This is a genomic window from Pseudomonas sp. GW822-FHT01E03 (assembly GCF_058802985.1).
In genome coordinates this window covers 113,661-171,331 of the sequence record NZ_JBXAOQ010000009.1, presented here as the reverse complement: position 1 = coordinate 171,331, position 57,671 = coordinate 113,661, and the positions used below count along the sequence as shown (strand labels likewise).

Below are 57,671 nucleotides of genomic sequence, written 5' to 3'. Positions count from 1 at the left end.
TGTTCGAAATCCTGCGGATTGATGTACAGCCGCACATTGCCCACGCCCAGCGGCAAGAGCTTGAGCGCCTCGCGCATGACGTGTTCGATCTGCGTCGAGTCGATGGCCAGTTCGCGCTGAATCACCTGTCTGGTGATGTGCTGCACGAGGTCGACCAGGGACTTTTCAATCTCGGTGTCCTGTTCGGCAATGGGCTCGAACAGGTGCGTCATCAGTTGCTCCAACGCCGCAATCTTGGCGGTCAGGGCCATTTCAGCCTCCTGACGGACCTTGAGCGTGGTGCTGTGGAAACCTTCCTTCTCACCCACCGCGAAGCCTTCGTTATAGGCTTCCTGGCGAATGCTTTCGAGCTCTTCAAGGGTCAGTGGCTGGACTTCCTCCAGCGGCACCTCCTCCATTTCCGGCGGTTCGGGTTCAGGCTCAGGTTCCGGCTCGGGCTCCGGCGGGTCGAAACTGGGCAGCGCCCAGGTATCGAAGCCACTGACATCCCTGGCCCGGATCAGGTCAGTGGGTGCATCATCATTCTTGACCATGGTGTTAGATCATTTCCTCGCCGCCCTTGCCGCCGAGAACGATTTCCCCGGCTTCGGCCATACGGCGGGCGATGGTGAGGATTTCCTTCTGCGCGGTTTCCACGTCGCTGACGCGCACCGGGCCCTTGGCTTCCAGGTCGTCGCGCAACAGTTCGGCGGCACGCTTGGACATGTTCTTGAAGATCTTCTCCTTGACGCCTTCGTCCGACCCCTTGAGGGCCAGCACCAGCACATCGGAGGACACCTCGCGCAGCAGCGCCTGAATCCCGCGGTCGTCGACATCGGCCAGGTTGTTGAACACGAACATGAGGTCTTCGATCTGACCGGACAGGTCTTCGTCGACTTCGCGGATCGAGTCCATGAGCTGGCCTTCGATCGAGCTGTCGAGGAAGTTCATGATGTCCGCCGCGCGTTTGATGCCACCCAGGGTGGTGCGCGAGGCATTCGAGTTGCCGGAGAACTGCTTCTCGAGAATCTGGTTGAGCTCTTTCAGGGCCGCTGGCTGTACGGTGTTCAGCGAAGAGACCCGCAGGATGATGTCGAGCCGCACCTTGTGGTCGAAGTTGCCGAGCACTTCACCGGCCTGGTCCGGATCGAGATACGCCACCACGATCGCCTGGATCTGCGGGTGTTCATAACGGATCACGTCGGCGACGGCGCGCGGTTCCATCCACTTCAGGCTGTCGAGGCCGCTGGTGTTGCCACCGAGCAGGATGCGGTCGATCAGGCCGTTGGCCTTGTCTTCGCCAAGAGCCTGGGTGAGCATCTTGCGCACATAGTCGTCGGAGCCGACGCCCAGGCTGGTCTGGTCGCCGACGATATCGACGAACTCGCTCATCACCTGTTCGACCTGCTCGCGGTGCACATTACCCATCTGGGCCATGGCCACACCCACGCGCTGAACCTCTTTGGGGCCCATGTGACGCAGCACCTGGGCAGCGTCGGTGGACCCCAGGGACAGCAACAGGATTGCGGCTTTGTCGACCTTGGACAGTTTGGCGGCAACGGCTCGGTTATCACTCATCTGCGTTAATCCACTCTTTCACGACCTGGGCCACACGACCCGGGTCTTCTGCCACCAGACTCTTGATTGCGTTCAACTGAGCGTCATAGCCTTCGCTCGGGCTCGGCAACAGGATGCTGGTCGGGCCACCGAGGCTGACACGGTCGTTGGCCAGTTCGCCATCCAGACCGCCCATGCCACCCAACTCGACGTCGCTGCCGATACCGGCCAACTGCTTGCCCTTGCCACCACCGGTAATATTGTTGAGCACCGGACGCAGCACACCGAATACCAGCACCAGAATGAACAGCACACCCAGCACTTGCTTGACGATGTCCCAGAACCACGGCTGGGAGTAGAACGGAATTTCGGCAATCGCTTCACCGCGCTCGGCGGAGAACGGCATGTTGATCACGCTGACGCTATCACCACGGCTGGCATCGAAGCCGACCGCGTCCTGAACCAGGCGAGTGAAGCGCGCCAATTCATCGGCGCTCCATGGCGCACGGGTGGTTTCGCCGCTGGCCGGATTGATCTTGACCTGATCATCGACCACCACCGACACCGACAGGCGATTCAACCGGCCCTGCTGCTGCTTGGTGTGGCTGATGGATCGGTCGAGCTCGAAGTTCTTGGTCGATTGTTGACGCTTGTCTGCCGGGTACGGAGCGAGCATCGGCTGACCGGTGGCCGGGTCCATGATTTGCTGGCCATTGGCATCAACCAGCGGCTGGCCCGGCTGCACCATGCCGGCTGCCCCCGGAGTGCCGCCGGTGGTTTGCGGTGCGGAGGCCGGCGCTGGAGGCTGGTTGCTCAAGGCACCCGGCACGCCTTGCGGGCCATTGCTGGCGGTACGTTGTTCGTTGACCGACTGCTCGCTGCGCAACGCCGGTTGATCCGGGTTGAATTGCTCGGAAGTCGATTCGACCGCACTGAAATCCACGTCGGCCGAGACTTCGGCCTTGTAACGGTCGTTGCCCAGCACCGGCTGCAGGATGTTGTGCACGCGCTGAGTGAGCATGCTTTCCATGCGACGGCTGTAGTCGAACTGCTTGCCAGCCATGGTCAGTTCGGAGTTTTCCGCCTGATCGGAGAGCAGGTTGCCCTTCTGGTCGACCACGGTGATCTGCGATTTGCTGAGTTCGGGAACGCTGGTCGCTACCAGATTGATGATGGCAACGACCTGGCCTGGCTCGAGGGAGCGACCGGAATAGAGTTCAACCAGAACCGAAGCGCTTGGCTTGCGTTCGTCGCGCACGAACACTGAACTTTTCGGGATCGCCAGGTGTACGCGGGCACCCTTGACGTTGTTCAGGCTGGAAATGGTGCGGGCCAGTTCGCCTTCGAGGCCGCGACGGTAGCGGGTCGCTTCCATGAACTGGCTGGTGCCAAGCCCCTGCTCCTTGTCGAGGATTTCAAAACCGATGTTGCCGTCGCTGGGAGTGACACCAGCGGCCGCGAGCTTGAGCCGCGCTCGGGACAGGTCATCGGCCTTGACCAGCAAGGCACCGGAATTGGGTTCGACGGTGTACGGGATATCGGCGGAGGCCAGGGTATCCATGACCTGCTTGGCGTCCATGCCGGCAAGGCTGCCGTACAGAGGCCGGTAGTCCGGTTGCTGGGACCACAACACCACGGCAAAACCAATCGCCACGCTCGCCGCCAGGCCGACCAACAGGCCCACCTGACGCAACATGGTCATCTCGGAGAGGTTTTCCAGGAAGGACAACCCGAACAGCGGCGGTTTGCCGTCTATTGGAGTGGCCTTGGCCGGAACGTTATCGGCGACTGCTTCTGCCATGACTCAATCTCGTCCTTTAAACCGGCATCTGCATGATGTCTTGGTAGGCCTGAACCAGTTTGTTGCGCACCTGGGTCAATGCCTGGAAGGACACGCTGGCTTTCTGCGATGAGATCATCACGTCTGTAAGATCGACGCCGCTTTTGCCGATTTCGAACGCACTGGCCAACTGCGTGGAAGCCTGTTGGGTGTCGTTCACTTTATTGACGGCCTGACCGAGCATGTCGGAAAAGCTGCTGCCCGACACTTCAGGAACGGCAGTCGATTTCGGCGCAGACATGGCATCCATTTGCATGGCGCGCATATCCAGCATCAACCGATTGAATTCAATACCTTGGCTCATGGTTTCTCTCTTTGACGACCCGCAATTTTTTGACACTCACTCGGCGGGTCATGAGGTGTTAGCAACAAGGGTGCCAGCTCCATGGCCTTGTTTCACAAAAGCCCTTCTCATCGCCGCTACCCCCTGTAGGAGCGAGCTTGCTCGCGATGAACTGAAGAACGCCGCGTTTATCCTGACGCCCCGCATTATCGTTAACGACCATCGCGAGCAGAGCTCGCTCCTACAGGAACAGGATCAGGTGGCGAACAGATAGGCTTCCACATCCATACCGGCATCGCGCATTTGCGCCAGCTTGTAGCGCAGGGTCCGCGGGCTGATACCCAGGCGCTCGGCCGCCTCTTTGCGACGACCGCGCTCGGCGCGCAGGGTATCGATGATCATCTGGAATTCACGGCGACGCAGATCATCGCCCAGCGCCCCGGCCGACTCGGCCTCGACTTCCACTGGACGCACCGGCGCCTGCGCCAACGCAGGTAATGGAGCGCAAGCCACCGGCCCGGCCAGGCAGAAATCCTGCGGCTGGATCAAGCCACCCTGCTGCAGAATCAACGCTCGCTGAATCGCGTTGTCCAGCTCACGCACGTTACCCGGCCACGGATAAGCGATCAGACACGCCTGGGCCTCGGGGGACAATCTGGCCGGTGAATGCTTCATTTTATTGACGTGCCTGGCCAGCAGACGCTCGGCCAGCGGCAGGATGTCGGCGGTACGCTCGCGCAACGGACGCCAGGCCAGGGGAAACACCGACAGGCGATAGTAAAGATCTTCACGGAAGCGCCCCGCTGCCACTTCACCCGCCAGGTCGCGATTGGTGGTGGCAACCACGCGAATGTCCAGCGTGATCGGCTTGCGCGCCCCAACCCTTTCGACCTCACGTTCTTGCAGTACGCGCAGCAATTTGGCCTGGAGCCCCAGGGGCATTTCGGAAATTTCGTCGAGCAGAATGGTGCCGCCGTCGGCCTGCTCGAACTTGCCGGCTTGCGCGGCAATGGCACCGGTGAAGGAGCCCTTCTCGTGCCCGAACAAGGTCGCTTCGAGCATGTTGTCCGGGATCGCCGCACAGTTGATCGCAATGAATGGCTGATTGGCGCGATGAGAATGCTGATGGATGTAGCGCGCCAGCACTTCCTTGCCCGTGCCCGACTCACCCGAGATCAACACCGTGGAATCGCTGCGTGCGACCCGCGCTGCCAATTCGAGCAACTGCGCGCTCGCCGGCTCGAATGCTATCGGCCCTTCACCCTCAGCCAGGCCGAGACTGCCCAGGGCATGACGCCCCACCAGATCGAGCAACGCCTTGGGCTCGAAAGGTTTGACCAGATAGTCCACCGCACCTTGGCGCATCGCATCGACCGCACGCTCGACCGCGCCGTGAGCCGTCATCAGCAACACCGGCAATTGCGGCTGCCGCGCTCGCAACAGGCCCAGCAACTGGTGGCCGTCCATACCCGGCATGTTGACGTCGCTGATCACCAGGCTGAAGGCCTCGCCGCCGACGGCAAGCAACGCCTCCTCTGCCGAACCCACCGCCTTGTAATCGTGCCCCGCGAGCAATAGCGTATCGGCCAGCGCCTCGCGCAACGCGCGGTCGTCCTCGACCAGCAGAACCTTGATACCCATCTGTGTCACTCCGCTCCTTGAGCGCTGCTGAACAACGGCAGGATAACCTGCGCGCAAGTGCCGCGACCGAGTTGCGAGCGCAACTGCAATTGTCCCTGATGAGCACGCGCCACTGCCTTGACCACGGTCAGGCCAAGACCTGTACCAGTGGCCCTGGTGGTAAAAAAGGGTTCGCCCAATCGCGCCAGAACGGCGGCATCGATACCGGAGCCACTGTCGCTGACGCACAGGCGCAGGTAATTGCCACGGGTATAGAGGTGAATCTTGAGGCGCAATGGACCGGCACTGGACTGAATGGCGTTCTCGATCAGATTGAGGATCGCACCGACCAGGGTGTCGCGATTACACAGCAACTCCCCCGAATGACTGTCGCACTGCCAGCGGATCGGCAGATCCTGTACGTGGGTCAGCGCCGCCGCTTGCAACGATTGCATCAACTGAGCGGGCGTCACGCGATCGGTCAGCGGCAACTCGCCCCGGGCGAAAACCAGCATGTCGCGCACCTGGTGCTCCAGCTCGTGCAGGCGCTCCTTGAGGCGCCCGGCAAAGCGCTGCTGGGTAGCGACCGGCAGCTCTTGCTCGGTCAAATGACTGGCATACAGCAACGCGGCGGACAACGGCGTGCGTATCTGATGAGCCAACGAAGCGACCATGCGCCCCAACGACGACAGCCGCTCATGACGGGCCAGTTGATCCTGCAGGTGACGGGTTTCAGTCAGGTCGTTGAGCAACACCAACTGGCCAGGCTCGGCGTCCAGCGAGCGCGTGGCGATCGACAGGCGCCGACCATCCTTGAGGGAGACTTCATGACCATCGTCTTCGCGCGGCGCAAAACAGCGGGCAATGACGTGGCGCCACAATTCACCTTCCAGCGGCAACCCCAGCAACTCGCACGCCGCCGGATTGGCTTCGCGCACGATGCCCTGGGCGTCAATGACGATGACCCCGCCGGGCAAGAGATCAAGGAGGTTTTGCAGGCGATTGGCCAGGCGTTCTTTTTCCGCCAGCTCCTGCATGCGCTGGGCACTGACCACTGCCAGTTCACCCTTGAGCTCGGTTACCCGGGCTTCAAGCATGCTGTAGGAATCGGTCAACTGACTGGACATCTGATTGAACAGCGAAAATGCCTGCTCAAGGCCAAGCCGGCTCGCCAGCTCTACGGACGACGGTTGTCCCGAAGCATCAAGGACAGGAGACATCTGGGCGGCTTGGGGCATCGTGCTCTCTCGCTTGGCTGACCGTCAGTGAAACGGAACGTTGCGAGGGACGTAGCAATACCCGTGCCTAAAAAAAACTTCTTATAAATGAACGAGTTGAAAAACAGGCGTCAATCATCCGCCTGCTCGTCTCCATCACGACGGCTCATGCCGTACTTGCGCATCTTTTCCACCAGCGTGGTACGACGAATACGCAGGCGCTCGGCCGCACGCGCCACAATGCCGTTGGCATCGTCCAGCGCCTGCTGGATCAGCCCCTGCTCCAGACCACCGAGGTAGTCCTTCAGGTCCAGACCTTCCGGAGGCAACATGGCATTGGCGGTAAAGTCCTGGGTATGGCCGTTGATGGCCACGCGCTCTTCCAGATCGCTGCGCAGGCTGTCGACCATTTGCTCGTCTTCATCGTCGACGTAGCGGAATTTCTTCGGCAACTCGACCACGCCGATCACGCCGTATGGGTGCATGATCGCCATGCGCTCCACCAGGTTGGCCAATTCGCGGACGTTGCCCGGCCAGCCATGACGACACAGCGACATGATGGCCGCCGAGTTGAAACGGATCGAACCGCGCTTCTCGTGCTCCATGCGCGAGATCAGCTCGTTCATCAGCAGCGGAATGTCTTCGACGCGCTCACGCAGCGGCGCCATCTCGATAGGGAACACATTCAGGCGGTAGTACAAATCTTCGCGGAAGGTGCCGATCTCGATCATGCTTTCGAGATTCTTGTGGGTCGCCGCAATGATGCGCACGTCGACGCTTTGGGTCTTGTTGCTGCCCACGCGCTCGAAGGTGCGCTCCTGCAACACGCGCAGCAACTTGACCTGCATCGGCAGCGGCATGTCGCCGATTTCATCGAGGAACAGGGTGCCGCCGTTGGCCAGCTCGAATCGACCGGCGCGGCTGGTGATCGCCCCGGTGAAGGCGCCCTTCTCATGGCCGAACAATTCGCTTTCCAGCAACTCGGCCGGAATCGCCCCGCAGTTGACCGGCACGAACGGCGCTTCGCGGCGCTTGGAATGGTAATGCAGGTTGCGCGCAACCACTTCCTTGCCGGTGCCGGACTCACCGAGGATCAGCACGCTGGCATCGGTGTCGGCGACCTGCTGCATCATCTGGCGGACGTGTTGAATCGCCCGGCTGGTGCCGACAAGGCTGCGGAAAAGATTGGGCTCGCGATGACGACCGCGCTCGCGGGCCTGGTCGTACATCTCGCGATAGACCTGGGCACGGTGCAGCGAATCGAGCAATTTGCTGTAGCTGGGCGGCATTTCGAGGGTCGAAAGCACTCGCCGACGCTGGTCTTCCGGCAAGTCAATGGAAGAATTATCGCCCATTAACAAAACCGGAAGGAACTCATCCCATGTCGAGAGTGTCTTAAGCAAGCCCAGAAGTGCACCAGGAGCATTGACCGTCCCGATGAGGACACAGATCACTTCACGACTTGACGACAAAGAGCCGACAGCCTGCTGCCAGTCATGGCTACCGCAGGGTAAATTTTCTTCGCCGAGAAAATTCAAAATCACCGCCAGGTCGCGGCGGCGGACGCTATCGTCATCAATCAGCAGAATTTTGGTTTCACGCCACATGCAATAGCAACTTCCCTAGTCAACTCAATGCCCAAAATGCTGGGGCAAGCTAAACGCTTGCAGGCCTTGTATGCCTGAAGACGACTGAAATCTGGAACCAGCCACTAGTTAAGTCAAAAATCCGTGCACAGTCAAATTTATGGCGCACTTGTTTGGATTAACCGGGTTTTATTATCCAAACAGATGGTAAACCTTTGCCGCGTTCCGCGCTTGCTGGATCTGAGACATTTCATCGACTATCGCCTGCCTTTCACCCATCGCGACCTCAAGCAGCTGCTTGTAGACATACAGCAGCTCCTCAAGATTGCTGCGCAAAACCTCTTCATCCAGCGAAGCCTCGCTCATGACATCTTCCATGCAGGAACGGCAATCCAGGTCCAATTGACCGATGGCCTCCCAGTCACGCTCGGCCAAAGCACCGACCAGCGCTTCACGAGTTTGCTCTATCCGCTGCAATACAAGACTCATGGCGATCTCCCTTAGAACTGCGGACCTGGCTCAGCAATGCCGTCCCAGCCTTCTTTCACCGTGCGCAACAAGCTCGCGACCTCATCGAGAATCTCCGGATCGCTGCTGATGTTCGCCTCGGCCAGGCGCTTCATCATGTAGAGGTAAAGGCTGTCGAGTTCACCCACGGCATCGGCGCAGTTTTCAAGATCCAGGCCTTCACGCAAACCACCGATGATGCCGATCGCCTTGCTGATCGACACACACTTGCCGGGAATGTCCTTGCGCTCCAGGGCGCCTTTGGCCTGGGCAATACGGTCCAGGCCACCCCCCATGAGCATCTGCACCAAACGATGCGGACTTGCTTCGGACGTCTGGGCGTGCGCACCCACTTTCTGATACTGCCGAAGGGCTAACATTGGATTCATGTTCTACCTCATTACCACAAAGACTCGTATGACCAGTGTATCGTCCGCGAGCCAGAGAACTTTAGATCAAAAGACAAAAACCCGGCACACGCGAAAATGCGTAGCCGGGTTTTTATCGTCAGTTCACGACTAGCTGTTGGACTTCTGGGCGTTCAAGGAAGTGAAGAACGAGGTGATGTTACTCGCCGTCGCTTTCATCTGCCCGACCAAAAGGTCCATTGCGTTGTACTTGGCGGTCAACGTCTTGGTCATGTTGGCGACACGCAAGTCCAGCGCAGTCTGCTGATTTGAAAGGTTCTTGCTCACGGTCTGCAGGCTGGTATTGCGCTGGTCAAGCAACCCGCCCGTCTGCACATAAGGCTTGATTACAGTGCCCATGCGCGCCAGCAGGCCGTTGGTAGCATTGCTACCGTTGAACAACTGCTGCACCTGGCCGCTCATGCCGTTGATGGCCATCGTCTTGTTGAACGCCGTTGTATCGAACGCCAGGTTGCCAGTTTTCTCATTCGTCAGCACGCCGATCTGCGACAGCACGGCCAATGGACCGCCCGCCCCGGGAGCGGTCAGCACGCTGCGAATATCGGAGATCAGTGTGCGCGACATCGAATCACCGGTAAACGCCGCCTGAACAGTCAGGTTGCCATCGGCATCCGCTGTCGCCTTGGACAGGGAGTTGATGGTGTTCATCAGGGTGTTGTAGGAATCAACGAACGACTGGATCGACGTCTGCAAACCGGTGGTGTTGTTCGCAACGGTGACGGTCGCCGCAGCCGGCGGCGTACCCGGGCTCACAGATGTCAGGTTCAGGGTCAGGCCACTGACCGCGCCGGTAACCGTATTGCTCTTGCTGGTCACTGCCAGTCCATCGATGGTCAGCGATGCATCCACCGCAACCCCGTTGACAGCTCCTGAACTGGAGGCCGAAGGGTTGGTGCCCATCGGTTGGGTGCCGTCGATTTCAAGGCCGGCGATACCGCTGACCGTCAGGTCGGAACCCGCGCCGGTCTTGGTGGAGCTGATCACCAGACGCGACGCACCCGTGCTGTCGGTCACGATGTTGGCAGAAATACCATTACTCGCCTGTGCAGAGTTGATGGCGTCCCGGGTGCTCTGCAAGGTCGCATTGGCTGGAATCGTGACATCGTAATCAGTGCCATTCTGACTGATTTTCAAAGTACCACTCGGAATGGCACTGGCGGCACCGCCGGCAAAAGAAGCACTGGCTACTTTCGAGCTGGTGGCCAGCTTATTCACAACAACGCTGTAAGTACCGGCAACGGCGGTATTGTCGGAAGTTGCACCCAGGATCGACGGGGTACCCGAAGTTGCGGTATAGCCCGCAAACGCAGGATTGGTCTTGCTACCGAGATTGGTCAGCGCCGTCTGAAAGGCCGTCAGTGCGCTTTTCAAGGAACCGACACCGGAGATCTTCAGCGTGTTGGTTTTGGTCTGGGTATCGATCTGCGTCTGTTTCGCCGATTTGTCGGCATTGACCAGCGCAGTAACGATCGCACCGATATCCAGGCCAGAGCCCAGGCCCGTACCCGGTAAAATTGGACTTGCCATTTTTCGTCTCCCTTCAGGTTGCTGCCACTCTTTTGACCTTTACCAGCGCCCAAAGAACGTACAAACACTATTCATGCCAGCCATCAAACTTTGGCATCGAACAATACATGGCTCGCATTGCTCAGGCTTTCCGCCAGTTTGAGGGCCTCGGCGGAGGGGATCTGTCGCACGACTTCGCCCGTTTCGCTTGCAATCACTTTGACGACGACCTTTCCGGACTGCTCGTCTATCGAGAACTCCAGATTGCGCTTGATCGACTGTACAAATTTTTCGATCTGCTGCACCGCCTGCTTCAAGTGAGTGTCATCCGTATCCAGCTTCTTTTCCGCCACGGGAGTCTCGCTGGCGACTTTAGGCTTTTCCGGCGCTTTATCCGAAACGGTGCTCGCTGGCTGGGGAGCCGGATAAGACACGCCAAGCTTTACGCTCATCTCCATGCCCATCACCTCTTAACGTAAAAAGCGAGAGAGCGTGACAAGCACACTCCCCCGCCCAAACTCTTGCCGAAATTACTGAAGCAGCTTCAGTACAGCGGAAGGCAGTTGGTTGGCTTGAGCCAGAACCGAGGTAGAAGCCTGTTGCAGGGTTTGCTGCTTGGTCAGGTTCGCGGTTTCTGCGGCGAAGTCGGTGTCTTGTACACGGCCTTGTGCAGCAGTGGTGTTTTCCACGATGTTCTGCAGGTTGGAGATGGTGCTGGTCAGACGGTTCTGCGAAGCACCCAGGTTTGCGCGGGTGGCGTTGATCGATGCCAGAGCAGCGTCGATCGCGGTGATCGCGTTGTCGATGTTGGCAGACAGGGTAGCGGAAGTTGCACCAGTCAGAACAACAGTACCGCTGCCTACGGACAGGGATACGGCGTCGAACTTGGAGCTCAGTACCAGGTCGATGCGGTTAGCCGAACCAGTGTTTGCGCCAACTTGCAGTTGCATGGTACCAGCGGTACCGTCCAGCAGGTTTTTGCCGTTCAGATTGGTGGAAGCAGAGATACGAGTGATCTCGTCAGACATCTGAGCGAATTCGGAGTTGGTAGCGGTCTGGTCAGCAGTGCTGTTGGTACCGTTACGTGCTTTAACAGCCAGTTCACGCATACGCTGCAGAATGTCGGTCGAAGCTTGCAGCGCGCCTTCAGCGGTCTGGGCAACGGAGATACCGTCGTTGGCGTTCTGCACTGCCTGATTGCCACCACGAATCTGTGCAGCCATGCGAGTTGCGATCTGCAGGCCAGCGGCGTCGTCTTTAGCGCTGTTGATTTTCAGGCCGGAAGACAGGCGAGCCATCGAAGTCGACAGAGCGTCGGTAGCACGGTTCAGGTTTTTCTGAACGTTCAGCGACGTGGTGTTGGTGTTTACTGTTAAAGCCATGACGAATTCCTCGTTGGTTGGGTACTGCGGCTTCCGGCCCTGGCAACCGCCGGGTATGGCCTAGAGAACCTTCGTATTAGTTATCGTCGGGTTGGCAGGTTGCTTGAGGGCTTTTTTTAAAAAAAATGCCATCACCCTGCCACCCCCGAGAAAACAAGGGCTTAGCGCCCCTCAACCGCGAAAAAATGACGCCATAAAACTGTCCGGCCCGAAAACGCCCGTGCCAAAGCTGTTGTTGCCCTCAGGCCGGCATGTTTTCGAGCAATTCGATCAACTCATATTCCATGAAATCGGCGAGCCCCAGCCAATCCTGGCGCTCCTGGCAGGCGAGCATTTGCCTGAGCAACGATGCCCACGCCTGCTGCACGTCCTGCGGCGCCTGCAAAAACAGGCGCTGCGCCTCATCGAACAGATCGACCATGTTCAACGCCGCTTCGACATCACGCCCCAAGCGAAACAAACCGGCGCATTGCCGGTATTCCTCGATACCTATCGCCTGATGCTTCATCGCACGAAATCCTGATTGAACTGCGTCCCGGCAATCATTGCCCCCGCCCGACTGCTGTTGAGGAAAAGGACCTGGGGATGCCTGGCAATGTAACGCTCCAGCTCGCACAGATAGCCGCGAAAATTCAACTGCGTCTTGACCTTCTGGCCATGACCATCGTGCACCCAGTATCTGGCCTGACTCACCGGCGGCCCCAGGTCACCATCGTTCCAGCCGGTGTGGGTCCGGTTCATTGGAAAGGCAAAGTCGGCACCGAAAAGCGTGATGCGCTGCGCGCCCATCTTCACCGCCAGATCCACGGCCGGGTGAATCACGCTGCCGCCCACGTTCAGCAGTGCACGGGGATGCTGTTCGCGCAACGAGGCGTAGATCGGGCTTGCGGAGTAACCACCGTAACGCTTGCCTTTCCAGGCATTGAGCATTTGTGGATCGCTCAATGGCAAGTACACCAGCGCAATATCCTCGGACGCATCACCGGGCAAGTGCAGCACGCTGATGCGCTGGTCGATGCTCACGACCAGGTCAGGCTTGATTCCGTGCTCGCGAAGGGGCTTGTAGGCCGTGTCCACACAGATGAACAGAGGTCGCGGGGATTGGTTGCGCACCGCTGCCAAGCGCTCGAAATTCCCTTCCAGGCTCGGCCCGGTGGCAATCACATAAACCTCGCGCCCGGGACAAGTGCCAAAGAGCCGAGCCACATCGTCATCGGCAAGCAGTAGTCCAAGGGTGTCCTGCAAGCGCTGCAGAATGACCGGCGACTGCGGGTCGAAATCACGATTGTTGAAACTCAAGTGCACTTCGCTGACCAGCCGATCACGAATCTTCGCACTGTGGTCATCGGCCAGCAGCATTTCGGCGGGCAAGGCAAAAAACGGCGTGAAGATGTCGGACAGATCGCCGGCGTAGAGCAATTGCACGCGCGGATCGCCCAGCCATTGGCGTTGATCGATCAGCTCCAGCACCAACAGGAAAAGCGCGCCGTTGAGAATGTGGACATAGAGTTTTTCAAGCCCGGCGCGTTCCAGCAAAACCGCAGGCAAATCGCCGAAGCCGGTGCCGTAAACGTGCAGCTGTGGCTTGTCGAGCGGGAGACTGGCGGCCTGCAGGCGGGCCTCGCGCAGACGACCATGACGGCTGGTGAGCTGGATGCCACCCACACACAGCGTCGAGTCCCGCCCCTCGATCAGGTCGACCTCGACGGCCAGGCGGTCTTCCGTTTTCAATCGCGCATACAGCGACGGCCAGCGACGCTGGATAACCTGAGCATTGTCTTCAAAGCATTCGCTCATGCTACCTCGCATTCCTTACAAGCAAAAAAGCGCTCAAGGTTAACCCTTGAGCGCTTTTTTGTACCGGCCTTTTTATTAAAAGACGTTCACTCAAGGACGATAGATAATCGCCGAACCCCATGACAGCCCCACTCCGAAACCGCTGAGCGCAACGCGCTTCCATTCGGAATCGAGAATATGCTTTTCCAGCAGCAATGGAATGCTCGACGACACCGTGTTACCGGTCTCGACCATGTCCTTGATGAACTTCTGCGGGCACTCTTCGAAGCGCCGCGCAACTGCGTCGACAATCGCCGCGCTGCCTTGGTGAATGCAGAACGCATCGATGTCGTCAGCGCTCAATTGCGATTCGCCCAGCAACTCATGCAAATGCGCCGGCACCTTGAGCAGTGCGAAATTGAACACCTGCCGACCGTTCATGAAGAATACGCCGTCGGTGACTTTCAAATGTGGGGCGCCGGAACCATCGGTGCCGAACTTGGCCTTGCCCAGTGCCCAGGTCGGGTTCTCACCCATCCAGGTAGCCGTGGCCGCATCGCCGAACAGCATGGTGGTGTTGCGGTCTTCCGGGTCGACGATCTTCGAATACGGGTCGGCAGTGATCAGCAGGCCGTTCTTCAGGCCAGCGGCCTCCATGAAGCCCTTGATCGCATAAATGCCGTAGACGTAACCGGAACAACCCAGGGAAATATCGAACGCGGCGACGTTGGTCGGCAGGCCGAGTTTGTCCTGCACGATGGCCGCGGTATGCGGCAGGCCTTCTTCGTCACCGTTCTGGGTGACGACGATCAACGCATCTATGGACTCGCGTTTCAAATCGGGGTTGCTGGCAAACAGCGCATTGGCCGCTTCAACGCACAGATCGGAAGTTTCCTGATCAACGCCCTTGCGCGGCAGGAAAGCCGAACCAATCTTGCCCAGGATGAATTCTTCATCCTTCTCGAATTTTGCACCTTGTGCGTAATTGTCCACGCCGGCTACAGGAACGTAGCTCGCAATGCTCTTTATGCCAATCATTACGGCTTCCCAATAATAAACAGCCCAATACCACCACTCGCAGGAATCGAGGGGCGCCGACAAACCTGGATTTGCGTCGCCCCAAGGCGACGGCCGGGAAGCGTAGAGGGCCATCACTGAACCCGATAAAGGGTCAGGCGCCATCTTCCCGGTCAATACAATACAGTGAAGATGCCCGTTATGACTCGCAGGTCACGCTATTTTGCCGAATCAGCCCGGCAACGGGTCATTCGACCAACGACCAATCCAGTGCTGTTCCACGCTTGATGGCCTGACGGGCACGGCGTCCCAGGAGACTTTGCGCGTGTTTGGGCGCCAGCCCGAGACCCGGACGGATGGCTCTCAGATTTGTCCCGTCGAAGGGCTCGCCGGCCGCCATATCCCGGGTTACATACAACGATCTACGGTACACCAGGGATTGACGCTCAGCCTCGGTGACACCGTAATGCACCTGCCCCATGGCTTGCCAGGCGCGCTCGGTTTCAATCACCAGGCTGGCCAGTTCGGAAGGCTCCAGCGAGAAACTGGCGTCGACGCCACCGGCCGCACGGTCGAGGGTGAAATGCTTTTCCACCACCGTTGCCCCCAATGCCACCGCCGCCACGGACACACCGACCCCCATGGAGTGATCGGACAGCCCCACCTGGCAATCGAACAACTCGCGCAAATGCGCGATCGTGCGCAGGTTGCTGTTCGCGGGTGATGCCGGATAGGTGCTGGTGCATTTGAGCAGCACCAGATCCTTGCACCCGGCCTCGCGGGCGGCGCGCACGGTTTCATCGAGCTCGGCGATGCTGGCCATGCCGGTGGAAATGATCAGCGGCTTGCCCGTCGCGGCCACCCGGCGTATCAGCGGCAGGTCGGTGTTTTCGAAACTGGCGATCTTGTAGGCCGGCACGTCGAGGCTTTCGAGGAAGTCCACGGCGCTCTCATCGAATGGCGTAGAGAACGCCAGCAGGCCCAGCTCCCTGGCGCGAGCGAAAATCGGCGCATGCCATTCCCAGGGCGTGTATGCCTTCTCGTACAGCGCGTACAACGAACTACCGGCCCACAGGCTGTTGGGGTCCTTGATGAAAAACTCACCCTCGGCCAGGTCCAGGGTCATGGTGTCGGCGGTGTAGGTCTGCAGTTTCAACGCATGGGCACCGGCCTTGGCCGCGGCCTCGACGATTTGCAGCGCCACGTCCAGGGACTGGTTATGGTTGCCGCTCATCTCGGCAATGATCAATGGCGGCGCATCGGCACCGATCAGGCGCTCGCCAATCTTGAAGCTAGTCATCTGCGTGATCCTTCAATACGCGCGTGAACGCGCAGGCACTCTGGGTAAAACCGGCTTCGCGAAAGACATGCAGCGACGGCTGGTTAGCGGGTAATACCTGGGCGGTGAGCGACTCAAGTTCTGGCCAGCGGGCCTTCACAAAGGCTTCTCCACGGTCCAGCAGCGCCCTGCCCCAGCCCAGGCCGAACCGGCCTTCGAACAGATAAATCGACACTTCGGCGGTAAAGCCACGCACGTCATAACGCAGCACACCGACCGGACCGTCATCGGCCTCGGCTATCAGCAGCAGCCGCCGGGGATTGCTCAGGGTCGCCGTCAGCCAGTTTTGATGCGCGGGCCACTCGATCACTCCGGTCTCCAGCGACCAGTGGCGCACGGCCTCGGTGTTGCGCCCGTCGAACAACAGCTGCGCATCACCCAGGGTCGCCGGACGTACCCTCAGCACCGCGCCGGCCAGCGCAGCCGCCACTCGCTGCGCCCCCCGGCCATCGACCAGTTGTCGCGATTGCCGCGCCAGGCTCTGGCGCAGACCCTGGTTACCCGCGACAAAGCCGATGGCCAGGCGCAATTGCTCGACACTGACCTGCTCGCGCGCCCCCATGAACACATGGGCGCCCGCGGCCGCCATGACCTCGCCGTTGACCTGCTGGTTGTTCGATACGGCAATGCAAATCGTCGGCAGCCCCATGGCCGCCCGCTCCCAACTGGTGCCGCCTCCCGCCCCGACAAACAGGTCGGCCTCGGTCATCAATCGATAAAAGTCACTGACAAAACTGTGCAGGCGCCAATGCGGGCGACTCACCGCCAACGCCTGCATCTGCGCCCAGGCCGGATTATCTGCTCCGGCGACAAAATCGACTTCCAGCTCAGCAAAGTCTGCCAGCGCCAGCATCGCATGATGGGTCTGCATTGCCGCGTCGAAACCGCCGAAATTTACCAGCACACGCCGGGCCTGAGGCTTGATTTCGATGGCCGGGCAACGGAACTCGTCGCGCAGCATGGCAAACCTTGGGCCGAACAAGGTCCGGCAGCCTGGCGCCAGCAGCGACGCATAAGCCTCTGGCGTTCCCGAGAGATTCTGGTTCAGCAGCAAGTCGGCGCTGTAGGTCCGCGTGGCGAGGTCATCGACCACGGCGATCCGTGGCGCAAAGCGCCGGGCGGCCGTCTGCCAGTGATGATCGAGGCCGTAGTGGTCGACAATGATCCAGTCAAACGCCGGCTGGTGCTCCAGCAGCGGCTCGAGCGCGGCGATGTCCGTCTGCCATGGCAGCATGGACTCGATGGCTTGCTGCGGGTCTTCATCGCTGTAGCGCTCGGGCAGCGCGAAGGTTTCGAAACCTTCGGCCCGCAGTGCCTCCAGCCGATGCCCCGGTAACAGGCGACAGGCGAACGCCACATGACTGCCCTGCCTGCGCAACACCCGGGCCAGGCACAGGCAGCGCGCGATGTGGCCGCTGCCGATGGTTGGCGAGGCGTCAGAGCGAATCAGCACTCTCATTGCAGCTCACCCCCGGCCTTCAGCGCGGCATACAGGTATTCGGCGCGTTTCCAGTCCTGCGGTGTGTCGATGTCCTGCACCAGATGACGCGGCAGGATGACCGGCAGGCTGTACGGCGAATACAACACCTCGCCACGCAGCCAGGCATCGCTGCGGCCCCAGTAGAACTGTCCGGCATCCTGATAGGCGATCGACAAATCCTGGGAGCGGGTATCACGATACTGCGGATACAGCGCCGTTAATGCCCCCTGATCATCAAGGGTCAGGGCTCGCTGGACCGGGAATCCGAAGTCGCACACCGAGAAGGCGAATGACTTGTCGGGATGCTGTTCCAGCAGGCTCAGCCCCTGGGCAAGAAATCGCGATTGCAACAAAGGCGCGGTCGCGTAGATACAACAGGCGCGATCAAACTCGTCCCCTTGTTCGCGCAAGGCTTGCAGGGCATGGGCGATCACCGCCGCAGTGCCCGTGAAGTCGTCGGCCAGCGCCGCCGGGCGCATGAAGGGCACCTGGGCGCCGCAGTCCCGCGCCAGCCCGGCGATTTCCTCGTCGTCGGTGCTGACCACCACCCGGGAAAACAACCCGGATTCCAAAGCGACCTGAATCGATCGGGCAATCATCGGCACACCGGCAAACGGCTTGAGATTCTTGCGGGGTATGCGTTTGCTGCCACCGCGGGCCGGAATAATGGCGACGTTGTTCAACGGCATTTTTCCAGGACAAACCAGGTGATGTCATCCACCGGGAATTGCCGATCGCGGTAGTAACCAAAACCGTAATCAACCAGTTGCAGGTCGTCATAGCGATCGAGCATTTCACCGGCGAAATCGCGTTTGAACAACTTGCCGCTGTTGCCGCGATACGGGACCTCGACCGGCGCCGGGTTGTAGTACTCGGCGATCAGTATGTAGCGCTGGCTCAGCTCATACAGTTGCGCGTACGCGGCCGGCAGCAACTCCGGCGCCAGGTGAATCAGAACGCCTTTGCTCAGGGTCAGGTCGAAGGTGCGTTCCCGTGGGAAGTCGAACAGCGAACCCTGCCAGATGTGTGCGATACCCAACGCCCGGGCCGCGGCACAAGCGCTGGCATTGATTTCCACGCCGAACAACTCGCAACGCGGCAACAGCTGGTGCAGTGCCTGCAGGTTGTTGCCGGCATTGGTGCCCAGTTCTACCAGGCTGTCGATGTGCCCGACCCGTGTCAGTGCCTTGGCGAACAACGCCAGGTTGGCCGCCACCAGCGGCTGCCCGACATTGCGCTCAACGTACTGGTTGCCGAATTCACCCTGCCAGAAGGTTTCCTGCACGGTCAGTTCACGCATCACACATTTCCCACCCGCCGCAATGGCTGGATTATTTCGATCAGCTGCCGCATCTGCTCGACCACGTAGTCCTGTTGTTCATCACTGAGCAAGGGATACAACGGCAGGCTGATGGCTTCGGCGTAGTAACGTTCTGCCTGCGGAAAATCACCTTCGGCGAACCCGAGATCACGATAGTAAGGCTGCAAATGCACGGGAATGTAGTGCAGGTTCACACCGACCCCGGCCTCTCGCAACCCCTCGAACACCTCACGATGAGTGAGACCGATCTGATCGAGTTGCAGCCGCACCACATACAGATGCCATGACGACTCGGCCTCGGGTTGTGCACCAGGCAAGGTCAGCGGCAAATACGCCAGCAAGCGGTCATAACGAGCCGCCAGTTCACGCCGGCGCTCGATGAACTCATCCAGTTTGTTCAACTGCGACAAACCAAGGGCCGCTTGCAGGTCGGTAATGCGGTAATTGAAGCCCAGCTCCACCTGCTCGTAGTACCAGGGGCCGTGGCTGGGTCCGGTCATCTGCTGCGGATCCCGGGTCATGCCGTGGCTGCGCAAGCGTTGCAGACGCTCGGCCAGTTCCGGGCTGTTGGTCATCACCATGCCACCTTCGGCGCTGGTGATGATCTTCACCGGATGAAAACTGAACACGGTCATCGCGGCAAACTCGCCACAACCCACCGGCCGCCCGGCGTAGGACGCACCAGCGGCATGGGCCGCGTCTTCGATCACAGTAACGCCATATCGCCTGGCCAGTGCGGCAATCCTGCGCATGTCGCAGCTCTGCCCGGAGAACGCCACCGCCACCAGCACTTTCGGCAGCCGGCCTTCACGCTCGGCCCGCTCCAGCTTGACGGCCAGCGCAGCGGCATCGAGATTCCAGGTCAGCGGGTCGATGTCGACAAAATCCACCTCGGCACCGCAGTAGCGAGCACAGTTGGCCGAGGCGAGAAAGGTGTTCGGTGTCGTCCACAGCCAATCGCCCGGGCCGAGCCCTGCCGCCAGGCAAGCGATGTGCAGGGCCGCCGTGGCATTGCACACCGCCACGGCAAAACCTGCCTCGCAGCGTTCGGCCATCGCTCGCTCAAAGCGCTCGATGGTCGGCCCCTGGGTCAGCCAGTCAGACTGCAATACACCGACCACGGCATCGATGTCCGCCTGATCAAGGCTTTGCCTAGCGTAAGGAATCATGCTGGCAACCAGACACGCACCAGCGCGTCCCGAATGATCCGACACCCGAACGAACCGGCCCCGCCTGCGATGAAAATCGATTTTCCGTTGAACATGCCTTGAATCCTTATACCTGTTCGCCAGGCCTAGCCGAGCATCTGCGCCCAGTTCACCGAAGCACTTTCGCCCAGGGCAAAGCCTTTGCCGCTCAAGGCCAGATTGGCGTTATAGGCCTGGTCCTGAGCAAAGGCTGGGGCCCACTTGTCACGCAGTGCATCGAGGGCTTGCGGCGCTTTTGGTACTTCACCCGAATGAATCACCTGTACCAGCGGCGTCCACACGGTGAGGTAACCGGCCTGACCGGCCCGCAGGCACAGGTCGACGTCGCTCAAGCCGTCGGCGAAGGTCACGCTGTCCAGACCGTCCAGCTCGTCGAACAACGCTTTACGCACCATCAGGCACACCATCGACACCGCCGAGTAGTTCTGCTCCAGCGCCAACCGGTGCAGGTAACCTTCGGCGTCGTGTTTTTCACCAACAAAGGCTGAACCCACACCACCGTTCATGCCGAGAATCAGACCGGCCTGAGTGACCTTGCCGTCGCGGTCGATCAACTTGGGACCGACCACGCCGACTTCCGGACGCTGGGCGTGATTGAGCAGCGACTCAAGCCAGTTCGGGTTGACCACTTCACTGTCGGCGGCCAACAGTATCAGGTACTCGCCCTGCGCCTGCTGGCTGGCCGCGTTGTACAACGCCGCATCGCTCATACGCTGATCGGTGCGCAGAACGGTGACTTTCGGATGCTGATAAGTACCGAGCCAGTCATTGACCTCGGCCGACTGATGCTGATTGATCGCAACCAACACTTCGTACTGGATGTAGCGGGTTCGCAGCAAGACCGCTTGCAGGCACTGCTGCAGGGCCGAAAGATTGTCCCCGGCCGGCACGATGATCGACACCAGCGGGCGTTCAGTGTGGCGGTAATCGATCTGCCAGGTGCCAGGTACCGTCGAAGTGATCTTGGCCTTGTAGCCGCGATTGCCCAGGTGGCGCAACAACGCCAGGCGCTCATCGGCGTTTTCTTCCAGTACCGGCGCCCGGGCAATCACCAGCGGCTCATCCAGGTGGGCCAGCCCGTTGAGGCCACCATTCTCGATGATGCGCAGCAGCAGGTCGAACTCAAGGGCCTTGCTGAAATCAGGCTGGTAGCCACCGACTTCAAGGAACACTTCCCGACGGATCAGCCAGTGACGCGCCATCAAGGCCGGCAGGCTTTGCAGCAGATCAAGATTGAAGCCAGGACGGAATACGTCCACCAGTGCGCCTTCGCTGGTGCGCTGGATTTCGTCGGTGGCGACGGCGCGGCAATCCGCGGCAGACAACAGTTCCAGGCTGGCGCGCAACAGCCCGCCGGCAGTGAACTCGTCGCCGGCTTCGGCCAGCATCAACCAGTCGCAAGGCGACTGACGAGCACCCTGGTTCAGCTTGTCGACGTAGTTGCTTTGGGTAACCCGGACAAAGTGCAGAGTGTTCTGCGCCGTGGTCGCGGCCGGTGCTTCACCGGTAGTGAAGACCACAATCCTGAACGCCTTGCTGTGACCTTCGAGCAGGCTGTCGAGAGAGACTTGCAGCTTGTCGATATCGTTATCCAGGTCGAGCAGGAAAATCCCGAACTGAGGACCACCGTCGTTGGCCGCAAGGTGTCGGGCGATCGACTCAGCCTCTTGTTCATCAGGCTGGCGGGGGGAGAGCCATTTGAGCAGTCGACCGGAGAGCATCTTGTCGAACGTCGCACGATTACCCTCAACCGACACCGCCTCCAGACGTGCAGCCCAATCGCCCAGGGTCTGCGCTTCTTCGTCTTCACCCAGCAGTTCCAGCTGGGCCACCAGACGCTTGACCACCGCGCGGTTGAAGATGTTGCTGTCGTGGGCTTGCCACAAACGGTCGACCACACTTTCCGGCGTGTCATTGTTGCGCGCCAGCATCAGGCTCTGCTGACGGGTCCAGATACCCTCCAGGCCTGCCAACTGAACGCGACCGGCCGGCATGGCGTGCAACAGGAACTCGAACTGGGTCAACTGATCGAAAAACGCCTGGTTGTAGAACGGCATTTCGACGTATTGCTTGGGGCCGAAACGGCGCACAGGGCCTTTCTCGACGCTCGTCCAGGCGGACTCGATAATCAGCTCGGTGGTCAGTGCGCGACCGGTGCGCAAGCTATCGGCCAAGGCCTCAAAGCTTTGCAGCGCGAACTGCCGGCCTTGCTCCGGGTCCTCGCTTTGAACTTGGGTCGGCAAGCCGAAGAGGAAAGCGGCAAAGGCTTCACGCTCGGCGACCGTCCTGGCATCCGTATGAGCCAGCGTGTGGAAGATTTCAGTGTTGTGATCCGAGTACCCGTAGTTCATTTCACGCACGACATACGGGATCGGCAGAATCCGCGCCTTGCCCCGCGCCAGCATGTAATAGGTGTGACCGATTTCCTGCCATTGGAAGGACGTATCCTGAGGCATCACCTGATACCAGTCACGTACCAGGTCGGTGCGCTGTACGGCATAGAAAGGTGGCAGGTACTGGTGCATGTAATCGAGCACACGCTCCTCGGCGTGCTCGGACGAATAGTCTTCGCAGACCTTCTTGTCCCGCCGGAAGTAGCTGACGCTGTTGGGTTGCGACAGATACATCATGCTGTAGCCGTGGCACAGGCCGTAATCGGGATTGGCCTGCATGAATGCCACGGCTGCGCGCAGGGCGTCGTGCACATGGAAGTCATCGTCGGCGGCGAACACCATGAACGGCGTGGTCACTTGTTCCACGCCAAAGGCCAGCTTGGCACGGACTCCCCAGTAGCCAAACTGCGGAACATGCTGGTAATCCACATTTTCAAACTGCCCGGCCAGGCTTGGCTGACCTTCAGTCGAAGAATCCAGCACCAGAATCCTGCAAGGCAAGCCGCTGTAGAAACGTGCGGCCCGGCGCAAAAATGCCGGCCGCTCGTGAGACATCAGCACCACGGTCAACTGTTCGTTGAGTGCCAACCCGTGTTCAGAATTGTTCTTGCCTTGCATACATTTCCCCACAACGGCGAATCGCCGAAAAAACCCAACGATGTCTTGTCGATTACCGCACGCGACGCAGATAGCCATCCGGCGCGACGGTGATCAGCAGCTTGCTGTGAATGGCCTGATCGATTTCAAAACCGCCGTTTTCTTCCAGGTAAGCCCATACCGCGGTCTTCGGGTTGTCGCCCTTGCCCCACGGACGGTCCGGGAACGCGTCTTCGGGCATGTCTTCAACCACGGTATCCATCACCACGCAGTAGCTGCCCACCGAGGTCATCGGCGCATAGGCCCGCAGCTCTTCCAGGACGTGCTCGTGGGTGTGGTTGGAGTCCAGCACCACCAGCACTTTCTTGCCTTCGACGCGCTGACGGACCTGCTCGACGATTGCCGGATCAATGCTCGAACCCTGGATCATCTGGATCCGTTTGCTCATCGGGTGCGCTTCGATTGCCTCACGGTTGTGCTGGCGGATATCGATGTCGACGCCCAGCACTTCGCCATGGCCGATCAGTTCGAGCATCGAGGCGTAAAACACCAGCGAGCCGCCGTGGGCAATACCGGTCTCGACAATGATGTCCGGCCGCAGCGCCCAGATGATCTCCTGCATGGCGACCATGTCCTGGGGAAACTGAATGATCGGGCGGCCCATCCAGCTGAAGTTGTAGGTGTACTTATGTTTGGCGGTCGTGCCAACCCAGTCCAGCGACGTGGCTTGCAACGCTTTGTCCTGTTGCAGGCCTTCGATGTTCTCTTTTACTTCTTCACGAAACTGCTCATGAGGATTCATTACAGACTCTCCGGAAATTGGTGCGGTGGTTAATTGAAAACCCGACCGTCTTGAAAGGAAGCAGGATTGGTCTTGATGGTCCTGGCGGGACTGCCCACCACAACCGCATAGTCTGGAACGTCTTTGGTCACCACGGCGCCTGCACCGATGGTGACCCAACGACCGATGCGCAATCGCGGCAGGATCGTGGCGTTGGTGCCGATGAAGGTGCCGTCGCCGATCTCGACGCAACCGGCAATGCAGACACCCGGCGCCATGAATACCGAATGGCCGATCTGTCCCTCATGCCCGACGACGCTGCCGGCGCTGATGCTGGTGTTATCACCGAGGCTGACTTGCGCCTGCATGATCACGCCCTCTTGCAGATAAGTGCCGACGCCCATGGTGATCATCGTCAAATCGATGCCCGGGTGGATGAAGTTGCCCAGGGTGCCGCCGGCCTCGACGATTTCGCAGGTGGTCCGGTAACGCAGCGCCGTGGTGCCAGTGATCAGATTGACAAAGCGTGTATCGGGGCCTTTCAGCTCGGCCACCTTGTCGGTACCACCCACCACCGGCACGCCATAAAACAGCGTGCCTTGCTTCGCCGGATCGTTATCGAGAAAGGCGAACTGCACGTCCGGCTGGCTGCGTTGCAGGGTGTGGATCATCCGTACCGCTTCAGGATTGGCCGCTCCCAGCAGGTAAACCTTCATAGCCGCGTCCTTTTGAGTACCAGCGCGCGCAGCACCTCGATGACCCGTTGCTGATCGTCATCGGTCATGTCGTGATAACTCGGCAGATTGATCGCGCGCTCCGGCAGCGCATGCGCCACGGGCGAGTCAGCAGTCAGTTCGCTGAACATCGGCAAGGACGACAGCGGCCAGAAGAACACCCGCGCATCGATATCGGCGGCCTGGAAGGCTGCAATCAACATGTCCCGCGTGATCCCCAGCTCGCGGTCAAAGACGACGGTGGGCATCCAGTAACCGTTGCGTGCGTGTTCGGGCTCAGGGTTCATGGACAGGCCCGGCAGCAGGGCCAGCGCCTGGGCATAGTTGGCGAAGATCGCGCGCTTGCGTTCGATCAGCTCGTCGATCCGTTCAACCTGCGCGCAACCGACGGCCGCCTGCAGGTTGCTCATTTTGTATTTGAAGCCCAGGAAATCCGGCCAGAACTGTTTGCTGCTGCCCGCTACCCGGCCATGGTTGGACAGGGTCAATACCCGGTCATACAGGGCCTTGTCCGACGTCACGAAGATCCCGCCTTCGCCGGTGGTCATGGTCTTGGTGCCGTGAAAGGAAAACGCACCGAACGCGCCCAGTGAACCCGCCGCCTGACCGCACCACTGCGAGCCGATCGCCTCGGCGGCGTCTTCGATGACCGGCAGGCCAAACTCACGACCGATGGCCAGCAGCGCATCCATGTCGCAGAGATTGCCGTAGAGGTGCACCGCCAGAATCGCCTTGGTCCGTGGGGTAATCGCCCGGCGAACCTGCTGCGGGTCAAGGCACCAACTGTCGGCCAGCACGTCGACGAACACCGGTGTCGCACCCAGATAGGTGATGGGCGCAGCCGAGGCGATCCAGTTGGTATCGGCGAGGATCACCTCATCGCCGGCACCGATGCCCAGCGCCGCCATGCCCATGTGCAGCGCGCCGGTGCAACTGGACGTTGCAATCGCGTAGGTCGCACCCACGTGCTCGGCAAAGGACTTTTCGAAGCGGGTCAGGTACTCGTAGCAGCGCTCTCCCCAACCATGGCGGACGGCATCGAGTACGTAGTCGGCTTCCAGCTCACCGACACTGGGTTTGGTGTAATGAATTCGGCTCATCGAATGATCAACTCGGGAATGGCAATGACAAAACGACCGTCCCATGCACGAATGCCGGCAAAGGCCTGGGTGATCTCATCCAGCAGGTTCCACGGCAGCACCAGCACGTAGTCCGGTTTTTCGATGTCGATTTGTGCCGGCGACACGATCGGAATGCGGCTACCGGGCAGGTACTTGCCTTGCTTGTGCGGGTTGGCATCGGCCACCCAGGCCAGCAGGTCCGGCTTGACCCCGGCGTAGTTGAGCAAGGTGTTGCCCTTGGCGGCGGCGCCGTAGCCGACCACGCGCTTGCCATCGGCCTTGGCCTGCAACAGGAAGCGCAGCAGGTCATGCTTGATGCGCTCGGCGGCGGGCGCCAGGGTCGCGTAGTACTCAGGGGTTTTCACCCCGGCGGCGAGTTCAGCCTGCAGCTGTTGCTGAACCGTCGGTTGCACTTCGCGACGCTCGCCGTCCAGCCGCTGGACGAAGACCCGCAGCGAGCCGCCATGGGTCGGGAGCTGACTGACGTCGAACACTTGCAGGCCGTTGCGCTCGCACAAGGTCTGCACAGCGGTCAGCGACAGGTAGGAATAATGCTCGTGGTACAGCGTGTCGAACTGCTGGCCGGCCATCAGGGTCAGCAACTGCGGGAATTCGAAAGTCGCCACACCCGTCGGCTTGAGCAAGGTCGCAAAGCCGCCGAGGAAATCGTTGATATCCGGGACGTGGGCCAACACGTTGTTGGCGGCCATCAGGTCGGCGCCCCAGCCTTCGCTTTTCAATTGCGCGGCGGTGTCGCGACCGAAAAACAGCTCACGAATCTCCAAGCCTTTTTCCCGCGCCGCTTGCGCGGTGCTGCGGGTCGGCTCGACGCCCAGGCAAGGGATGCCGCGCCCGGCCACGTACTGCAACAGGTAACCGTCGTTGGCCGCGACTTCCACCACACGGCTGTCGACGCTCAGGCCGAAGCGTTCGACCATCTCGGCCACATAACGCTCGGCATGGGCCAACCAGGTGCTGGAGAACGAACTGAAATAGGCGTACTCGGCATCAAACAGGCTGTCGGCGCTGGTGTAATCCTCGGTTTGCACCAGCCAGCACTGCTGGCACACGGCAACCTTCAACGGCACCCATTGTTCGGCCTGCTCCAGCTGATCGGCACGCACGTAAGCGTTGGACGGCGGCGAGGTGCCCAGGTCAATCAGCGGCAGGGCCAGCGCAGCGGCGCAACCACGGCAGTTCATAGACGCACTCCGGCAAAGTGTTCATCGAGCGCCGGATGGTTCGCATCGCGCACCGACAGATTATTGACAGGCAACGGCCAGGCAATCGCCAGCCGTGGATCGAGCACCGACAACCCGCCTTCATGTTCCGGCGTGTAGTCGTTGCTGTGCAGGTAAAGCAGCTCGGCATCGGCACTCAGGGTCTGGAAGCCATGAGCGAACCCGGCAGGAATCAACAGGCTGCGGCCATCGCCGGCACGCAGGTGTTCGGCGTGCCAGTGCAGGAAAGTCTCGGAGTCGGGACGCAGATCCACCGCGACATCCCAGACTTCACCACGCAGGCAGGTGATCAATTTGGCTTCCGGTGCACGGGCATTCTGGTAATGCAGGCCACGCACGCTGCCGCGTTCGCGGGTGCAGGAGTGATTGATCTGGCGGATATGAAACGCCTGGCCAAACGCACCGAGGCTGCCTTCGCAAAACAACCGGGAAAAGTGCCCGCGCTCGTCCTCGAAACGTTTGTGCTGCACGCTGAACAATCCGTTCAGCGGCAACGTCTTCAGCAGAAATTCACTCACAGCGTGCCTCGGTACAGGTTCAATTGCGCCAGGCTGACGGCGCGCATGTCATCGCCGTTCTGCCACGCCAAATGCCAATCCAGGGTCTGGGTCAGGCACTGCTGCAACGACCAGCGCGGTTGCCAGCCCAGCATTTGACGGGCGCGGCTGCTGTCCAGGCGCAACAGGCCGGCCTCATGCATATCGCTCGGTTCGATGCGTAGCCCGCGTGCTTGCGGCCAGCGGCTGGCGAGCAGTTCGACCACTTCACCGACGCTGCGCATGTCCGCTTCACCGGGGCCGAAATTCCACGCCCCGGCGAATTGCGGGCCCTGCTCAAACAGGCCGGCCGCCAGTTGCAGATAGCCGGCCAGCGGTTCCAGCGCGTGCTGCCATGGGCGCACCGCCTGGGGATAGCGCAAGGTCACGGGCTCATCCGCCGACCACGCCCGCAACACGTCGGGAATCAGCCGCTCCGGGGCAAAATCGCCACCACCGAGCACATTGCCGGCGCGGGCCGTGGCCAACGCCAGACCATGCTCGCCATGCTTTTGCGGCGCAAAGAACGAGGCGGCATAGGATTGCGCCAGCAATTCGCAGCACGCCTTGCTGCTGCTGTAGGGATCATGACCGCCCAACGCTTCGTTTTCGCGGTACGGCCACAGCCATTCCTGATTGGCGTAGACCTTGTCGGTGGTCACCAGCACGCAGGCGCGCACGCCGCCCACCTGACGGATCGCCTCGAGCAGGTTGAGCGTGCCCATGACGTTACTGGAGTACGTGCCCAACGGGTCGCGATAACCTTCGCGCACCAGCGGCTGGGCCGCCAGGTGCAGAACGATCTGCGGCTGGGTTTCGGCGATCAGTTCCAGCAAGGCCCCCAGATCACGCAGGTCGCCGCGCTGATCATTGATGCCTTCGTGAACCCGGGCCAGTTCGAACAGGCTCGGCTCGGTGGACGGGTCGAGGGAAAACCCGCTGACCTCGGCACCCAGGCTTTGCAGCCACAATGTCAGCCAACTGCCCTTGAACCCGGTGTGGCCGGTGACCAGCACGCGCTTGCCGCGCCAGAATTGCGGGCTCAGTCCCATTGCTTCCATGGGGCCTCCCCGCTCTGCCACAGCGCTTCGAGGTGATTCTTGTCGCGCAGGGTATCCATCGGTTGCCAGAAACCGTCGTGCTGGAACGCCATGAGTTCGCCGCGCTCGGCCAGGCCGTCCAGCGGGCCGGACTCCCACGAGGTTTCATCGCCGTCAATCAACGGCAGCACTTTGGGCGACAGGACAAAGAACCCGCCATTGATCCAGCCACCGTCGCCGCGAGGTTTTTCAGTGAAGCCCAAGACCTTGTCGCCATCGCGATTGAGGGCGCCGTAGCGACCTGGTGGCTGTACCGCGGTGACGGTCGCCAGCTTTCCGTGCTTGAGATGGAAACCCACCAACGCACCGATATTGAGGTCCGACACGCCGTCGCCATAGGTAAAACAGAAGGCCTTTTCGTCTTCGAGGTAGCGTCGGGCACGGCGCAACCGGCCTCCGGTCATGGTCTCTTCGCCGGTATCGATCAGCGTGACGCGCCATGGCTCGCTGTAGTTCTGGTGAACATCCATGCGGTTATTGCGCATGTCGAACGTGACGTCGGAGGTGTGCAGGAAGTAGTTGGCGAAGAAGTCCTTGATCGCATAGCCCTTGTAGCCAAGACAGATCACGAAATCGTGGATTCCGTGAGCGGAGTACTGCTTCATGATGTGCCAGAGAATTGGCTTGCCGCCGACCTCGATCATCGGCTTGGGCTTGAGGTGCGACTCCTCACTGATCCGCGTACCCAGGCCACCCGCCAAAATAACTGCCTTCATCCCCTTCCCTCTTGTTCGTCACAGGGCTCAGCCAAGCTGTATCAAGCTTTTGCGGGGCCATCTGGGTTAAACCTGCCGCCGTTCAGGACACGTCCGGACTCCCCGGAAGTGCTCGTTTTATGGCGATATAAGGGGGACTTGCAGGAAACGCGCCAGCTCTTTCAATCCGCTACCGGGCAATGCCTGGCGGGCATCTTCAACGCTGATTGCAAAACCTGGCGGCAAAAAAAAGGCAGGCGACTCAACGTCGCCTGCCTGGACGGGATGGATGCGCGAACGGTCAGTCCGCCAGCCAGCCATTTTCCCAGTAGCGCAAATTGTCGCCGCGCAGCACGTAGTCACGCAGCACGATCTCGCGCAACTCATCGCCCATGCGATAGCTGGCGTCCGGATCGGCCAGGTGCATGCGGATCGCCTGCAGCCATTCATCCGTGGAGTTGGTCTTGATCCGGGTGCACGGCAAGTAGCCGCGATAGGCTTCGGTGTCGGTGCAGATCACCGGGTAACCGCACGCGCCATACTCCAGCAGCCGCAGGTTGCTCTTGCAGTCGTTGAAGATGTGGAACTCCAACGGCGCCAATGCCAGATCCAGGTTCAGGCTGGCCAGCTTGGCCGGGTACACATCCAGCCCGATCACCCCATGAAACTCATGCATGTACGGGCGCAAATCGTCCGGGCACATGCCGAAGAAGACCCAGTCGACTTCATTGGCCAATTCGCGGACCACATCGGCGATGACCGCCAGGTCACCGTGGTGGCTGGTGCCGCCACCCCAGCCGACCCGAGGCTTTTTCGAAGTGCGGCGCTGACTGCGCAGATCGGTCCACAAGTGCGAGGCCAACATGTTGGGTACCACGCGGATGTCGTGATGCATGTCCGACAACGCGTTACCCAGCGGTTCGGTGGAGACCACCACGCGATCGCACATGCCGATGGCGCGCCGGACCAGCGCCTCCATTTCATCCTTGCCCGGCATATTGCGAATATGCGCATTACGGTGCGGGACGTTGATCACAAAGTCATCCAGCTCATAGATACGTCGCGCGCTGGAATATTTTTGCAGGCTCGGGATTTCGTTGATCGGACCTTCGGAATAGCGCCCCTGCAAGATGATCACGTCAGGCGAATGGCGCTCGACTTCGATGATGGTCGGCAGGTTGTAATGAATGCGCCCATGCGCCCTGCCGGCGGCCTCCAGTTCGATCAGCGGTTGCGTGACCCGATAATGGCCAATGGCGGATGCGTTGACCGGCAACGCGAGAATCTTCGGCAATTGCGCCTTGGAAAACGGACTCCAACCGGATCGCAAGCCGGGCTCGAGACTGAAGCTTGCCCCGCCCACCCCCTGCAACGCCAGGTTGGAGTTGTAGGCCGGATCACGGGCCACGATCGGCAGCCAGCGCTTATAGAAAACCTCCTGCTCCTGTTCGCTCCGGGCCTGGTCACCCTCTTGCGCAACTACCGCCGGTTGCGCGCCCAAGGCCAGTTGCGCGTGGGGCGTCCACACCACCAGATAACCTTCCTGGCCGACCCGCAGGCACAAGTCCACCTCGTTGAGGGAGTGCGCCAGGCCCTGCTCATCCAGGCCGCCGACCGCATCGAAGACCGCCTTGCGCACCATCAGGCAGTCGCCGCCGACGGCACTGAAATTGTGGGCGACCTGCAAGCGGTACATGTAGCCTGCCGCGTGCAGCATCTCGCCATGGAACGGCACGCCGGCGGGCCCTTGCAGCCCGAGAATCAGGCCGGCATGCAGCACGCGGCCATCGGGGTTGAACAGCTTGGCCCCCACCACACCGACTTCCGGACGTTGCGCATGATTGAGCAGTTCACCCAGCCATTGCGCCTGGGTGATCACCGTGTAGGGGTTGAGCATCAGGACATACTCGCCAGCGGCCTGCTGCACGGCGAAGTTGCGCACCGCCGCTGCATTGCCCTGCAACTCGTAACGCAACACCCGGACCCGGTCGCTGCCCAGTTGCGCCATGCCGGCGAACCAGTCAAGCGCCTCGGCGCTCTCGCTGCCATTGTCCACCAACAGCAACTCGTATTCACCGTACGCGGTTTTCTCCAACAAGCTCTCGACACAGCGTTGCAACGCCAGGGTCTGGTCCTTGCTGACGATAACGATCGACACCAGCGGCCGATCTTCATGGTGATAGTCGACCCGATTGAGCAGTGCCGAACTGCCCTGGCGAATGCCGTGGGCGACACCCAGGCGCTGCAAGTGCGCCTCGAGTAACCGCGGATTGGTGTCCACCACTTGCGGCAGCGACAGCCATTTGGTCAGGTCGAACGCCGACTCCAGCAGAACCTCCGAAACGTGTCCGACCACCTGCGTACCGCCGCTCTCGACCATTCGCCACAACACATCGTGTGGCGCCAGTTCGCCGTACACCGAATCGAAACCGCCCAGCGCCAGGAACTGCTCGCGCTCGAATGCCAGCGCTCGCCCCACGTAGGGATAACTGCGCATCAGGTCCAGGTTGAAGTCCGGCTTGAAGGCAGGCTCGGCCGACTCCCCCTGATGCAACCCACCTTCGTCGCTGTACAGACAGGTAATCGCGCGCGACAGCGCAATGCGTTCAGCCATGACCAGCAAGGCCGGCGCCACCAGCCGATCACCGGCACGCAGCAGATAGAACCAGCCAGTGCCTTCCAGTTGCGGTAACAAGGCGTTGATCTGCTGCTGCCAGTCGTCCTGCAACGGCAAACGGAACACGCGCTCGTCCAGCACGGCTTCTGTGCACGATGCCGACAGCACCAGCGTCAGTTCAGGGGCGTAATCCTGATCCGCCAGAGATTGCAGGGTGAGCTCCAACGCCGAACGGCTGCCGTGCTCATCGATGATGATCGGAACGATTTTGGGCTTTGTTGGCCACGCCTCCAACGTGTCCGCCAGCAGCTCGCGCTGACCGTCGGTGAGACGGCGGCACGCCAGCCACTGGGCATACAGTTGCGCGAAACTGACACTGGCGATGCCGACATGCCAGTCCTGGGTGGTCTGCTTGGTGCCCAGGGTCCGGCTCAGCGGCAACTCCTCCCAAACCCGCGGCGACTCGTCCACCCGGGTCAATGGCAGATAACGCACCCAGCCCTGGGCCGGCGCTGATTCGCCGCTACGTGCCTTGAGCATCTGCGACAGCCACTGCCGCTCGATTTCGGCTGCGTCCCTCATCGACTGTTGGCCGCTCAATCGTTCGGGGTACAGGCGTTCGACGCCGAGCACGTGATTGGACACCGCCAGGTTGCCGCGCCGCATCAGGCAGACATACAAGGCGAAGTCGAGGGTCGCGACGAAGCAATGGCCTGGCTGAGTCAGTGCCGGGAACAGTTCGAGCACGTCAGCCCGACGGAACATCGCGTTGCTGAAACCACCGAGGATGTTGACCGGGAAGTTTTCGAAGATCGCCAGCAGGTCCTCCCCCTTGAACACCCCGCCCACCGGGGACAGCGGGGTATTTTCCAGGCGCGAAGGCAGAGGCATGTCGTCAGCATCCCAAAGCAGTCGCTGGGCGACGACCAGGTTGACGTCGGCACAATCGATGAGCATCTGCGCCTGACGCTCGATGCAGGCCGAGAACAACTGGTCGTCATCACAAAGAAATTTGATGTACTCGCCCCGCGCCTGCTCCAGGCAAGCCTGCAGGTTACCCACCAGCCCCAGGGTTCGCGGGTTACGCACATAACGTACGCTCGCCCCCTCCTCAACCAGCGAAGCCACGATGTCTTCGATTTCCTGGCCTCGACTGTCATCGCAAACGATGATCTCCAGATTGCCGTAGCTCTGGCTCACCGCCGTGTGCAAGGCACGACCGAAAAAGCGCGGATTGAAGGCGGGAATGACCAGGCTGACAAGCGGGAGTGAATTCACGGCGGGCTCACAGGCGGCGCGAGCCCGCCCTGAAAAGCGAGCCCTTTGTTACCGCAAAAAAAGACGATAAATACTGAAGGGACAAGGCCATCGGGCGCCTGCGCGCCCAACCACCGTCAGATCTTGTTGAACAGGCCCAGCTGGGAAATCTTGCTGAACGCCAGCTGCGCAGCCTGCAACATGGTTTGCTGCAAGGTCAGGCGAGTCATGACTTCGGCCGGGTCCGAATCGCGAATTGACTTCTGGCTCTCGCTGTTCGCAAGGGTCAGGCTCTCGTTGGTCGCGGTCTGGTTATCCAGCGCCTGGCCGCGAGCACCGATCGTGGTGATGGCCGAACCGATCTGGTTGGCCGCACTGTCGATGTTGCCCATTCCCGACTCCATGGCCCCCAGAAACTTCTGCTTGGCCACTGCGTCGCCGTCGACTGGCGTGTTCAGCGCGGTGATCATCTGGCCCAGGGTGTCGAGCACGTTCTGGGTCTGATGGTTGTTGTTCTGGATCACGAACTGATCACCGGACGCTGGAGTGCCTCCGCCCAGGGCAAAGGTCACGCCCGCCGCAGTGGCGTTGCCGCCCGAAACCGTGCCCGACGAGACCGGCTTGCTGTCAGCGGTGATCGGGGCTGCATACAGGTCGAAATTGGTGGCGCTGGTGAACTTGAGGATCGCCCCGCCCGCCGGGAAGGCGTTGGTGTAAGCCGTCGGGTCGGTCACGCTGGAACCGGTGATGACCGCGGTCGACGGGTTACCGGCGCTGCGCGAGGTGTTGAAGGTATCCGACGTGGAAGACAGATTGAAACTGTGGCCGGCGATCACCGCATCCGGGTTGGTATCACCGGATTTGAGGTTGATGTTCAGCTTGAGGTCGACGCCACGGAAACTGACCGTCTGGTTGGCGCCGTTGGCATTGCTGATCAGACCGTTCTGGCTGGCTTCGGCGGTCACGTCGTTGCCCAGCGAGTCGGTGATCTTCAACTGGGTGCTGCTGAGGAAACTGACGGTGTAGGGCTGGCCGCCAGTGAACTTCGCGTTGTAGGTGGAGCTGGTGCCAACCGTACCGTTGGACAGCACCACGCGACCGTCATCCACCGCCGGAGCAGTCATGGTGGTCTGGGTGCGACTGGTATTGATGGTCTGCTGGAACGCATCCCAGCCAGTGGTGTTGGTCCCGACCGTCATGCCATCGCCAATGCCAAGGTCGATGGTGGTCTGGTCACCGTTGTAGCTGTAGGTGCCGTCGGCGTTCTGCGAGTAAGGCGCGGTGTCGGTTTTCGAACCGGAGAACAGGTAGTTGCCGCTCGCGTCCTTGGAGTTCATCAGGCCCAGCACTTGTTGCTGGATCTGGCCCAGTTCCGACGCATAAGCCTTGCGGTCCGCGTCGGTGGCAATGCCGTTGCTGGCAGCGAGGGCCAGTTCCTTGACGCGCTGCAGAGCCGTACCGATGGAGTCGAGCGTGGTTTCCTGCAGGCTCAACGCATTCTTGGTGCTGCCGATGTTGGTTTTGTACTGCTCAAGCATCGCGCTCTGCTGACCCAGTTGCAGCAAACGACCGGCGCCGATCGGATCATCGGCGGCGGTATTGATGCGGATCAGGCTGCTGGCTTCGTTGCTGGTCGCGATGGCCTTGTTGAAGTTGCGCTGGTAGTTGGCAGCGGTGATTTCGTAATACTGGGCGGTGGAAATGCGCATGAATTACGACTCCTTAAAGGCTATTGATCAGCGTGGTGAAAATTTCCTGCGCAGCCTTGATGATCTGCGAAGACGCGGTGTAGTACTGCTGGTACTTGACCAGGTTGCCGGTTTCCTCATCCAGGTCGACCCCGGAGTTCGAATCCCGCGCCCCCTTGGCATTGGCCAGGATTGCCGTGGTGGCGTCGCTGTCGGACTTGCCCTGGGCAGCCTTGGCGCCGACGTTGGTCACCAGCTTGTTGTAGGCATCGGTCAGGCTGATGCCCTTGCTCGCGGTGCCGGTGTCTACGGTCTGCTTGGTTTGCAAACCCACCAGCGCTTGAGCATTGCGGTTGTCCGAAGACGCCGCGCCGGTCAGGTTGATGGTGAAGCTTTCGCCGCTCGCTGGCGTGGCGCCGACCGTGGTCTGCACAGTGAAGGTCTTCTGCACGGCTGGCGTGACGCTGTTGTCCATCACCGGCGCACCGCTGGCATCGACCATGCCCACTTTCAGGTTCAGGGTGTTGCTCTGGCCGGGAACGATGGTGCCGGTGCCGATCGAGTTGCCCTTGGCATCGACCATGTTGTAGGTCTGGCTACCGCCGCTGGCCGCCCCGAACACCAGTTTGACCGGCGTCGAGTTCTTGAGCGCGGTCTGCATTTCTGCCTGGGCCGCCGGGTTGTAGATATCTATGGTGCTGGTCAGCGTCGGCTGGGTGTAGGTGCCGGTGTTGTTGGCGCTGGTCACACCGGTCAAGGGTGCGGCCGCGGCGATTTTTTTCGGGTCGGTGAGCACGGTCTGGATACCGGCCGCCGCGCCACGGGTCGGTGTCACCTTGAACGAGTCGCCAGCGCTCAACGCACCGCCGTTCAGGTTCAGGCTGAAGCCGTCGATCACCGGAGCCGGCGTCGTCGTGGTGCTGAACGAGCCCATGTCGGTGCCGTCCGAGCGCTTGACGCTGTAGTTGGTCGCGCTGGTGAACGTCACCTGATAGTCGCTGGCGGTCAGCTTGCCGGTGTCCTTGATGGTGACATCCAGATTGCCGGAGCCGGCACTGTTGCCCGCTGCCGCAATGCTGCGCTGACTGATCAGGGCGGCACTGTTGATGTTGTTGAAGATCGCCGCGCCGAAGTCACCGTTCTTGTCGATGCCTTGCGCCTGCTGGCTGTTGATCTGGTCGGCCACCACCAGCGCCACGCGCCCCAGCTCATTGAGCGAAGGGTCGAGCACTTCCTTGCGGTAAGTCAGCAGACCACCGATTTCACCACCGCTGATCACCGAGGTCACGTCGATGGTGCTGGAGCCACGGTTCAGCTGCAGCGCCATGCGCGATGGATCGTTCTGGCTCGGCACGGTTTGCAGTGAATTGGTGGTGTTGCCGACCACCAGGGGCTGGCCGCTGCCGATGTAGATGTCGTAGCTGCTGCCACGCTCGACCACTTGGGTACCGACCAGCTCGGACAGTTGCCGCACGGCTTCGTTGCGTGAGTCCAGCAGGTCGTTTGGCTGATTGGTGCCGGTGGAGAGCTCGGAAATCTTCTGGTTGAGCGTGGCAATAGTGGTAGACAGCTTGTTCACCTGATCCGCCATGTCGCCCAGGCTGCCGTTCAGGTTGGTGTTCTGGTCGTTCAACTGCTTGGCAATCGAATTGAAGCGGGCGGACAGGGCCTGGGCACCGGTCAGCACCGACTGGCGGGACGTGTCGTCGGTGGCCGAGGTCGAAACGCCCTGCATCGAGGTGAAGAACTTTTGCAGCACGCCGGTCAGCCCGGTGTTGGTATCGGAAAGCGTGGCGTCCAGCGGAGTGGCCTGAGCGTTGTACGACGCCGCTTCGCTGTTGAGCGAGGTGGCGGTACGCAACTGCGAATCGAGGTAGGCGTTGTACACGCGACGCACATCGGCCAGCGTTGTGCCGGTGCCGATGAACACATTGCCGTACTGAATCGAGCCTTTGGTGCTCTGCACAGATTGCTGGCGCGAGTACCCGGCGGTGTCGACGTTGGCAATGTTGTTGCCGGTCGTCACCAACGAGTTATGGCCAGCACTCAGCCCCGACATCCCGATATTGAGCAAACTCATGGTTCAGACCTTATACCTTGTGCCTATAAAGGCGTAGTTGAAACGCCCGCCGCAGCGTAGTTCTGGTAACTCGTCATCTGCTTGGCTATCTGCGAAATCTTGCTCGCGTAGTTCGGATCGGTTGCGTAACCGGCCTTCTGCAACTCGCGTACAAACTGTTCTGGGTTATCGGCCGACTTCACGACATCTTGATAGCGATTGTTGGTCTGCAGCAAAGTTACAAGGTCGTGGAAACTGTCCTCGTAGGAGTCGTAGGAGCGGAACTGCGCCGTCTCCTTGACCATCTGCCCGTTCCTGAATTCGCTGGTGATCGCCCGCGCCGAATTGCCCTGCCAACTATTGCCGGCCTTGATGCCGAACAGGTTGTGGCTGCTGCTGCCGTCCTGAGCACGCATGACCGACTTGCCCCAGCCGGTTTCCAGGGCCGCCTGCGCCACCAGGTAACGCGGATCGACACCAATGCGGGCCGCCGCTTCCTTGGCCATCGGCAACATGGTGTTGACGAACTGGTCGGCGGAACCGAAGGCTTTCTTCGCCGGCGCCAGCGGAATCTGCGCCATGGCGCGACCGTAGATCTGCATGCCGCCACTGGAGGTTTGCTGCGCGCTGGCCAGCCAGTCGCCGTTATACAAAGGACCGGTGCCAGTGCTTGTCGCGCGCTCAGGCAACGGTGTCTTGTTGATCGTCGTGGCTGCGGCCGTCGCCGAAGGCACCAGCCCGGCCAACAGACGATCAGCCAGCTTCGGCGGCAATGCCAGGCGTCGCTGATTGATCAGAGCCATGTCATTGCGATGACCACCCTCGCCCGCCTCTTGCGGCGCCTGGACCGATCGCGAAGCCCACAATGGACGCTGGCCATTGACCCGCGACAGCGGCCCATTGACCGCAACCGTGCCCGCCGCCACCGGCGTTTGCACGGCGGCCTTGGCAGCCTCTTGCTTGGCCAGCGATGCAGCAGCGGCCTCGCCCGGCGCCAATGGCTTGTTCTTCGACATCTGGCGCATCAGCACGTCCGCCAGGCCGATACCACCGCCCTCGCGGGACATGGAAACAGCCAGTTGCTGGTCGTACATTTCCTGGTACTGCTTGGCCGCCGGCGTGTTCATCGGATTGTCCTGCCCCAGCGCTTCGGTTGCCGAGCGCATGGACTTGAGCATCTCACCGAGGAACAGCGATTCGAACTCCTGCGCCACCTTGCGCATGTTGCCGTCGCTGTTCTTGTCGCCGACCTTGAGCTGATTCAGACGATTGAGGTCCGAATAGGAGCCCGAATCGCTGCTGCTGACCAGACCGCTCTTGCGCATATCCACGATGGCCGTCCTCAGATCACGATCAGATCGGCTTGCAGGGCGCCGGCCTGCTTCAGCGCTTCGAGGATGGCCATCAAGTCACCCGGTGCCGCGCCGACCTGGTTCACCGCCCGCACGATCTCGTCGAGGGTGGTACCAGGGCCGAACTTGAACATCGGCTTGGCTTCCTGCTGGGCGTTGACCTTCGAACGCGGCACCACCGCCGTCGTGCCATTGGACAGAGGGCCGGGCTGGCTGACGATCGGGTCTTCGGTAATGGTCACGGTCAGGCTGCCGTGGGTCACGGCAGCCGGGGAAACCTTGACGTTCTGGCCGATCACGATGGTGCCGGTACGGGAGTTGATGATGACTTTCGCGACTGCCTGGCCCGGATCGACTTCGAGGTTTTCCAGGATCGACAGGTAGTCGACGCGCTGGCTCGGATCGAGCGGCGCGGTGACGCGAATCGACCCGCCGTCGATGGCCTGGGCTACGCCAGGGCCAAGCATGTTGTTGATCTTGTCGACGATGCGCTTGGCGGTGGTGAAGTCGGAACGGTTGAGGTTCAGCGTCAGGCTGTTGCCCTGGTTGAAACCGCTCGGCACCGCACGTTCCACCGATGCACCACCGGGGATGCGACCGGCCGACGGAACGTTGACGGTGATCTTCGAGCCGTCTCGCCCTTCCGCGTCGAAACCGCCGACCACCAGGTTGCCCTGGGCCACCGCATAGACGTTGCCATCGATACCCTTGAGTGGCGTCAGCAGCAAGGTGCCGCCACGCAGGCTCTTGGAGTTACCGATGGACGAAACGGTGATATCGACCTGCTGACCCGGCTTGGCGAACGCCGGCAAATCGGCACTGATCGACACCGCCGCGACGTTCTTCAACTGCACGTTGCCCGAACCCGGCGGCACCTTGATGCCGAACTGCGAGAGCATGTTGTTGAAGGTCTGCAGGGTGAACGGGGTCTGCGTCGTCTGGTCGCCGGTGCCGTTCAGCCCGACCACCAGGCCGTAGCCGATCAATTGGTTGGAACGCACGCCGGAAATGCTGGCGATGTCCTTCAGGCGCTCGGCTTGAACGTTGAACGCTGCGGACATCAGGAACGCAGCCATCATGAGACTTCTGAAATTCAACGTAGCCACCTAGAAAGGGAACAGCGGGCTGAGGAAGAAACGGTCGAACCAGCCTGGCTGACTCGCATCGGCAAACGAACCGGTGCCCGAGTAGGTGATGCGCGCATCGGCGACACGGGTCGACGGCACGGTGTTGTCGGTGGCGATGTCATCGGCGCGAACCAGGCCGGCAATCCGCACCAGCTCGTCGCCGGTGTTGAGGGTCATCCACTTCTCGCCGCGTACCGCGATAATGCCGTTGGGCAACACATCGGCGACGGTGACAGTGATCGAACCGGTCAGGGTGTTGCCCTGAGCCGCCTTGCTGTCCCCCTTGGTCGCGCGGTCACCTTCGTAGCTGGCACTCAGGCTCAGGTCGCCATCGCTGAACGGGTTGTTGGTGGTGGCGCTGCTGCCGAACAGCGAACTCAGGCCGATGTTGGCCTTGCTGTTCTTGCCAATTTGCGAGTTGGCGTTTTTGCTGGCCTGGGTCCTTTCGTTCAGGGTGATGGTGATGATGTCACCGACCCGGAACGCCTTGCGGTCGCTGTAGAGGTTCTGTTCGAAACCGGCCTGATAGATCGAGCCATTGTTCGCGGCCGCCGGCAACGGCGTGCGCGGCAACACCGGAGCGTAGTAAGGGTCATTGGGCTTGGGCGTCGCAGGCACGCAACCTGCGAGCGCGGTGATCCCACTCAGTGCCAGAACAGATACATAGCGATTCATGACCCTACCTCACGGTGTTGCAGGCGACCCAATGGCCGCCACATAGACTTGATTACAGATTCTGCGTTACGAACGAGAGCATCTGGTCGGCGGTGGAGATCACCTTGGAGTTCATCTCGTAGGCGCGCTGGGTGGTGATCATGTTGACCATCTCCTCAACGGTGCTGACGTTGGACGTTTCCAGGGTGTTCTGCAGCGTGGAGCCGAAACCGTTCAGGCCCGGAGTGCCGACTTGCGGCGCGCCACTGGCGGCGGTTTCCAGGAACAGGTTGTTGCCCACCGCCTGCAGGCCGGCCGGGTTGATGAAGTCGGCGGTTTGCAGGTTGCCGATCACCTGGGCTGCCGGGTTGCCGGCAACGGTGATGGACACGGTGCCGTCGCGGCCGACCGTGAAGGTCTGCGCGTCGTTCGGAATGACAATGGCCGGCTCCAGGGCAAAGCCGCTGGCGTTGACGATCTGGCCGTTGGAGTCCAGGTGGAACGTACCGTCACGGGTGTAGGACGTGGTGCCGTCCGGTTGCAGGATCTGGAAGAAACCACGGCCGTCGATGGCCATGTCCAGCGGCTGCTCGGTAGTTTGCAGGCTGCCGGCGGTGAAGTTTTTCTGGGTACCGACGATGCGCACACCGGTACCCAGTTGCAGACCCGACGGCAGTTCGCTGTCCTGGGTCGACTGGGCGCCTGGCTGGCGCTTGATCTGGTAGAGCAGGTCCTGGAACTCGGCGCGGTCACGTTTGAAACCCGTGGTCGACACGTTGGCCAGGTTGTTGGAAATAGTGGTCAGGTTGGTGTCCTGGGCGGACAGACCTGTCTTGGCAACCCATAGAGCCGGAAGCATTCGATTCTCCTCGTGCGCCTGTTTTACGGCGCGACGTTCTGGTAATTAGCTGATCTGCAAGACCCGAGCCATGGCCTGGTCATCGTCTTTGGCGGTGTTCATCATCTTGATGTGCAGCTCGAACTGCTTGGCCAAGGCCAGAACGGAGGTCATCTCCTCCACGGCATTGACGTTGCTCGATTCGAGGAACCCGGACACCAGCTTGACGTTGGCATCGGCCTGCGCAGGCGCGCCGTCCTTGGTGTGGATCGAACCATCCAGGCCCTTGGTCATGTTCTTGAAGTCCGGGTTGACCAGCTTGATGCGGTCGACTTCCGCCATCACCCGGGGACCTTCGCCCATCGCGCGGATGCTGATGGTGCCGTCCTCGCCGACTTCGATCTGCTGCTCCGGCGGCACGGAAATCGGCCCGCCATTGCCCATGACCGGCATGCCGTTGCCGGCGCGCAGCACACCCAGGGCGTCAACGTTCAGGCTGCCGGTGCGCACGTAGCTTTCACCGCCATCGGGATTCTGTACGGCAATCCAGCCGTTGCCTTGCACGGCAACGTCGAGGTCGCGGCCGGTTTCCACCAGTGAGCCGGGGGAGAAATCCGTGGCCGGGCGTTCGGACATGGCAAACGCACGCGCCGGAAAGCTGTCACCGAACACCGGCATCGAACGGGCCTGCTCCAGGTCTTTCTGGAAGCCGTTGGTGGAGATGTTCGCGAGGTTGTTGGCATGAGCCTTTTGCGCCAGTGCATTCTGGCTGGCGCCGGTCATTGCCACATAAAGGTACTTGTCCACACTCTTTCCTCTGCCTGCCGGACGTTTGCCGCCCACTGCTGTGTTGCGCAGGCTGTAGCAATTTGCAGACCAACTTGCGCGCAGCGGCTCCAACCCCCTTTAAACAGGGGCTGGAGGCTAATCAGAAGGGAATCGAACGATGTATCGAAGACGAAAAACCGGCGCGGTTATGCCGCTTGGCGGCAATGCCGTGAAATGCCGGCTACCAACCTTTCACGCCGCTCATGTCGGGCAATTTGTGGGCAATGCCTTTATGGCAATCGATACAGGTCGCCTGGCCGCTGGCCAATGAGGTGGAGTGCATGTTGGCGGCGCGTTTACCCTGGCGTGTGAAGTCCATGAACTCGAAGTTATGGCAGTTGCGACACTCCCGGGAATCGTTGGCCTTGAGCCGTGCCCACTCGTGTTCGGCCAGCTCCCGGCGCATGCCCAGAAACTTGTCCCGGGTACTGATCGTGCCGAACAGCTTGCCCCAGACCTCCTTGGAAGCCTGCATCTTGCGGGCGATCTTGTGCGTCCACTCGTGGGGGACGTGACAGTCCGGGCACGTGGCGCGCACACCCGAGCGGTTGGTGTAGTGAATGGTTTCCTGCAACTCGACAAAAACGTTGTCACGCATTTCATGGCAGGACGTGCAGAACTTCTCGGTGTTGGTCGCTTCCAGCGCGGTGTTGAACCCACCCCAGAAAATCACCCCGGCGATAAACCCGCCGAGGGTCAGGAAACCCAGGCTGTAATGCACGCTGGGCCGACGCAGCACACCCCAATAATCCTTGAGCAAGGCAAGCAAAGATTTCATGGCCTTTCCTCAAGGTTTCGGCTGGTGGTTGATTTCGTCTTGCAAGACCTGGTCGATGTTCTTGAAGCTGTTGTTCACCAGTGGCTTCACATCCTTTTGCGGCACGTGACACTGGTTGCAGAAGTATCGGCGCGGCGACACCGCCGCCAATGCCTGGCCGTCACGGTCCATGTAGTGAGTGATGCTGATCATCGGCGCCTGGGTACGCGCACTGTTGGCGCGACTGTGGCAGGTCAGGCACTTGTTGCTATTCATGTCGATGGCATACCCGCGAATGCTGTGGGGTATGGTGGGTGGTTGATCGGGGTAATTACGCTCACGCTTGAGGTCCTTGTTCTCGTCTTCGGCAATGGGCGGTGCCGGCAGTTCCTGGGTCAGGGTCCCGCCGACTCGCCGCCCATCCGGTGCCGGCGCATCCAGTGGGTAACCGGGTTCTGCCGCAAATGTCGCGGGCAGCCACATCAGCAGCATGACAAGCAAGGACAGCGAACGATAATTCATGAAAGCTCTCCTTATGCCGTCTTGATCAACTCAATCCTGATCGCGCATTTCTTGTAATCGGTCTGTTTGGAGATCGGGTCCGTCGCATCAAGCGTGACTTTGTTGATCAGCTTGTTGGCATCGAAAAACGGCACGAACACCAGGCCTTGGGGCGGCTTGTTGCGCCCCCGGGTTTCAATCCGTGCACGCATCTCGCCGCGCCGACTGATCAGTTTTACTTCGCTGCCACGCCGGGCATTCAAGGCCTTGGCATCAGCCGGGTGCATGTAGACCAGCGCATCGGGGACCGCTTTATAAAGTTCTTCGACACGCTGGGTCATAGTCCCGGTGTGCCAATGCTCAAGCACCCGACCGGTGCTCAACCAGAACGGGAAGTCCGCGTCCGGGGCTTCCGCAGGAGGCTCGTAAGGCAGCGCGAAGATGATTGCCTTCTTATCGGGGTAGCCGTAGAACTGCACGCCACTGCCCTTCTCGACATACGGATCGTAACCTTCGCGGAAGCGCCAAAGCGTTTCCTTGCCTTCGACGACAGGCCAGCGCAACCCGCGCTCGGAGTGATATCGATCAAAGGGCGCCAAGTCATGACCATGTCCACGGCCGAACCGGGCATATTCTTCGAACAGGCCTTTTTGCAGGTAGAAACCGAAATCCCGGGCCTCGTCGTTCTGATAGCCTGCCGCCATTTGTTCAACAGGGAACTGATCGACCTGGCCATTCTTGAACAGCACCTCATACAGGGTCTTGCCCTTGTATTGCGGTGAGCCGTCCAACAGTTCCTGCGGCCAGACCTCGTCGGTTTTAAAGCGCTTGGAAAACTCGACCAATTGCCAAAGGTCCGACTTGGCGTCACCCGGCGCCGAGACCAGTTGATGCCAGAACTGCGTGCGCCGCTCCGCGTTGCCGTAAGCGCCTTCTTTCTCGACCCACATCGCCGTCGGCAAAATCAGATCGGCCGCCTGTGCCGAGACGGTGGGATACACATCCGACACCACCACGAAGTTCTCTGGGTTGCGCCACCCCGGCAGCACTTCCTGCATGATGTTGGGCCCGGCCTGCATGTTGTTGCTGGCCATCGTCCAATACACATTGAGCACGCCGTCCTTGAGCATGCGACTCTGCTGCACGGCATGGAACCCGACCTTTTCCTTGATGGTGCCCGCCGGGAGCTTCCAGATTTTTTCCGCGGTGGCGCGGTGCGCCGGATTGGTGACCACCAGGTCGGCCGGCAAACGATGGGAGAACGTGCCCACTTCACGTGCCGTCCCGCAGGCCGAAGGCTGCCCCGTCAGGGAGAAAGGACTGTTGCCCGGCTCGCTGATTTTTCCGGTCAGCAGGTGAATGTTGTAGATCAGGTTGTTGGCCCACACCCCCCGGGTGTGCTGGTTGAAGCCCATGGTCCAGAACGAAACCACCTTGCGCTTGGGATCGGCGTACAGTTCGGCCAATGCCTTGAGGCGCTCGGCTGGCACACCGGTTTCTTTCGCGGTGCGCTCAAGGGTGTAGGGTTTTACAAAAGCGGCGAATTGCTCGAAGTCGATGTCGGTCCAGGTGTTCGCCTTGTCGGCATTTTTGGCTTTCATTTCCAGCGGATTATCGGCACGCAAACCGTAACCTATGTCATCCGTGCCTTTGGCGAACTTGGTGTGTTTGCTGACGAAGTCTTTGTTGACCGAACCGCTTTCAATGATGTGATTGGCGATGTAGTTGAGAATGAGCAGGTCAGTCTGCGGCTTGAACACCATCGGAATGTCGGCCAGTTCAAAACTGCGATGTTCGAAAGTAGAGAGCACGGCCACTTTCACATTCGGCTGGCTTAAACGGCGATCAGTGACCCGACTCCACAGAATCGGATGCATTTCCGCCATGTTCGAACCCCACAAGACGAATGCATCGGTGACTTCGATATCGTCATAACAGCCCATTGGCTCATCGATACCGAACGTGCGCATAAAGCCCATGACCGCCGAGGCCATGCAATGGCGTGCATTGGGATCGATGTTGTTCGAGCGAAACCCCGCCTTCATCAATTTGTTGGCCGCGTACCCTTCCCAGATCGTCCACTGTCCGGAGCCGAACATGGCGATAGACTCCCCGCCCTTGTTCTTCAGCGCCTCCTTGTACTTCAACTCCATCACATCGAACGCCTGTTTCCAGGACACCGGGTGAAACTCGCCTTGTTTGTCATATTGCCCATTGGTCATGCGCAACAGCGGCTGAGTCAGCCGATCAACGCCGTACATGATCTTGGACAAAAAGTAGCCTTTGACGCAGTTCAACCCGCGATTGACCTCGGCTTTTACGTCGCCGTGGGTTGCAACAACCCTGTTGTCCTTAGTCGCCACCATGACACTGCAACCGGTGCCGCAAAAACGACAGGGCGCCTTGTTCCAGTCCAGGGCGACCATGTCTTGTTCGGTAATCAGGTTGCTGGCAGAGGTAAACACCGGGAGGCCCGCAGCTGCTGCCGCGATCCCGGCAGCCTGGGCTTTGACAAACTCTCGCCGCGTCATAGGCATGTGCTTTCTCCCGTTACATCGAGAATCTCGTGATAAACCAGGGCGGCATTGAGCACGCCTGGCAAGCGATTGATCTGATCGATTCGCTGAAGAATCTGGCTTTCGTGATCGGTTTCCAGCACAACCACCAGTTTGCCGGCGGGACTTTCCTGATGAAGTTCAACGCCCTTGAGCAAACGCAAGTTGGCTTTCACCGCCTCGAACAGGGCCGGACGGGCATGTACTACCAGACTGGCAATGTGCAGCGTCTTTCCCATGTCCCGTACTCCCTGCTGAATTAGAGATAGATGGCGATCAGTTGGGAGGGCCTGGCGGCCCGAGGAGCATTTGCAGGAACCAGACAAAAAAACCGTAACCACCGACTATCGCCACCGATAACAGTGGAAACAGAACAATGATCAGGAAATAGAAGAGGCGAGTTTCTTTGCGAACTCGCTGGGTAGAGTCATCCATTGATGGCATGGTCAGCACTCCTGCCAAACTTTGAGAGGAGCCTAGATGGCTTCCTCTATAAGTTCCATGATTCAGATCAATAGCAGAAGCTTTAGCGCTTTAAATGCGAACTGACAGCATTGGATAAATACTGACACTCGAGAAGAGTTATTATTTGAGTGAGTTTTTAACGCTCCAGTTTGCCTATTTCATATTCACGCAACTTGTTGGCAATCGTTGTGTGGGAAACACCCAGTCGCTTGCCGAGCAATCGGCTGCTGGCATGTTCCGAATAAAGCCGTTCCAGTACCGCCTTCTCGAAACGCCCGACGATCTCGTCCAACCCACCCTCTAGCGAAAAATCGCCAAGGGGCTGACGCACGCCATAATCCGGCAGACGAATATGCTCGGCCTTGACCGTGCCGCCGTCGCACAGGGAAACCGCCTGGAACAGCACGTTCTCCAGTTGACGCACGTTACCTGGCCAATGGTAGTGGCTGAGCCGCTCCATGGCCGCCGGGGCGAGTTTGGGCAGCGGACAGCCAATCTGCCGGCTGGCCTGATCGAGGAAGTGCTCCACCAGCGGCGTCAAGCCGTCGAGGCATTCGCGCAACGGCGGGATGTGCAGCGACAACACATTCAAGCGGTGGTAGAGGTCCTGGCGGAACTCACCGCGAGCGCACAATTCGGACAGGTCGACCTGGGTCGCGCAGATCACTCGCACGTCGAGGTAGACCTCTTCATCACTGCCCACACGACGGAAGCAACCGTCCTGCAAAAAACGCAGCAATTTCACCTGCAAACGCGGGCTCATTTCCCCGACGCCATCGAGAAACAGCGTGCCGCCCGCCGTCAGCTCCAGCAGCCCGAGCTTGCCTTCGGCCCGCGCCCCTTCAAAGGCGCCCGGGCCGTAACCGAACAATTCCGTCTCGGCCATGGACTCCGGCAGACCGGCGCAATTGAGCGCCATCAACGGCGATTGCCCTCGAGGGCTGGCCAAGTGGCAAGCCCGCGCCAGCAACTCTTTGCCGGTGCCGGTTTCCCCTTCGATCAACAGCGGTGCATCCAATGGCGCCATGCGTCGCGCTTCGCGCACCACGGCGGCCATGACTTTCGAGCTTTGGAAGATGCTGTCGAAGCCGCGCAACTCCTGCTTGCGCACGTTGTAGATGCGCTCGCCCACCCGGTCGGCGCGGTGCAATGTCAGCACCGCACCGGCCATGGCCTCGCTGTCGTCATGCTCCGATTGCAGCGGCGCGATGTCGGCCAGGAACACATCCCCCTTGACCTTGACCCGCAGCCCGTTGATCCGCGACTTGTTGGCGCGCACCAGTTCCGGCAAATCGAAATCCTCGGCGTACCGCGACAGGGGAATCCCCGGCACCTCGTCGACGCGCACCCCGAGCAACTGCGCCGCCGCACGGTTGGCCGCGACAATGGAACCGCCCATGTCGATCGACAGCACCGGAAACTCCAGCGCACCGAGCAGTGCATTGAGTTCCATGTGCCGACGCTCGCTGGGCATCAGCCCTACACGCTTGACGCCAAAGACCCCGGCAATCGCTTCGAATTTCGGACGCAAGGCCTGGAACTGAATGTTGATCAGGTTTGGGCAATGCAGGTAGATGGCGTTGCCATGCTCCCCCCCCACCTCACCGCGGGCCACGTTGATCCCGTACTCCACCAACAGGTTGAGAATGTCGCGCAGGATGCCGATGCGGTTCTGGCAGTGGACTTTGATACGCATATTAAAGGCCCGAAAAAACGATGAATGGGGTGCGTAACCTGTAGGAGCGAGCCTGCTCGCGATGGAGTCGAGCGCAACGCGTTTATTCAGGATGAACGCGTTTTCGTTAACGTCCATCGCGAGCAGGCTCGCTCCTACGGGGATTATTTTTCTGCTGAGGTGCTCAGATAGTCGTCAAGATTATGTGACAGGTACGATGCTTTTCAAACCCGAAAAACTCAACATCTGCGCCACAGCAGTTAATCCGTAACGAAAAATTTACGAAAAACGGTAAATCTTCCTGCGAATTACCAGAGTCACCTGCTGCAACAGCGCAATTCTTGAGGTATTTCTAGGTCCATAGCAGTACATAACAAGAACGAAATCCCCTAGCAGGAGAGCAGCATGAAGCAGACGCAATACGTGGCTCGCGAGCCCGATGCGCAAGGTTTTATCGACTACCCCGCCGAAGAACACGCGGTGTGGAACACGCTGATCACTCGTCAACTGAAAGTGATCGAAGGGCGTGCGTGCCAGGAGTACCTGGACGGTATCGAAAAACTCGGTCTGCCCCACGACCGCATTCCTCAACTCGGCGAAATCAACAAGGTCCTCGCTGAAACTACCGGCTGGCAGGTTGCCCGGGTTCCCGCACTGATTCCCTTCCAGACCTTTTTCGAATTGCTGGCCAGCAAGCAGTTTCCGGTGGCGACCTTTATTCGTACCCGCGAAGAACTGGACTACCTGCAAGAGCCGGACATTTTCCACGAGATCTTCGGTCACTGCCCGCTGCTGACCAACCCGTGGTTCGCCGAATTCACCCACACCTACGGCAAGCTCGGCCTCAAGGCGTCCAAGGAAGAACGCGTGTACCTGGCGCGCCTGTACTGGATGACCATCGAGTTCGGCCTGCTCGACACCCCGCAAGGCCAGCGCATCTACGGCGGCGGCATCCTGTCCTCACCGAAAGAGACTGTCTACAGCCTGTCGAACGAGCCTGAACACCAAGCCTTCGACCCGCTGGAATGCATGCGCACGCCTTACCGCATCGACATCCTGCAACCCCTGTATTTCGTTCTGCCGAACCTCAAGCGCCTGTTCGACCTGGCCCACGAAGACATCATGGGCATGGTCAAGCAAGCGATGCAGATGGGTCTGCACACGCCGAAATTTCCGCCAAAACCAAAAGCTGCGTGAACCGCGACTTTTGCTGACAAGTGAGTCTGTCAGTCACCGTCGCTTTGGTTTAGCGTGACGGCACTGTCGACCGATATAAAAACACTCGATTACAGGAAACACACCATGTCCACTTTGAACCAAGCCCATTGCGAAGCCTGCCGCGCCGACGCCCCACAAGTCAGCGACGAAGAACTGCCGATCCTGATCAAGCAGATCCCGGACTGGAACATCGAAGTACGTGACAGCGTCATGCAGCTGGAAAAGGTCTTCCTGTTCAAGAACTTCAAGCACGCCCTGGCGTTCACCAACGCCGTCGGCGAAATCTCCGAGGCCGAAGGCCATCACCCGGGCCTGCTGACCGAGTGGGGCAAAGTGACCGTGACCTGGTGGAGCCACTCGATCAAGGGCCTGCACCGCAACGATTTCATCATGGCCGCGCGCACCGACGAAGTGGCGAAGGACGCTGAGGGGCGCAAGTAATGCATTTCGACGCCATCGGTCGAGTGCCTGGCGACCCGATTCTGGGCCTGATGGAGGCCTACGCGCAGGACCCGAACCCGCGCAAATTCGATTTGGGCGTGGGTGTCTACAAGGACGCCCAGGGCCTGACGCCGATTCTCGAGTCGGTGAAGCTTGCCGAGCAGCGCCTGGTGGATCACCAGTCCACCAAGACCTACATCGGTGGTCACGGCGAACCGGCGTTCGGCAAAGCGATCAATGAGCTGGTGCTGGGTGCCGACTCGAAGCTGATCAGCGCACAACGCGTCGGCGCCACCCAGACTCCGGGCGGCACCGGGGCTTTGCGCCTGAGCGCGGACTTCATCGCCCAGTGCCTGCCAGGGCGTGGCGTGTGGTTGAGCAACCCGACCTGGCCGATCCACGAAACGATTTTTGCGGCAGCCAAGGTCAAGGTCAGCCACTACCCGTACGTGGGCAGTGACAACCGTCTCGACATCGACGGCATGCTGGCGGCGCTCAATGAAGCGCCCAAGGGTGACGTGGTCTTGCTGCACGCCTGCTGCCACAACCCGACCGGTTTCGACCTGTCCCAGGATGACTGGCAACGGGTGCTGGACGTGGTGCGCCGTCGCGAACTGCTACCGCTGATCGACTTCGCCTACCAAGGATTCGGCGATGGCCTGGAACAGGATGCCTGGTCGACCCGGCTGTTCGCCGCCGAGTTGCCGGAACTGCTGATCACCAGTTCCTGCTCAAAGAATTTCGGCCTGTACCGCGACCGCACCGGCGCGCTGATTGTCTGCGCGAAAACCGCCGACAAGCTGGTGGATATCCGCAGCCAACTGGCCAACATCGCCCGCAACCTGTGGTCGACGCCGCCGGATCATGGCGCTGCCGTTGTAGCGACCATCCTCGGTGATCCAGAGCTGAAACGCCTGTGGGCCGACGAAGTTGAAGCGATGCGCCTGCGTATCGCCCAACTGCGCAGCGGTTTGGTGGAAGCGCTGGAGCCTCATGGTTTGCGCGAGCGCTTTGCGCACATTGGCGTGCAACGCGGGATGTTCTCCTACACCGGCCTGTCGCCTGAGCAAGTGAAGAACCTGCGCGATCATCACAGCGTGTACATGGTCAGCTCGGGCCGGGCCAACGTGGCCGGCATTGATGCCACGCGCCTGGATTTGCTGGCCGAGGCGATTGCCAACGTCTGCAAGTAACCCTCGGGCACTGCAATCCCCCTGTGGGAGCGAGCTTGCTCGCGATAGCGGTCTATCAGTCAACATCATCGTTGAATGACACTCCGCAATCGCGAGCAAGCTCGCTCCCACATTTGCTTCTGCGTAATTGTTACTTATCTGTCTATACAACCCCATCCGTCGAAACAAATGGATATAAAAGTCCGTTTGTCATTTTCAGTGCTGTATCCTGCCCAGGCTTTTTTAAAGCGCGGATCTACCAGATCTATCAACAGACTTAGCGAGGAGCGCAACCATGCACGAGATTCCTAATCTCCCCTTCCCAAGCCTGCACGTACCTGAGCAGACGACCACGCAGCAAGCCGGAGCCCAACAGCCCGAGCCGAAAGAAGCCACTGACAGCCGCCAGGCTGACAGAGAAGACTGAAACACCCGCCGTACAGACCGTGTGGAAAGCGCTACCATGCGCTTTCCACACTGCCTGAAACGAGAACTTTCCATGACCGATGAATTCAGCGAAGCGCAGGCCAGCGTCCTGATCGGCACCGCCGAGAAAATGATCGAGATCTGGAATCGCCTCTCTCCCGAGAAACAAGCCGCTTTGCTCGCCCGCTTCGGCACCCAGGAAAATGCGCTGGCCGCCCTGGTCACCACGCAACTGGTCGCTCCCGTCAAAGCTGAATGACACCGCCCGGTAAATAGTTTTACTTTTTCACAACCGCCGACCGTCCACACCGCTATCATAAGCAGCCTATCTATCCTGCTTTACCGTGGACCTTTACCCATGCCTGAAAACCAGCGCCCCCTGGCGGTCACGCTGCAAGTCGTTTCCATCGTCCTTTTCACCTTCATTGGCTACCTGAACATCGGCATCCCCCTGGCCGTATTGCCCGGTTACGTCCACAGCGACCTGGGCTTCGGTGCGGTGATCGCGGGTCTGGTGATCAGCGTGCAATACCTGGCCACCCTGCTCAGCCGCCCCTATGCAGGGAAGATCATCGACAACAAGGGCAGCAAACTGGCTGTGATGTATGGCCTGGCCGGTTGCGGCTTGAGCGGTGTGTTCATGCTGGTCTCGGCCTGGACCCAGAGCCTGCCGACCTTGAGCCTGATCAGCCTGTTGATCGGCCGTCTGGTTCTCGGCAGCGCGGAAAGCCTGGTGGGCTCGGGCTCGATTGGCTGGGGTATCGGCCGGGTCGGTGCAGCGAACACAGCCAAAGTCATCTCCTGGAACGGTATCGCCAGCTACGGCGCACTGGCCGTCGGCGCGCCCCTGGGCGTGTTGATCGTCCATCAACTGGGCTTGTGGAGCATGGGCGTCAGTATTGTATTGCTGGCCGTTCTCGGCCTGCTGCTGGCCTGGCCGAAAACCGCCGCACCGATCGTTGCCGGTGAGCGCCTGCCGTTCATGCATGTGCTGGGGCGAGTCTTCCCCCACGGTTGCGGCCTGGCCCTGGGCTCCATCGGCTTCGGCACCATTGCCACCTTCATCACCTTGTATTACGCCACGCAACACTGGGACAACGCGGTGCTGTGCCTAAGCCTGTTCGGCGCCAGCTTCATCGGCGCGCGCTTACTGTTCGGCAACCTGATCAACCGCCTCGGCGGCTTTCGCGTGGCCATTGCCTGCCTGTCAGTGGAAACCCTGGGATTGCTCCTGCTGTGGCTGGCACCGGATGCCCATTGGGCACTGGCGGGTGCGGCGCTGAGCGGCTTCGGCTTTTCGCTGGTGTTTCCGGCACTGGGCGTGGAGGCGGTCAACCTGGTCCCGGCCTCCAGCCGTGGTGCAGCGGTCGGCGCCTATTCGCTGTTCATCGACTTGTCACTGGGGATCACCGGGCCGCTGGCCGGGGCGATTGCCGCCGGGTTCGGGTTCGCTTCGATCTTCCTGTTCGCCGCCCTCGCCGCGCTCAGCGGTTTGATGCTGAGCCTATACCTGTACCGGCAGGCGCCGAAGCAACGCGAAGCGCGGGACTCCCGTTAGAAATCGACCTTGCCGCGCCCGGCCTTGATGTTGCCGCGCTTGCTCTTGGATTCGAGGCGACGGGTCTTCGAGCCGAGGGTCGGCTTGGTCGGACGGCGCTTTTTCTCGACCTTGGTGGCACTGAGGATCAACTCGGTCAGCCGCAACAGCGCATCGGCGCGGTTCTGCTCCTGCGTCCGGTACTGCTGGGCCTTGATGATCAACACACCGTCGCTGGTGATGCGACTGTCGCGCAGCGCCAGCAGCCGCTCCTTGTAGAACTCGGGCAAGGACGACGCCGGAATGTCGAAGCGCAGGTGCACGGCGCTGGAAACCTTGTTGACGTTCTGCCCACCCGCGCCCTGGGCTCGAATGGCCGTCAACTCGATCTCGGCATCCGGCAGTTGCACGTTGTTGGAAATCACCAGCATGGAAAAGCGTCCGTATTCAGAGTGTGCAGGATACCGCGAATAGATGGGAGGAATCCGGACCTTGTGGGAGCAAGCCCGCTCCCAGAAAGGGATTTATGTGAACCCCGAAAACAACAAACCCGGCACATGGCCGGGTTCGTTGTTTCTGCGCTCTGCGTTTACTTCGCCGCAGAGCCGGCAACCTGCAGTGCATGTTGCGCGCTGCGCTTGTTCTTGATGCCGTAGCAGACCCACATGAACACGAGCCACACTGGAATCGCGTACACCGATGTCTGGATCCCCGGAATCAACAACATCACGCCAAGGATGAACAACACGAACGCCAGGCAGATGTAGTTGCCGTACGGATACCACAAGGCCTTGAACAGCGGCGTCTGTTTTGTCTTGTTCATGTGCTGGCGGAACTTGAAGTGCGAGTAGCTGATCATCGCCCAGTTGATCACCAGGGTGGCCACCACCAGCGACATCAGCAGTTCCAGCGCGCTGTGCGGAATCAGGTAGTTCAGCAGTACCGCGATCAGAGTCACGGCGGCCGAGGCCAGGATCGAGCGCACCGGCACACCGCGCTTGTCGATCTTCGCCAATGCCTTTGGCGCATCGCCTTGCTCGGCCATGCCCAGCAGCATGCGGCTGTTGCAGTAGGTGCCGCTGTTGTACACCGACAGCGCAGCGGTCAGGACCACGAAGTTGAGGATGTGCGCGGCGGTATTGCTGCCCAGCATCGAGAACACTTGCACAAACGGGCTGCCGCTATAGGAATCACCGGAAGCGTTCAGGGTGGTCAGCAAGCTGTCCCACGGCGTCAACGACAGCAGGATCACCAATGCACCGATGTAGAAAATCAGGATCCGGTAGATCACCTGGTTGATCGCTTTCGGAATCACGGTTTTCGGCTTGTCGGCTTCGGCAGCGGTGAAACCGAGCATTTCCAGGCCACCGAAGGAAAACATGATGAAAGCCATGGCCATCACCAGACCCGTGACACCGTTCGGGAAGAAGCCACCGTGGGACCACAGGTTGCTGACCGCAGCTTGCGGGCCGCCATTGCCACTGACCAGCAGGTAGCTGCCCAGAGCAATCATGCCGACGATCGCCACGACCTTGATGATCGCAAACCAGAACTCGGCCTCGCCAAAGACTTTGACGTTGGCCAGGTTGATGGCGTTGATCAGCACGAAGAAGGCAGCTGCGGAGGCCCAGGTCGGGATGTCCGGCGCCCAGTAGTGGATGTATTTGCCGACCGCGGTCAGCTCGGACATACCCACCAGAATGTACAGAATCCAGCAGTTCCAGCCCGACAGGAAGCCGGCAAAGCCGCCCCAGTACTTGTGCGCGAAGTGACTGAAGGAGCCGGCCACCGGATCTTCGACGATCATTTCACCCAGTTGGCGCATGATCATGAAGGCGATGAAGCCGCAGATGGCGTAGCCGAGGATCATCGACGGGCCGGCGGATTTCAGCACCCCGGCCGAGCCGAGGAACAAGCCGGTACCGATCGCGCCACCGAGGGCGATTAATTGAATGTGGCGATTTTTCAGGCCGCGTTTCAGCTCGCCTGATTGCGGGTTTTGTCCACTCATGAAAAGGGTCTCACGCAAGGTTTGATGATGTTCAGTAGACGTTGCTGCTCAAGAAAGGCGTTAAGCGGCACCGATCAAACCCCAGCGCAGGCACCAGGAGTTCAGCGTAATTACAACGGTCATGCGTCACCTGTTTGTTTTTATCTGTGACGAAATCGAACCCGACACGCTCGTGACGCGACGGAGTGAACAAGGCGGATAGCCTTGAGGTTTGCGCAGATGCGCAGGAGGTCACAGGTAAAACGCGGCGCATTGTACACCTGTAACCCCCTGCTGCCAGGCCCGCTGGACAAGCGTGTCTATGGCCGGGATTGCCTGTGTCCGCCCCGAGAGGCTCGGGCGGCTGCAAAAAATGGGTCAGATCCTTGCGGATCATCGACGCAGACGGCGCCAAACACGCCACTCGCGGAGAGATGAAAACGGATTGCGGCGTTCATTGCGCCTCCTTTTTGTTATGCACCTGCACGACAGGCATGGCGCGCATAACACCCTGCATGGAGCGGTGAAACAAGCGGGCCAGAGGGTCGGAAGGAGGAAGGAAGACACTGAAGCGTAAGCGTTTTCTTACGGTATCCAGGGAGTGGCGAATCCACGGGGTTAATCCGTGGTTTTTGTCAGGATTTCTTTACATCGCGTAAACCATGATTTCCATATTGGAGGTCTCAGCGCGACGACTGACGCCATCGCGAGCAAGCTCGCTCCCACATTTTAATCGCGATTCTCCGAGCAAACTCATTACCCTGTGGGAGCGAGCTTGCTCGCGATGGCGCCCTCAAAAACAATACGGACATAAAGCCAGACGAAAAAAAACGCCAACCCGAAGGTTGGCGTTTTTCACTTGCCGCTAACAGCTTACCGCTGCCTCACTCCGGCTTGCGACGACCGAAGCCTGGACGCTGGCCGGAACCGGCCGGTGCGCCACGGCGCTTGCCCGATGGCGTGTCACCGTCGACCAGTTTGATCCCCGGACGCTTCGGCGCGGGCTTGGCCGGGCGCTTGGTGTCGGCCGGGCGATCGGCTACCGGCGTACCACGACCTTCGCCACGCTCGGTACGGCCGTTGGCCGGACGTGGCGTACGTGGACCGCGTTCGCCGTCCTGACGGGCAGCAGGCTTGCGCCCTGGACGCTCGCCTTCGATCTGCGGCTCGCGGCTGGCACGAGGCGCGGCAGGTGCGGCGGCTGCACCAGTGGCTGGACGCAGGGTACGAACGCGTTCGGTCTTGGCCATCGGACGCGACGACTTGCGCTGCATCCGGTCAAGCTTGTCCTTGCTCTTGGCGTTCATCTGCGGCATCGCGACCGGCGTCAGGCCGACCTCGGCACTCAGGATGTCGACTTCGTACTGGCTCATTTCGCGCCAGCGGCCCATCGGCAGATCGGAGTTGAGGAACACCGGGCCGAAACGCACGCGCTTCAGACGGCTGACCACCAGGCCCTGGGATTCCCACAGGCGACGAACTTCGCGGTTACGACCTTCCATCACCACGCAGTGATACCAGTGGTTGAAACCTTCACCGCCTGGCGCCTGCTTGATGTCGGTGAACTTGGCCGGGCCGTCTTCAAGGACAACACCAGCCTTCAGACGCTCGATCATCTCGTCATCGACTTCACCACGCACACGTACCGCGTATTCACGGTCCATTTCGTAGGAAGGGTGCATCAGGCGGTTGGCCAGTTCACCGTCGGTGGTGAACATCAGCAGACCGGTGGTGTTGATGTCCAGACGACCGATGTTGATCCAGCGGCCTTCTTTCGGGCGCGGCATCTTGTCGAACACGGTCGGACGGCCTTCCGGGTCAACGCGGGTGCAGATCTCGCCGTCGGGCTTGTTGTACATGATTACGCGGCGCACCGACTCGGCAGCCTCTTCGCGCTTGATCACCTTGCCATCGATGGTGATGGCGTCGTGCATGTCGACACGCTGGCCAAGGGTGGCGTCTTTGCCGTTGACCTTGATGCGGCCGTGGCTGATCCAGGCTTCCACGTCACGGCGCGAGCCGACGCCGATACGGGCGAGGACTTTCTGCAGTTTTTCGCCTGCTGGGCCGATTGGCTGGTCGTCTTGCTGGTCTTTGATACTCATCTGGGCACCTCCCGGTGTGGTCTGAAAACTGGGTACTTGGGCGAAGGGATCGCCGAAGGGTCGCGAATCATACGCGCATGAGGGCGTTTGCGCATCAGAGACTAGCTGATCAAGGCAAGGTTATTTGTTTTTCCGCCGACCGGTGACACGCAACTTGATCATTCGGCGATCACAACCCCCTGTAGGAGCGAGCTTGCTCGCGAAAAACCCAATGGCGCCACGGGCATCCGGATGTGCGCGTCATCGTTCACGACCATCGCGAGCAAGCTCGCTCCTACAAGATCGGTGTCAGTCCTCGAACTGGCGCCGTTCGGCCTCGATGGCTTCGGCCAAGGCCTGGGCTTCGGCTTCTTCGTCCGACAGTTCGGGCTCGGGTTTCGGCTGTTCGAGAGCGGCAACGGCGGCCAGGAGCTTTTCCCGGGCTTCGGCGACACCGAGGATGTCGTCTTCTTGCTCCGGTTCAATTTCCGGTTCAGGCTCGGGCCGTGCCGCTTCGACTTCTGGCTCGATGACCGACTGTTCCGGATCGAATTCAGGCGACACCCCATCACGCAGCAAATCGTCGAAATCGGTCTTGATCCCCTCCTCCATGCTGTCCAGCTCCAGCAGCAGCGTGTGGAAACTGGTTTCTTCCTTGGGTTCTTCCGGTTCGGCACTGGCGTCGGCCAGTTCCTGCAGGGCTGCCGGTACCGGGGCATCATCGAAGTCGAGCACCGGATCCGGTTCCAGCTCGCGCAGTTCCGCCAGCGGTGGCAGGTCGTCGAGGTTCTTCAGGTTGAAGTGATCGAGGAACGCCTTGGTGGTGGCGAACATCGCCGGCTTGCCGGGCACATCGCGGTAGCCGACGATGCGGATCCACTCGCGCTCCATCAAGGTCTTGACGATATTGCTGTTGACCGCCACGCCCCGCACGTCTTCGATTTCACCGCGGGTGATCGGCTGGCGATAGGCAATCAGTGCCATGGTTTCCAGCATGGCCCGGGAGTAACGCTGCGGGCGCTCCTCCCACAGACGCCCGACCCAAGGCGCAAATTTCTCGCGAATTTGCAGGCGATACCCCGAGGCCACTTCCTTGAGTTCAAACGCGCGGCCATCGCAGGACTTGGCGAGAATCGTCAGGGCCTTCTTGAAGACCGGTGGTTCCGGGCGTTCGCCTTCTTCGAAG

At 60.3% G+C, this 57,671-nt stretch carries 52 protein-coding genes (2 of these 52 cut by a window edge); 6 read left to right on the top strand and 46 right to left on the bottom strand.

All coding sequences use genetic code 11. The annotated features are described in order from the left end of the window. The 42 genes from fliH to AC1RP7_RS19030 all read right to left on the bottom strand — a co-directional run. Window positions 1-533: the 5' portion of a flagellar assembly protein FliH gene (fliH, locus tag AC1RP7_RS19235; RefSeq protein ID WP_493181664.1), read on the bottom strand. It extends 265 nt beyond the left edge of the window; only the first 533 of its 798 coding nucleotides appear in the window; it begins with the start codon at window positions 531-533; its stop codon lies beyond the left edge, outside the window. Window positions 534-537: 4 nt separating this feature from the next. After that, a complete protein-coding gene (gene fliG, locus AC1RP7_RS19230) occupies window positions 538-1,557 on the bottom strand; it encodes a flagellar motor switch protein FliG (RefSeq protein WP_007983391.1) in 1,020 nt (339 codons plus the stop codon). After that, window positions 1,550-3,337, bottom strand: coding sequence for a flagellar basal-body MS-ring/collar protein FliF (gene fliF, locus AC1RP7_RS19225; RefSeq protein WP_057715888.1), 1,788 nt, complete (start codon window positions 3,335-3,337; stop codon window positions 1,550-1,552). The genes fliG and fliF overlap by 8 nt, the downstream gene beginning before the upstream one ends. A gap of 16 nt (window positions 3,338-3,353) precedes the next feature. Further along, a complete protein-coding gene (gene fliE, locus AC1RP7_RS19220; RefSeq protein WP_057715889.1) occupies window positions 3,354-3,680 on the bottom strand; it encodes a flagellar hook-basal body complex protein FliE in 327 nt (108 codons plus the stop codon). A gap of 234 nt (window positions 3,681-3,914) precedes the next feature. Beyond that, complete coding sequence (locus AC1RP7_RS19215) at window positions 3,915-5,300, bottom strand: sigma-54-dependent transcriptional regulator (protein WP_429521408.1); 1,386 nt, start codon at window positions 5,298-5,300, stop codon at window positions 3,915-3,917. A 5-nt stretch (window positions 5,301-5,305) separates the two neighbouring features. Then, window positions 5,306-6,499, bottom strand: coding sequence for a sensor histidine kinase (locus AC1RP7_RS19210; protein WP_489340610.1), 1,194 nt, complete (start codon window positions 6,497-6,499; stop codon window positions 5,306-5,308). Between the two features lie 128 nt (window positions 6,500-6,627). After that, window positions 6,628-8,103: a sigma-54 dependent transcriptional regulator gene (locus tag AC1RP7_RS19205; protein ID WP_046037712.1), complete on the bottom strand. Its 1,476-nt coding sequence runs from the start codon at window positions 8,101-8,103 to the stop codon at window positions 6,628-6,630. A 171-nt stretch (window positions 8,104-8,274) separates the two neighbouring features. Next, entirely contained in the window at window positions 8,275-8,571 is a 297-nt protein-coding gene (gene fliT, locus AC1RP7_RS19200; RefSeq protein WP_056721566.1) for a flagellar protein FliT, read from the bottom strand. An 11-nt stretch (window positions 8,572-8,582) separates the two neighbouring features. Beyond that, entirely contained in the window at window positions 8,583-8,978 is a 396-nt protein-coding gene (fliS, locus tag AC1RP7_RS19195) for a flagellar export chaperone FliS (RefSeq protein ID WP_090453820.1), read from the bottom strand. A 129-nt stretch (window positions 8,979-9,107) separates the two neighbouring features. Further along, window positions 9,108-10,544 carry a flagellar filament capping protein FliD gene (fliD, locus tag AC1RP7_RS19190; protein ID WP_407515196.1) on the bottom strand — a complete coding sequence of 479 codons (1,437 nt, stop codon included), beginning with the start codon at window positions 10,542-10,544 and terminating at the stop codon, window positions 9,108-9,110. A gap of 83 nt (window positions 10,545-10,627) precedes the next feature. Beyond that, window positions 10,628-10,981, bottom strand: a complete 354-nt coding sequence (locus AC1RP7_RS19185; RefSeq protein WP_340315027.1) for a flagellar protein FlaG — start codon at window positions 10,979-10,981, stop codon at window positions 10,628-10,630. Between the two features lie 72 nt (window positions 10,982-11,053). Next, entirely contained in the window at window positions 11,054-11,905 is an 852-nt protein-coding gene (locus tag AC1RP7_RS19180; protein ID WP_057715895.1) for a flagellin domain-containing protein, read from the bottom strand. 241 nt (window positions 11,906-12,146) lie between these two features. After that, entirely contained in the window at window positions 12,147-12,413 is a 267-nt protein-coding gene (locus tag AC1RP7_RS19175; protein WP_057715896.1) for a hypothetical protein, read from the bottom strand. Further along, window positions 12,410-13,702: a motility associated factor glycosyltransferase family protein gene (locus AC1RP7_RS19170; protein ID WP_057715897.1), complete on the bottom strand. Its 1,293-nt coding sequence runs from the start codon at window positions 13,700-13,702 to the stop codon at window positions 12,410-12,412. Before AC1RP7_RS19170 ends, AC1RP7_RS19175 begins: the two co-directional genes overlap by 4 nt. A 90-nt stretch (window positions 13,703-13,792) precedes the next feature. Further along, window positions 13,793-14,719 carry a ketoacyl-ACP synthase III gene (locus AC1RP7_RS19165; RefSeq protein ID WP_056721553.1) on the bottom strand — a complete coding sequence of 309 codons (927 nt, stop codon included), beginning with the start codon at window positions 14,717-14,719 and terminating at the stop codon, window positions 13,793-13,795. Between the two features lie 226 nt (window positions 14,720-14,945). Continuing rightward, on the bottom strand, window positions 14,946-15,998 hold the full coding sequence (gene pseI, locus AC1RP7_RS19160; RefSeq protein ID WP_057715898.1) for a pseudaminic acid synthase: 1,053 nt from the start codon (window positions 15,996-15,998) through the stop codon (window positions 14,946-14,948). Next, window positions 15,991-17,496 (bottom strand): UDP-2,4-diacetamido-2,4,6-trideoxy-beta-L-altropyranose hydrolase, encoded by a 1,506-nt coding sequence (pseG, locus tag AC1RP7_RS19155; protein ID WP_489340003.1) that lies wholly within the window; start codon window positions 17,494-17,496, stop codon window positions 15,991-15,993. Before pseG ends, pseI begins: the two co-directional genes overlap by 8 nt. Further along, window positions 17,493-18,200, bottom strand: coding sequence for a pseudaminic acid cytidylyltransferase (pseF, locus tag AC1RP7_RS19150; RefSeq protein WP_057716652.1), 708 nt, complete (start codon window positions 18,198-18,200; stop codon window positions 17,493-17,495). The genes pseG and pseF overlap by 4 nt, the downstream gene beginning before the upstream one ends. Further along, the gene (locus AC1RP7_RS19145) at window positions 18,197-18,817 is read right to left on the bottom strand and encodes a pseudaminic acid biosynthesis-associated methylase (RefSeq protein WP_493181659.1); all 621 of its coding nucleotides are present in this window, start codon (window positions 18,815-18,817) and stop codon (window positions 18,197-18,199) included. The genes pseF and AC1RP7_RS19145 overlap by 4 nt, the downstream gene beginning before the upstream one ends. Beyond that, the gene (gene pseC / locus AC1RP7_RS19140; RefSeq protein WP_493181658.1) at window positions 18,817-20,007 is read right to left on the bottom strand and encodes a UDP-4-amino-4,6-dideoxy-N-acetyl-beta-L-altrosamine transaminase; all 1,191 of its coding nucleotides are present in this window, start codon (window positions 20,005-20,007) and stop codon (window positions 18,817-18,819) included. Before pseC ends, AC1RP7_RS19145 begins: the two co-directional genes overlap by 1 nt. A 125-nt stretch (window positions 20,008-20,132) precedes the next feature. Then, window positions 20,133-23,057: a TIGR00180 family glycosyltransferase gene (locus tag AC1RP7_RS19135; RefSeq protein ID WP_493181656.1), complete on the bottom strand. Its 2,925-nt coding sequence runs from the start codon at window positions 23,055-23,057 to the stop codon at window positions 20,133-20,135. 52 nt (window positions 23,058-23,109) lie between these two features. Further along, window positions 23,110-23,838, bottom strand: coding sequence for a cephalosporin hydroxylase family protein (locus AC1RP7_RS19130; RefSeq protein ID WP_090453807.1), 729 nt, complete (start codon window positions 23,836-23,838; stop codon window positions 23,110-23,112). 29 nt (window positions 23,839-23,867) lie between these two features. Continuing rightward, on the bottom strand, window positions 23,868-24,533 hold the full coding sequence (locus AC1RP7_RS19125) for an acetyltransferase (protein WP_057715904.1): 666 nt from the start codon (window positions 24,531-24,533) through the stop codon (window positions 23,868-23,870). Next, entirely contained in the window at window positions 24,530-25,651 is a 1,122-nt protein-coding gene (locus AC1RP7_RS19120) for a DegT/DnrJ/EryC1/StrS family aminotransferase (protein WP_493181655.1), read from the bottom strand. Before AC1RP7_RS19120 ends, AC1RP7_RS19125 begins: the two co-directional genes overlap by 4 nt. After that, the gene (locus AC1RP7_RS19115; RefSeq protein WP_493181653.1) at window positions 25,648-26,874 is read right to left on the bottom strand and encodes a methyltransferase domain-containing protein; all 1,227 of its coding nucleotides are present in this window, start codon (window positions 26,872-26,874) and stop codon (window positions 25,648-25,650) included. The genes AC1RP7_RS19120 and AC1RP7_RS19115 overlap by 4 nt, the downstream gene beginning before the upstream one ends. Beyond that, window positions 26,871-27,431 (bottom strand): dTDP-4-dehydrorhamnose 3,5-epimerase family protein, encoded by a 561-nt coding sequence (locus AC1RP7_RS19110; protein WP_493181651.1) that lies wholly within the window; start codon window positions 27,429-27,431, stop codon window positions 26,871-26,873. Before AC1RP7_RS19110 ends, AC1RP7_RS19115 begins: the two co-directional genes overlap by 4 nt. Beyond that, window positions 27,428-28,510 carry a CDP-glucose 4,6-dehydratase gene (gene rfbG, locus AC1RP7_RS19105; protein ID WP_492624945.1) on the bottom strand — a complete coding sequence of 361 codons (1,083 nt, stop codon included), beginning with the start codon at window positions 28,508-28,510 and terminating at the stop codon, window positions 27,428-27,430. Before rfbG ends, AC1RP7_RS19110 begins: the two co-directional genes overlap by 4 nt. Beyond that, the gene (rfbF, locus tag AC1RP7_RS19100; protein ID WP_493181649.1) at window positions 28,492-29,265 is read right to left on the bottom strand and encodes a glucose-1-phosphate cytidylyltransferase; all 774 of its coding nucleotides are present in this window, start codon (window positions 29,263-29,265) and stop codon (window positions 28,492-28,494) included. The genes rfbG and rfbF overlap by 19 nt, the downstream gene beginning before the upstream one ends. 280 nt (window positions 29,266-29,545) lie before the next feature. Further along, complete coding sequence (locus tag AC1RP7_RS19095; protein ID WP_493181648.1) at window positions 29,546-33,139, bottom strand: glycosyltransferase; 3,594 nt, start codon at window positions 33,137-33,139, stop codon at window positions 29,546-29,548. 116 nt (window positions 33,140-33,255) lie between these two features. Beyond that, window positions 33,256-34,827 (bottom strand): flagellar hook-associated protein 3, encoded by a 1,572-nt coding sequence (locus AC1RP7_RS19090; RefSeq protein ID WP_493181646.1) that lies wholly within the window; start codon window positions 34,825-34,827, stop codon window positions 33,256-33,258. Between the two features lie 13 nt (window positions 34,828-34,840). Continuing rightward, entirely contained in the window at window positions 34,841-36,886 is a 2,046-nt protein-coding gene (gene flgK, locus AC1RP7_RS19085; protein WP_492588337.1) for a flagellar hook-associated protein FlgK, read from the bottom strand. 23 nt (window positions 36,887-36,909) lie between these two features. Further along, window positions 36,910-38,196 carry a flagellar assembly peptidoglycan hydrolase FlgJ gene (gene flgJ / locus AC1RP7_RS19080; protein WP_218497037.1) on the bottom strand — a complete coding sequence of 429 codons (1,287 nt, stop codon included), beginning with the start codon at window positions 38,194-38,196 and terminating at the stop codon, window positions 36,910-36,912. Window positions 38,197-38,207: 11 nt separating this feature from the next. Further along, a complete protein-coding gene (locus AC1RP7_RS19075; protein ID WP_057715914.1) occupies window positions 38,208-39,296 on the bottom strand; it encodes a flagellar basal body P-ring protein FlgI in 1,089 nt (362 codons plus the stop codon). Window positions 39,297-39,323: 27 nt separating this feature from the next. Beyond that, on the bottom strand, window positions 39,324-40,019 hold the full coding sequence (flgH, locus tag AC1RP7_RS19070; protein ID WP_057715915.1) for a flagellar basal body L-ring protein FlgH: 696 nt from the start codon (window positions 40,017-40,019) through the stop codon (window positions 39,324-39,326). 52 nt (window positions 40,020-40,071) lie between these two features. Further along, window positions 40,072-40,857 (bottom strand): flagellar basal-body rod protein FlgG, encoded by a 786-nt coding sequence (flgG, locus tag AC1RP7_RS19065; RefSeq protein ID WP_057715916.1) that lies wholly within the window; start codon window positions 40,855-40,857, stop codon window positions 40,072-40,074. Between the two features lie 45 nt (window positions 40,858-40,902). Further along, window positions 40,903-41,643 (bottom strand): flagellar basal body rod protein FlgF, encoded by a 741-nt coding sequence (locus AC1RP7_RS19060; protein ID WP_090453789.1) that lies wholly within the window; start codon window positions 41,641-41,643, stop codon window positions 40,903-40,905. A gap of 202 nt (window positions 41,644-41,845) precedes the next feature. Then, entirely contained in the window at window positions 41,846-42,442 is a 597-nt protein-coding gene (locus tag AC1RP7_RS19055) for a cytochrome c3 family protein (RefSeq protein ID WP_085723386.1), read from the bottom strand. Between the two features lie 9 nt (window positions 42,443-42,451). Next, a complete protein-coding gene (locus AC1RP7_RS19050; RefSeq protein ID WP_371318478.1) occupies window positions 42,452-42,913 on the bottom strand; it encodes a nitrate reductase cytochrome c-type subunit in 462 nt (153 codons plus the stop codon). Window positions 42,914-42,954: 41 nt separating this feature from the next. After that, entirely contained in the window at window positions 42,955-45,459 is a 2,505-nt protein-coding gene (gene napA / locus AC1RP7_RS19045) for a nitrate reductase catalytic subunit NapA (protein WP_493181644.1), read from the bottom strand. Then, complete coding sequence (locus AC1RP7_RS19040) at window positions 45,450-45,716, bottom strand: chaperone NapD (protein WP_057715921.1); 267 nt, start codon at window positions 45,714-45,716, stop codon at window positions 45,450-45,452. Before AC1RP7_RS19040 ends, napA begins: the two co-directional genes overlap by 10 nt. A 37-nt stretch (window positions 45,717-45,753) precedes the next feature. Then, a complete protein-coding gene (locus tag AC1RP7_RS19035; protein ID WP_173677902.1) occupies window positions 45,754-45,921 on the bottom strand; it encodes a periplasmic nitrate reductase, NapE protein in 168 nt (55 codons plus the stop codon). Between the two features lie 157 nt (window positions 45,922-46,078). Then, window positions 46,079-47,638 (bottom strand): sigma-54-dependent transcriptional regulator, encoded by a 1,560-nt coding sequence (locus AC1RP7_RS19030; RefSeq protein WP_095945466.1) that lies wholly within the window; start codon window positions 47,636-47,638, stop codon window positions 46,079-46,081. A gap of 384 nt (window positions 47,639-48,022) precedes the next feature. Here AC1RP7_RS19030 and phhA point away from each other — a divergent pair, with 384 nt between their 5' ends. The 6 genes from phhA to AC1RP7_RS19000 all read left to right on the top strand — a co-directional run bounded on the left by phhA (window position 48,023) and on the right by AC1RP7_RS19000 (window position 52,432). Then, window positions 48,023-48,814, top strand: coding sequence for a phenylalanine 4-monooxygenase (gene phhA / locus AC1RP7_RS19025; RefSeq protein WP_489339993.1), 792 nt, complete (start codon window positions 48,023-48,025; stop codon window positions 48,812-48,814). Window positions 48,815-48,919: 105 nt separating this feature from the next. After that, on the top strand, window positions 48,920-49,276 hold the full coding sequence (locus AC1RP7_RS19020; RefSeq protein WP_007938547.1) for a 4a-hydroxytetrahydrobiopterin dehydratase: 357 nt from the start codon (window positions 48,920-48,922) through the stop codon (window positions 49,274-49,276). After that, window positions 49,276-50,469, top strand: coding sequence for an amino acid aminotransferase (locus AC1RP7_RS19015; RefSeq protein ID WP_493181642.1), 1,194 nt, complete (start codon window positions 49,276-49,278; stop codon window positions 50,467-50,469). Before AC1RP7_RS19020 ends, AC1RP7_RS19015 begins: the two co-directional genes overlap by 1 nt. A 274-nt stretch (window positions 50,470-50,743) precedes the next feature. Continuing rightward, on the top strand, window positions 50,744-50,875 hold the full coding sequence (locus AC1RP7_RS19010; RefSeq protein ID WP_008051162.1) for a hypothetical protein: 132 nt from the start codon (window positions 50,744-50,746) through the stop codon (window positions 50,873-50,875). 72 nt (window positions 50,876-50,947) lie between these two features. Further along, window positions 50,948-51,133, top strand: coding sequence for a hypothetical protein (locus AC1RP7_RS19005; protein ID WP_057715925.1), 186 nt, complete (start codon window positions 50,948-50,950; stop codon window positions 51,131-51,133). Between the two features lie 99 nt (window positions 51,134-51,232). Beyond that, window positions 51,233-52,432, top strand: coding sequence for an MFS transporter (locus AC1RP7_RS19000; protein ID WP_493181640.1), 1,200 nt, complete (start codon window positions 51,233-51,235; stop codon window positions 52,430-52,432). Here the strand turns inward: AC1RP7_RS19000 and arfB are convergent. The 4 genes from arfB to scpB form a co-directional block, all read right to left on the bottom strand. After that, the gene (gene arfB, locus AC1RP7_RS18995) at window positions 52,429-52,842 is read right to left on the bottom strand and encodes an alternative ribosome rescue aminoacyl-tRNA hydrolase ArfB (RefSeq protein WP_057715927.1); all 414 of its coding nucleotides are present in this window, start codon (window positions 52,840-52,842) and stop codon (window positions 52,429-52,431) included. The genes AC1RP7_RS19000 and arfB overlap by 4 nt on opposite strands. Before the next feature lie 158 nt (window positions 52,843-53,000). Beyond that, window positions 53,001-54,422: an amino acid permease gene (locus AC1RP7_RS18990; RefSeq protein ID WP_057715928.1), complete on the bottom strand. Its 1,422-nt coding sequence runs from the start codon at window positions 54,420-54,422 to the stop codon at window positions 53,001-53,003. Between the two features lie 863 nt (window positions 54,423-55,285). Next, on the bottom strand, window positions 55,286-56,506 hold the full coding sequence (gene rluB, locus AC1RP7_RS18985) for a 23S rRNA pseudouridine(2605) synthase RluB (protein WP_057715929.1): 1,221 nt from the start codon (window positions 56,504-56,506) through the stop codon (window positions 55,286-55,288). Window positions 56,507-56,794: 288 nt separating this feature from the next. Further along, window positions 56,795-57,671: the 3' portion of an SMC-Scp complex subunit ScpB gene (scpB, locus tag AC1RP7_RS18980; protein ID WP_493181637.1), read on the bottom strand. 95 nt of this gene lie beyond the right edge of the window; the window shows 877 of its 972 coding nt (coding positions 96-972); its start codon lies beyond the right edge, outside the window; it ends in the stop codon at window positions 56,795-56,797.

Coding starts and splice junctions, on each gene's coding strand:
- AC1RP7_RS19035 (WP_173677902.1), bottom strand. CDS start 45,921: ATGCCATCAATGGATGACTCTACCCAGCGAGTTCGCAAAGAAACTCGC.
- fliE (WP_057715889.1), bottom strand. CDS start 3,680: ATGAGCCAAGGTATTGAATTCAATCGGTTGATGCTGGATATGCGCGCC.
- AC1RP7_RS19120 (WP_493181655.1), bottom strand. CDS start 25,651: ATGAGCCGAATTCATTACACCAAACCCAGTGTCGGTGAGCTGGAAGCC.
- AC1RP7_RS19030 (WP_095945466.1), bottom strand. CDS start 47,638: ATGCGTATCAAAGTCCACTGCCAGAACCGCATCGGCATCCTGCGCGAC.
- AC1RP7_RS19210 (WP_489340610.1), bottom strand. CDS start 6,499: ATGTCTCCTGTCCTTGATGCTTCGGGACAACCGTCGTCCGTAGAGCTG.
- AC1RP7_RS19165 (WP_056721553.1), bottom strand. CDS start 14,719: ATGATTGGCATAAAGAGCATTGCGAGCTACGTTCCTGTAGCCGGCGTG.
- AC1RP7_RS19125 (WP_057715904.1), bottom strand. CDS start 24,533: ATGAAGGTTTACCTGCTGGGAGCGGCCAATCCTGAAGCGGTACGGATG.
- AC1RP7_RS19145 (WP_493181659.1), bottom strand. CDS start 18,817: ATGCGTGAACTGACCGTGCAGGAAACCTTCTGGCAGGGTGAATTCGGC.
- fliG (WP_007983391.1), bottom strand. CDS start 1,557: ATGAGTGATAACCGAGCCGTTGCCGCCAAACTGTCCAAGGTCGACAAA.
- AC1RP7_RS19015 (WP_493181642.1), top strand. CDS start 49,276: ATGCATTTCGACGCCATCGGTCGAGTGCCTGGCGACCCGATTCTGGGC.
- pseC (WP_493181658.1), bottom strand. CDS start 20,007: ATGATTCCTTACGCTAGGCAAAGCCTTGATCAGGCGGACATCGATGCC.
- AC1RP7_RS19075 (WP_057715914.1), bottom strand. CDS start 39,296: ATGATGGCTGCGTTCCTGATGTCCGCAGCGTTCAACGTTCAAGCCGAG.
- phhA (WP_489339993.1), top strand. CDS start 48,023: ATGAAGCAGACGCAATACGTGGCTCGCGAGCCCGATGCGCAAGGTTTT.
- flgH (WP_057715915.1), bottom strand. CDS start 40,019: ATGAATCGCTATGTATCTGTTCTGGCACTGAGTGGGATCACCGCGCTC.
- fliF (WP_057715888.1), bottom strand. CDS start 3,337: ATGGCAGAAGCAGTCGCCGATAACGTTCCGGCCAAGGCCACTCCAATA.
- AC1RP7_RS19005 (WP_057715925.1), top strand. CDS start 50,948: ATGACCGATGAATTCAGCGAAGCGCAGGCCAGCGTCCTGATCGGCACC.
- flgG (WP_057715916.1), bottom strand. CDS start 40,857: ATGCTTCCGGCTCTATGGGTTGCCAAGACAGGTCTGTCCGCCCAGGAC.
- rluB (WP_057715929.1), bottom strand. CDS start 56,506: ATGAGTATCAAAGACCAGCAAGACGACCAGCCAATCGGCCCAGCAGGC.
- flgK (WP_492588337.1), bottom strand. CDS start 36,886: ATGAGTTTGCTCAATATCGGGATGTCGGGGCTGAGTGCTGGCCATAAC.
- AC1RP7_RS19040 (WP_057715921.1), bottom strand. CDS start 45,716: ATGGGAAAGACGCTGCACATTGCCAGTCTGGTAGTACATGCCCGTCCG.
- AC1RP7_RS19130 (WP_090453807.1), bottom strand. CDS start 23,838: ATGAATCCTCATGAGCAGTTTCGTGAAGAAGTAAAAGAGAACATCGAA.
- arfB (WP_057715927.1), bottom strand. CDS start 52,842: ATGCTGGTGATTTCCAACAACGTGCAACTGCCGGATGCCGAGATCGAG.
- fliD (WP_407515196.1), bottom strand. CDS start 10,544: ATGGCAAGTCCAATTTTACCGGGTACGGGCCTGGGCTCTGGCCTGGAT.
- AC1RP7_RS19215 (WP_429521408.1), bottom strand. CDS start 5,300: ATGGGTATCAAGGTTCTGCTGGTCGAGGACGACCGCGCGTTGCGCGAG.
- AC1RP7_RS19090 (WP_493181646.1), bottom strand. CDS start 34,827: ATGCGCATTTCCACCGCCCAGTATTACGAAATCACCGCTGCCAACTAC.
- fliT (WP_056721566.1), bottom strand. CDS start 8,571: ATGAGTCTTGTATTGCAGCGGATAGAGCAAACTCGTGAAGCGCTGGTC.
- AC1RP7_RS18990 (WP_057715928.1), bottom strand. CDS start 54,422: ATGAGTGGACAAAACCCGCAATCAGGCGAGCTGAAACGCGGCCTGAAA.
- AC1RP7_RS19175 (WP_057715896.1), bottom strand. CDS start 12,413: ATGAAGCATCAGGCGATAGGTATCGAGGAATACCGGCAATGCGCCGGT.
- napA (WP_493181644.1), bottom strand. CDS start 45,459: ATGCCTATGACGCGGCGAGAGTTTGTCAAAGCCCAGGCTGCCGGGATC.
- AC1RP7_RS19010 (WP_008051162.1), top strand. CDS start 50,744: ATGCACGAGATTCCTAATCTCCCCTTCCCAAGCCTGCACGTACCTGAG.
- pseI (WP_057715898.1), bottom strand. CDS start 15,998: ATGACTAGCTTCAAGATTGGCGAGCGCCTGATCGGTGCCGATGCGCCG.
- AC1RP7_RS19020 (WP_007938547.1), top strand. CDS start 48,920: ATGTCCACTTTGAACCAAGCCCATTGCGAAGCCTGCCGCGCCGACGCC.
- AC1RP7_RS19055 (WP_085723386.1), bottom strand. CDS start 42,442: ATGAAATCTTTGCTTGCCTTGCTCAAGGATTATTGGGGTGTGCTGCGT.
- AC1RP7_RS19185 (WP_340315027.1), bottom strand. CDS start 10,981: ATGGAGATGAGCGTAAAGCTTGGCGTGTCTTATCCGGCTCCCCAGCCA.
- fliS (WP_090453820.1), bottom strand. CDS start 8,978: ATGAATCCAATGTTAGCCCTTCGGCAGTATCAGAAAGTGGGTGCGCAC.
- rfbG (WP_492624945.1), bottom strand. CDS start 28,510: ATGGAAGCAATGGGACTGAGCCCGCAATTCTGGCGCGGCAAGCGCGTG.
- AC1RP7_RS19170 (WP_057715897.1), bottom strand. CDS start 13,702: ATGAGCGAATGCTTTGAAGACAATGCTCAGGTTATCCAGCGTCGCTGG.
- AC1RP7_RS19115 (WP_493181653.1), bottom strand. CDS start 26,874: ATGAACTGCCGTGGTTGCGCCGCTGCGCTGGCCCTGCCGCTGATTGAC.
- AC1RP7_RS19180 (WP_057715895.1), bottom strand. CDS start 11,905: ATGGCTTTAACAGTAAACACCAACACCACGTCGCTGAACGTTCAGAAA.
- AC1RP7_RS19135 (WP_493181656.1), bottom strand. CDS start 23,057: ATGCAAGGCAAGAACAATTCTGAACACGGGTTGGCACTCAACGAACAG.
- AC1RP7_RS19050 (WP_371318478.1), bottom strand. CDS start 42,913: ATGCTGCTGATGTGGCTGCCCGCGACATTTGCGGCAGAACCCGGTTAC.
- pseG (WP_489340003.1), bottom strand. CDS start 17,496: ATGAGAGTGCTGATTCGCTCTGACGCCTCGCCAACCATCGGCAGCGGC.
- rfbF (WP_493181649.1), bottom strand. CDS start 29,265: ATGAAGGCAGTTATTTTGGCGGGTGGCCTGGGTACGCGGATCAGTGAG.
- AC1RP7_RS19000 (WP_493181640.1), top strand. CDS start 51,233: ATGCCTGAAAACCAGCGCCCCCTGGCGGTCACGCTGCAAGTCGTTTCC.
- AC1RP7_RS19205 (WP_046037712.1), bottom strand. CDS start 8,103: ATGTGGCGTGAAACCAAAATTCTGCTGATTGATGACGATAGCGTCCGC.